This is a genomic window from Sphingomonas sp. SP1 (assembly GCF_058313395.1).
The window spans coordinates 1-54,654 of record NZ_JBZFLC010000001.1 but is presented as its reverse complement, the minus strand read 5'-3'; the positions used below and the strand labels follow the sequence as shown (position 1 = coordinate 54,654).

Annotated in this window: 61 protein-coding genes (1 of these 61 only partly in view); 53 read left to right on the top strand and 8 right to left on the bottom strand. The window is 64.5% G+C overall.

The annotated features are described in order from the left end of the window. The 5 genes from AC4GYS_RS00305 to lpdA form a co-directional block, all read left to right on the top strand. Positions 1-813, top strand: the 3' portion of a protein-coding gene (locus AC4GYS_RS00305; protein WP_491107124.1) for a pyruvate dehydrogenase complex dihydrolipoamide acetyltransferase. The gene continues 576 nt to the left of window position 1, outside the view; 813 of the gene's 1,389 nt are visible here — the last part of the coding sequence; the start codon falls outside the window, past its left edge; its stop codon occupies positions 811-813. Positions 814-872: 59 nt separating this feature from the next. Beyond that, positions 873-1,214 (top strand): hypothetical protein, encoded by a 342-nt coding sequence (locus AC4GYS_RS00300; RefSeq protein ID WP_491107123.1) that lies wholly within the window; start codon positions 873-875, stop codon positions 1,212-1,214. Further along, positions 1,211-1,570 carry an acyl-CoA thioesterase gene (locus AC4GYS_RS00295; RefSeq protein ID WP_491107122.1) on the top strand — a complete coding sequence of 120 codons (360 nt, stop codon included), beginning with the start codon at positions 1,211-1,213 and terminating at the stop codon, positions 1,568-1,570. The genes AC4GYS_RS00300 and AC4GYS_RS00295 overlap by 4 nt, the downstream gene beginning before the upstream one ends. Before the next feature lie 103 nt (positions 1,571-1,673). Beyond that, on the top strand, positions 1,674-2,087 hold the full coding sequence (locus AC4GYS_RS00290; protein ID WP_491109327.1) for an endonuclease domain-containing protein: 414 nt from the start codon (positions 1,674-1,676) through the stop codon (positions 2,085-2,087). Further along, positions 2,080-3,495: a dihydrolipoyl dehydrogenase gene (gene lpdA / locus AC4GYS_RS00285; RefSeq protein ID WP_491107121.1), complete on the top strand. Its 1,416-nt coding sequence runs from the start codon at positions 2,080-2,082 to the stop codon at positions 3,493-3,495. The genes AC4GYS_RS00290 and lpdA overlap by 8 nt, the downstream gene beginning before the upstream one ends. On the opposite strand, the gene AC4GYS_RS00280 is transcribed toward lpdA, so the two are convergent. After that, positions 3,492-4,415, bottom strand: coding sequence for a cation efflux transmembrane domain-containing protein (locus AC4GYS_RS00280; RefSeq protein WP_491107120.1), 924 nt, complete (start codon positions 4,413-4,415; stop codon positions 3,492-3,494). The two genes, lpdA and AC4GYS_RS00280, sit on opposite strands and share 4 nt — an antisense overlap. Further along, entirely contained in the window at positions 4,412-4,669 is a 258-nt protein-coding gene (locus AC4GYS_RS00275) for a hypothetical protein (RefSeq protein ID WP_491107119.1), read from the bottom strand. The genes AC4GYS_RS00280 and AC4GYS_RS00275 overlap by 4 nt, the downstream gene beginning before the upstream one ends. Before the next feature lie 426 nt (positions 4,670-5,095). On the opposite strand from AC4GYS_RS00275, the gene AC4GYS_RS00270 reads away from it, so the two are divergent. The 31 genes from AC4GYS_RS00270 to AC4GYS_RS00120 all read left to right on the top strand — a co-directional run bounded on the left by AC4GYS_RS00270 (position 5,096) and on the right by AC4GYS_RS00120 (position 24,498). After that, on the top strand, positions 5,096-6,394 hold the full coding sequence (locus tag AC4GYS_RS00270; RefSeq protein WP_491107118.1) for a Xaa-Pro dipeptidase: 1,299 nt from the start codon (positions 5,096-5,098) through the stop codon (positions 6,392-6,394). A gap of 42 nt (positions 6,395-6,436) precedes the next feature. Further along, positions 6,437-6,796 (top strand): DUF3140 domain-containing protein, encoded by a 360-nt coding sequence (locus tag AC4GYS_RS00265; RefSeq protein ID WP_491107117.1) that lies wholly within the window; start codon positions 6,437-6,439, stop codon positions 6,794-6,796. After that, positions 6,793-7,197, top strand: a complete 405-nt coding sequence (locus AC4GYS_RS00260) for a cupin domain-containing protein (protein ID WP_491107116.1) — start codon at positions 6,793-6,795, stop codon at positions 7,195-7,197. The genes AC4GYS_RS00265 and AC4GYS_RS00260 overlap by 4 nt, the downstream gene beginning before the upstream one ends. A 210-nt stretch (positions 7,198-7,407) precedes the next feature. Next, a complete protein-coding gene (rpsL, locus tag AC4GYS_RS00255; RefSeq protein ID WP_028969180.1) occupies positions 7,408-7,779 on the top strand; it encodes a 30S ribosomal protein S12 in 372 nt (123 codons plus the stop codon). 63 nt (positions 7,780-7,842) lie between these two features. Further along, positions 7,843-8,313: a 30S ribosomal protein S7 gene (gene rpsG / locus AC4GYS_RS00250; protein ID WP_491107115.1), complete on the top strand. Its 471-nt coding sequence runs from the start codon at positions 7,843-7,845 to the stop codon at positions 8,311-8,313. Between the two features lie 107 nt (positions 8,314-8,420). Continuing rightward, a complete protein-coding gene (gene fusA, locus AC4GYS_RS00245; protein ID WP_491107114.1) occupies positions 8,421-10,514 on the top strand; it encodes an elongation factor G in 2,094 nt (697 codons plus the stop codon). A gap of 74 nt (positions 10,515-10,588) precedes the next feature. Continuing rightward, positions 10,589-11,779, top strand: a complete 1,191-nt coding sequence (gene tuf, locus AC4GYS_RS00240) for an elongation factor Tu (RefSeq protein WP_491107113.1) — start codon at positions 10,589-10,591, stop codon at positions 11,777-11,779. 163 nt (positions 11,780-11,942) lie between these two features. Beyond that, positions 11,943-12,254, top strand: a complete 312-nt coding sequence (gene rpsJ, locus AC4GYS_RS00235) for a 30S ribosomal protein S10 (RefSeq protein WP_028969184.1) — start codon at positions 11,943-11,945, stop codon at positions 12,252-12,254. 205 nt (positions 12,255-12,459) lie between these two features. Continuing rightward, positions 12,460-13,215 (top strand): 50S ribosomal protein L3, encoded by a 756-nt coding sequence (gene rplC / locus AC4GYS_RS00230; RefSeq protein ID WP_491107112.1) that lies wholly within the window; start codon positions 12,460-12,462, stop codon positions 13,213-13,215. Between the two features lie 3 nt (positions 13,216-13,218). After that, positions 13,219-13,845: a 50S ribosomal protein L4 gene (gene rplD / locus AC4GYS_RS00225; protein WP_491107111.1), complete on the top strand. Its 627-nt coding sequence runs from the start codon at positions 13,219-13,221 to the stop codon at positions 13,843-13,845. Then, complete coding sequence (locus AC4GYS_RS00220) at positions 13,838-14,161, top strand: 50S ribosomal protein L23 (protein ID WP_491107110.1); 324 nt, start codon at positions 13,838-13,840, stop codon at positions 14,159-14,161. Before rplD ends, AC4GYS_RS00220 begins: the two co-directional genes overlap by 8 nt. Beyond that, entirely contained in the window at positions 14,161-14,997 is an 837-nt protein-coding gene (gene rplB, locus AC4GYS_RS00215; protein WP_491107109.1) for a 50S ribosomal protein L2, read from the top strand. The genes AC4GYS_RS00220 and rplB overlap by 1 nt, the downstream gene beginning before the upstream one ends. A 6-nt stretch (positions 14,998-15,003) precedes the next feature. Next, entirely contained in the window at positions 15,004-15,279 is a 276-nt protein-coding gene (rpsS, locus tag AC4GYS_RS00210) for a 30S ribosomal protein S19 (RefSeq protein WP_491107108.1), read from the top strand. After that, positions 15,279-15,656: a 50S ribosomal protein L22 gene (rplV, locus tag AC4GYS_RS00205; protein WP_491107107.1), complete on the top strand. Its 378-nt coding sequence runs from the start codon at positions 15,279-15,281 to the stop codon at positions 15,654-15,656. Before rpsS ends, rplV begins: the two co-directional genes overlap by 1 nt. After that, positions 15,656-16,369: a 30S ribosomal protein S3 gene (gene rpsC, locus AC4GYS_RS00200; RefSeq protein ID WP_491107106.1), complete on the top strand. Its 714-nt coding sequence runs from the start codon at positions 15,656-15,658 to the stop codon at positions 16,367-16,369. The genes rplV and rpsC overlap by 1 nt, the downstream gene beginning before the upstream one ends. A gap of 12 nt (positions 16,370-16,381) precedes the next feature. Then, entirely contained in the window at positions 16,382-16,813 is a 432-nt protein-coding gene (gene rplP, locus AC4GYS_RS00195) for a 50S ribosomal protein L16 (protein ID WP_491107105.1), read from the top strand. A 2-nt stretch (positions 16,814-16,815) separates the two neighbouring features. Continuing rightward, positions 16,816-17,046, top strand: a complete 231-nt coding sequence (gene rpmC / locus AC4GYS_RS00190) for a 50S ribosomal protein L29 (protein ID WP_491107104.1) — start codon at positions 16,816-16,818, stop codon at positions 17,044-17,046. Between the two features lie 13 nt (positions 17,047-17,059). Continuing rightward, positions 17,060-17,335 (top strand): 30S ribosomal protein S17, encoded by a 276-nt coding sequence (rpsQ, locus tag AC4GYS_RS00185; protein ID WP_249503711.1) that lies wholly within the window; start codon positions 17,060-17,062, stop codon positions 17,333-17,335. A gap of 23 nt (positions 17,336-17,358) precedes the next feature. Beyond that, positions 17,359-17,727, top strand: a complete 369-nt coding sequence (gene rplN, locus AC4GYS_RS00180; protein ID WP_192585726.1) for a 50S ribosomal protein L14 — start codon at positions 17,359-17,361, stop codon at positions 17,725-17,727. Further along, positions 17,727-18,047 carry a 50S ribosomal protein L24 gene (rplX, locus tag AC4GYS_RS00175; protein WP_491107103.1) on the top strand — a complete coding sequence of 107 codons (321 nt, stop codon included), beginning with the start codon at positions 17,727-17,729 and terminating at the stop codon, positions 18,045-18,047. The genes rplN and rplX overlap by 1 nt, the downstream gene beginning before the upstream one ends. Then, a complete protein-coding gene (gene rplE / locus AC4GYS_RS00170) occupies positions 18,040-18,621 on the top strand; it encodes a 50S ribosomal protein L5 (RefSeq protein ID WP_491107102.1) in 582 nt (193 codons plus the stop codon). Before rplX ends, rplE begins: the two co-directional genes overlap by 8 nt. 30 nt (positions 18,622-18,651) lie before the next feature. Beyond that, entirely contained in the window at positions 18,652-18,957 is a 306-nt protein-coding gene (gene rpsN, locus AC4GYS_RS00165; protein WP_491107101.1) for a 30S ribosomal protein S14, read from the top strand. Positions 18,958-18,970: 13 nt separating this feature from the next. Beyond that, positions 18,971-19,366: a 30S ribosomal protein S8 gene (gene rpsH, locus AC4GYS_RS00160; RefSeq protein ID WP_491107100.1), complete on the top strand. Its 396-nt coding sequence runs from the start codon at positions 18,971-18,973 to the stop codon at positions 19,364-19,366. A gap of 1 nt (position 19,367) precedes the next feature. After that, a complete protein-coding gene (gene rplF / locus AC4GYS_RS00155) occupies positions 19,368-19,904 on the top strand; it encodes a 50S ribosomal protein L6 (protein ID WP_491107099.1) in 537 nt (178 codons plus the stop codon). Beyond that, on the top strand, positions 19,904-20,257 hold the full coding sequence (gene rplR, locus AC4GYS_RS00150; RefSeq protein ID WP_491107098.1) for a 50S ribosomal protein L18: 354 nt from the start codon (positions 19,904-19,906) through the stop codon (positions 20,255-20,257). Before rplF ends, rplR begins: the two co-directional genes overlap by 1 nt. Positions 20,258-20,260: 3 nt before the next feature. Continuing rightward, entirely contained in the window at positions 20,261-21,016 is a 756-nt protein-coding gene (gene rpsE / locus AC4GYS_RS00145) for a 30S ribosomal protein S5 (protein ID WP_491107097.1), read from the top strand. Positions 21,017-21,021: 5 nt separating this feature from the next. Further along, positions 21,022-21,198, top strand: coding sequence for a 50S ribosomal protein L30 (gene rpmD / locus AC4GYS_RS00140; protein WP_491107096.1), 177 nt, complete (start codon positions 21,022-21,024; stop codon positions 21,196-21,198). Positions 21,199-21,268: 70 nt separating this feature from the next. After that, positions 21,269-21,814 (top strand): 50S ribosomal protein L15, encoded by a 546-nt coding sequence (gene rplO / locus AC4GYS_RS00135; RefSeq protein WP_491109326.1) that lies wholly within the window; start codon positions 21,269-21,271, stop codon positions 21,812-21,814. A 104-nt stretch (positions 21,815-21,918) separates the two neighbouring features. After that, a complete protein-coding gene (gene secY, locus AC4GYS_RS00130; protein WP_491107095.1) occupies positions 21,919-23,283 on the top strand; it encodes a preprotein translocase subunit SecY in 1,365 nt (454 codons plus the stop codon). Positions 23,284-23,322: 39 nt separating this feature from the next. Next, positions 23,323-23,976, top strand: coding sequence for an adenylate kinase (locus tag AC4GYS_RS00125; protein WP_491107094.1), 654 nt, complete (start codon positions 23,323-23,325; stop codon positions 23,974-23,976). A gap of 15 nt (positions 23,977-23,991) precedes the next feature. After that, complete coding sequence (locus tag AC4GYS_RS00120) at positions 23,992-24,498, top strand: SRPBCC family protein (protein ID WP_491107093.1); 507 nt, start codon at positions 23,992-23,994, stop codon at positions 24,496-24,498. Here the strand turns inward: AC4GYS_RS00120 and AC4GYS_RS00115 are convergent. Further along, positions 24,495-24,974 (bottom strand): dihydrofolate reductase, encoded by a 480-nt coding sequence (locus AC4GYS_RS00115; protein WP_491107092.1) that lies wholly within the window; start codon positions 24,972-24,974, stop codon positions 24,495-24,497. The two genes, AC4GYS_RS00120 and AC4GYS_RS00115, sit on opposite strands and share 4 nt — an antisense overlap. A gap of 123 nt (positions 24,975-25,097) precedes the next feature. Between AC4GYS_RS00115 and AC4GYS_RS00110 the strand changes: the two genes are divergently transcribed. Genes AC4GYS_RS00110 through AC4GYS_RS00100 form a run of 3 tightly spaced genes read left to right on the top strand, consistent with a single transcriptional unit; the run spans position 25,098 to position 28,142 of the window. Continuing rightward, positions 25,098-26,516: an FAD-binding oxidoreductase gene (locus AC4GYS_RS00110; protein WP_491107091.1), complete on the top strand. Its 1,419-nt coding sequence runs from the start codon at positions 25,098-25,100 to the stop codon at positions 26,514-26,516. Positions 26,517-26,575: 59 nt separating this feature from the next. After that, positions 26,576-27,379 (top strand): polyphosphate kinase 2, encoded by an 804-nt coding sequence (gene ppk2 / locus AC4GYS_RS00105; protein WP_491107090.1) that lies wholly within the window; start codon positions 26,576-26,578, stop codon positions 27,377-27,379. A gap of 34 nt (positions 27,380-27,413) precedes the next feature. Beyond that, the gene (locus AC4GYS_RS00100) at positions 27,414-28,142 is read left to right on the top strand and encodes a DUF4956 domain-containing protein (protein WP_491107089.1); all 729 of its coding nucleotides are present in this window, start codon (positions 27,414-27,416) and stop codon (positions 28,140-28,142) included. On the opposite strand, the gene AC4GYS_RS00095 is transcribed toward AC4GYS_RS00100, so the two are convergent. After that, the gene (locus tag AC4GYS_RS00095; protein ID WP_491107088.1) at positions 28,139-29,167 is read right to left on the bottom strand and encodes a hypothetical protein; all 1,029 of its coding nucleotides are present in this window, start codon (positions 29,165-29,167) and stop codon (positions 28,139-28,141) included. The genes AC4GYS_RS00100 and AC4GYS_RS00095 overlap by 4 nt on opposite strands. Further along, positions 29,164-30,231 (bottom strand): metallophosphoesterase, encoded by a 1,068-nt coding sequence (locus AC4GYS_RS00090; RefSeq protein WP_491107087.1) that lies wholly within the window; start codon positions 30,229-30,231, stop codon positions 29,164-29,166. Before AC4GYS_RS00090 ends, AC4GYS_RS00095 begins: the two co-directional genes overlap by 4 nt. A 135-nt stretch (positions 30,232-30,366) precedes the next feature. Here AC4GYS_RS00090 and AC4GYS_RS00085 point away from each other — a divergent pair, with 135 nt between their 5' ends. The 4 genes from AC4GYS_RS00085 (at position 30,367) to AC4GYS_RS00070 (ending at position 40,217) form a co-directional block, all read left to right on the top strand. Beyond that, positions 30,367-33,561, top strand: coding sequence for a helicase-related protein (locus AC4GYS_RS00085; RefSeq protein WP_491107086.1), 3,195 nt, complete (start codon positions 30,367-30,369; stop codon positions 33,559-33,561). A gap of 102 nt (positions 33,562-33,663) precedes the next feature. After that, the gene (locus AC4GYS_RS00080) at positions 33,664-34,416 is read left to right on the top strand and encodes an ImuA family protein (protein ID WP_491107085.1); all 753 of its coding nucleotides are present in this window, start codon (positions 33,664-33,666) and stop codon (positions 34,414-34,416) included. Next, complete coding sequence (locus tag AC4GYS_RS00075) at positions 34,331-36,910, top strand: DUF6504 family protein (protein WP_491107084.1); 2,580 nt, start codon at positions 34,331-34,333, stop codon at positions 36,908-36,910. Before AC4GYS_RS00080 ends, AC4GYS_RS00075 begins: the two co-directional genes overlap by 86 nt. Before the next feature lie 7 nt (positions 36,911-36,917). After that, positions 36,918-40,217 (top strand): error-prone DNA polymerase, encoded by a 3,300-nt coding sequence (locus AC4GYS_RS00070; RefSeq protein WP_491107083.1) that lies wholly within the window; start codon positions 36,918-36,920, stop codon positions 40,215-40,217. Between the two features lie 4 nt (positions 40,218-40,221). Here the strand turns inward: AC4GYS_RS00070 and argR are convergent, their stop codons facing one another. Continuing rightward, positions 40,222-40,689 carry an arginine repressor gene (gene argR / locus AC4GYS_RS00065; protein WP_491107082.1) on the bottom strand — a complete coding sequence of 156 codons (468 nt, stop codon included), beginning with the start codon at positions 40,687-40,689 and terminating at the stop codon, positions 40,222-40,224. A gap of 54 nt (positions 40,690-40,743) precedes the next feature. On the opposite strand from argR, the gene argC reads away from it, so the two are divergent. Genes argC through AC4GYS_RS00040 form a run of 5 tightly spaced genes read left to right on the top strand, consistent with a single transcriptional unit; the run spans position 40,744 to position 45,878 of the window. Then, positions 40,744-41,757: an N-acetyl-gamma-glutamyl-phosphate reductase gene (gene argC / locus AC4GYS_RS00060; RefSeq protein WP_491107081.1), complete on the top strand. Its 1,014-nt coding sequence runs from the start codon at positions 40,744-40,746 to the stop codon at positions 41,755-41,757. After that, a complete protein-coding gene (gene argJ / locus AC4GYS_RS00055; protein ID WP_491107080.1) occupies positions 41,754-42,914 on the top strand; it encodes a bifunctional glutamate N-acetyltransferase/amino-acid acetyltransferase ArgJ in 1,161 nt (386 codons plus the stop codon). Before argC ends, argJ begins: the two co-directional genes overlap by 4 nt. After that, positions 42,911-43,777: an acetylglutamate kinase gene (gene argB / locus AC4GYS_RS00050; RefSeq protein ID WP_491107079.1), complete on the top strand. Its 867-nt coding sequence runs from the start codon at positions 42,911-42,913 to the stop codon at positions 43,775-43,777. Before argJ ends, argB begins: the two co-directional genes overlap by 4 nt. Further along, positions 43,774-44,649 carry an ornithine carbamoyltransferase gene (locus AC4GYS_RS00045; protein WP_491107078.1) on the top strand — a complete coding sequence of 292 codons (876 nt, stop codon included), beginning with the start codon at positions 43,774-43,776 and terminating at the stop codon, positions 44,647-44,649. The genes argB and AC4GYS_RS00045 overlap by 4 nt, the downstream gene beginning before the upstream one ends. A 2-nt stretch (positions 44,650-44,651) precedes the next feature. Next, positions 44,652-45,878: an argininosuccinate synthase gene (locus tag AC4GYS_RS00040; RefSeq protein WP_491107077.1), complete on the top strand. Its 1,227-nt coding sequence runs from the start codon at positions 44,652-44,654 to the stop codon at positions 45,876-45,878. Here the strand turns inward: AC4GYS_RS00040 and argH are convergent. Continuing rightward, positions 45,875-47,254, bottom strand: a complete 1,380-nt coding sequence (argH, locus tag AC4GYS_RS00035; RefSeq protein WP_491109325.1) for an argininosuccinate lyase — start codon at positions 47,252-47,254, stop codon at positions 45,875-45,877. The genes AC4GYS_RS00040 and argH overlap by 4 nt on opposite strands. 327 nt (positions 47,255-47,581) lie before the next feature. Continuing rightward, complete coding sequence (locus AC4GYS_RS00030) at positions 47,582-49,441, bottom strand: M10 family metallopeptidase (protein WP_491107076.1); 1,860 nt, start codon at positions 49,439-49,441, stop codon at positions 47,582-47,584. 267 nt (positions 49,442-49,708) lie between these two features. On the opposite strand from AC4GYS_RS00030, the gene AC4GYS_RS00025 reads away from it, so the two are divergent. The 5 genes from AC4GYS_RS00025 to AC4GYS_RS00005 all read left to right on the top strand — a co-directional run bounded on the left by AC4GYS_RS00025 (position 49,709) and on the right by AC4GYS_RS00005 (position 54,513). Next, positions 49,709-49,933, top strand: coding sequence for a hypothetical protein (locus tag AC4GYS_RS00025; protein WP_491107075.1), 225 nt, complete (start codon positions 49,709-49,711; stop codon positions 49,931-49,933). Positions 49,934-50,312: 379 nt separating this feature from the next. Continuing rightward, positions 50,313-51,515, top strand: a complete 1,203-nt coding sequence (locus tag AC4GYS_RS00020) for a tyrosine-type recombinase/integrase (RefSeq protein WP_491107074.1) — start codon at positions 50,313-50,315, stop codon at positions 51,513-51,515. Continuing rightward, complete coding sequence (locus AC4GYS_RS00015) at positions 51,478-51,840, top strand: helix-turn-helix transcriptional regulator (protein ID WP_491107073.1); 363 nt, start codon at positions 51,478-51,480, stop codon at positions 51,838-51,840. Before AC4GYS_RS00020 ends, AC4GYS_RS00015 begins: the two co-directional genes overlap by 38 nt. 104 nt (positions 51,841-51,944) lie before the next feature. Next, the gene (locus AC4GYS_RS00010; protein WP_491107072.1) at positions 51,945-54,008 is read left to right on the top strand and encodes an AAA family ATPase; all 2,064 of its coding nucleotides are present in this window, start codon (positions 51,945-51,947) and stop codon (positions 54,006-54,008) included. A gap of 304 nt (positions 54,009-54,312) precedes the next feature. Next, complete coding sequence (locus tag AC4GYS_RS00005) at positions 54,313-54,513, top strand: hypothetical protein (RefSeq protein WP_491107071.1); 201 nt, start codon at positions 54,313-54,315, stop codon at positions 54,511-54,513. Positions 54,514-54,654: the final 141 nt, after the last annotated feature.

The following is a 54,654-nucleotide window of genomic DNA, read 5'->3' as shown; positions in this document are numbered from 1 at the left end:
CTCGGCAGCGCAGCCGGCGGCCGCCCGTCTTCCCTCGCGGGAGAGGGACAGCGGAGCGCAGCGACGCAGGGAGAGGGGGCAGCGCCGCAGCCTCAGCCCACCCCCGTCGTCGCGCTCGAAGGCATCCCCCATGAGAGCGTCAAGCTCTCCAATATGAGGCGGACCATCGCGCGCCGCCTGACCGAGTCCAAGCAGCAGATCCCGCACATCTACCTGACGCTGGACATCCGCCTCGACGCGCTGCTGAAGCTCCGGTCCGAGCTCAACGCCAGCCTCGCCCCCCGCAGCGTCAAGCTCAGCGTCAACGACATGCTCATTAAGGCGCTCGGGCTCGCGCTGATCGAAGTGCCCGAATGCAACGTCAGCTTCGCCGGCGACCAGCTGATCAAGTACAGCCGCGCCGACATCTCGGTCGCGGTCAGCATCCCGAACGGGCTCATTACTCCCATCGTCACCGACGCGTCGGCCAAGAGCATCTCGGCCATCAGCAAGGAGATGACCGATCTCGCCACCCGCGCGAAGGAGGGCAAGCTGCAGCCGCATGAATATCAGGGCGGCACCGCCAGCCTGTCCAACATGGGCATGTTCGGCATCAAGCATTTCGAAGCCGTCATCAACCCGCCCCAGGCGATGATCATGGCCATCGGCGCGGGCGAGAAGCGGCCGTTCGTGGTGGACGACCAGCTCACCGTCGCCACCGTCATGAGCGCCACCGGCAGCTTCGACCACCGCGCCATCGACGGCGCGGACGGGGCCAGGCTGATGAAGGCGTTCCGCGAACTGTGCGAGGCACCGCTGGGGCTGGTGGCTTGAAGCTTGGCTTTGGAAAGCTCGCGCTTGCGGCGCTTGCGGCCGCAGTAACAGGTGCCGCAATGCTAGGCAGTCTTGAGATGGCCGTTTCCGCCACGGCCGCAGCTTACTCGCCCAGCTTTTACATCATGGTTTACGGGCTGGTCGCAGCGGTCGCCGCACCGATCTGCTTGGTCGGACTGGCAGTGGCGCAACCACTCGCCCGGCGCTTGAACCTGCTCCAACCTCAGCCTAAGCCATTCGGCCTGGCACTGTTGGGCGTCACATTGGGCATCCTCATCGGGCTGCCGGCTGCCTGGTTTCTGAACGAGGCTAGCAGGTGGTGGTTCGGAGGCTTTTTCGGTCTTCTAAGTGCCGTGTTCGCCCTGGCCTTCTCGTTGCGGATAAAGCGAGCGGACGCATGATCCGCACCCCCCTCATCCGCACCACCGCCATGCCGACCGACACGAACCCCTATGGCGGCGTGTTCGGCGGGTGGCTGATGGGGCAGATGGGCCTCGCCTGCGGCTCCTTCGCCTCTCGGCACTCAGGCGGCAAGGCGATCCTGGTCGCCGCCGACGAGCTCCGCTTTCCCGGTGCGATGGCGGTGGGGGACGAGCTGTCGGTCTATGTCGAATTGCTGAAGCAGGGGCGAACCTCGCTGCGCCTCCGCGCCGAAGGCGTTGCGCGGGAGCGGGACGGGGAAAGCGAGATGCTGGTGGCGAGCGGGGAGTTTACCTTTGTGGCCCTGGACGAGGGTGGGCGGCCGCGTGCCATCTAGCCCCTCTCCCGACAGGGGAGAGGGAGGGGCCCGCTCGGCGCAGCCGAGGGGGAGGGTGAGGGGTGTGTGCCGAACAAGCGGTCCGCCTACACATGACGAACGCATCCGCAAGCGCGAGCTCCGCGACCGAGCTCGAGAGATGCGCGCCAACCCGACGGTGGCAGAAGCTCGCCTCTGGTCCATGCTGCGCGACCGACGAATGCCGGCGACCAAGTTCCGCCGACAGCATGTGATTGCGCCATACATCGTGGACTTCGCTTCTGCCGAGCGATGGTTGATCATCGAAGCAGACGGTTCACAGCACGCCGAAAGTGAGGACGATCGCCGCCGTGACACCTTCCTTCGCCGGCAAGGGTGGACGGTCCTTCGCTTCTGGAACAATGACGTGCTGAACAATCCGAGCGGCGTGTTCGACGCGATACGCGCCGCGCTCCACACCCCTCACCCTCCCACAGCTTCGCTGCGGGTCCCTCCCTCTCCCCTGCTGGGAGAGGGGCCTGGAGAGATATATGGCTGACCAATATGACCTCATCGTCCTCGGCTCCGGACCCGGCGGCTATGTCGCCGCGATCCGGGCCGCGCAGCTCGGCCTCAAGACCGCCATCGTCGAGCGCGAGAACCTGGGCGGCATCTGCCTCAACTGGGGCTGCATCCCGACCAAGGCGCTGCTGCGCTCGGGCGAAATGCTGCACCACATGCGCCACGCCGACAGCTTCGGGCTCATTGCGGGCGAGGTGAAGCCGGACCTCCCCAAGATCGTCGCCCGCAGCCGCGCCGTGGCGAAGCAGCTCAATCAGGGCGTCACCGGCCTGATGAAGAAGAACAAGATCCAGGTCTACATGGGGACCGGCAAGCTGACGGGCCCGGGCAAGCTGCAGGTCGCGCTCAACGACGGGAAGACTACCGACCTCCAGGCCAGGCACATCATCATCGCGACCGGCGCGCGGGCCCGCGACCTGCCGTTCGCCAAGGCCGACGGCAAGCGCATCTGGACCTATCGCCACGCGATGGTGCCCGAGGAGATGCCGAGCGAACTCCTCGTCATCGGCTCCGGCGCGATCGGGATCGAGTTCGCCAGCTTCTTCAACGACTGCGGCGCCAAGGTGACGGTGGTCGAGATGCTCGACCGCATCGTCCCCGCGGAGGACGCGGAAGTTTCCGCCGCGCTTCAGAAATCGCTGACCAAACAGGGCATGACCATTCTGACCTCCGCCGGCGTGGAAAACCTCGCCGCCGACGGCAACGGCGTCGCGGTGAAGATCAAGACGCAGGACGGCAAGGTCGCGGACCACCGCTTCAGCCACGCCATCGTCGCCATCGGCATCGTCCACAACATCGAAGGGATCGGCCTCGAGGAATCGGGCGTCGCGGTCGAGAAGGGCCGCATCACCATCGACCCGTACGGCCGCACCAACGTGCCGGGCGTTTGGGCCATCGGCGACGTCACCGGTGCGCCCTGGCTCGCGCACAAGGCCAGCCACGAAGGCATCATCGCTGCCGAGAGCATCGCCAAGGAACTCGGCAACAAGGACGTTCACCCGCACACGATGGATGCCAGCAACATTCCCGGCTGCACCTATTGCCACCCGCAGGTCGCCTCGGTCGGCCTCACCGAAGCCAAGGCGAAAGACGCCGGCTATGAGGTGCGCGTCGGCAAATTCCCCTTCATCGGCAACGGCAAGGCCATCGCGCTCGGTGAGACCGAAGGCTTCATCAAGACGGTCTTCGACGCGAAGACCGGCGAGTTATTGGGCGCGCACATGATCGGCGCGGAAGTTACCGAGCTGATCCAGGGCTATACCGTCGGCAAGACCGCCGAGTTGGTCGAGGAAGACTTCATCAACACGGTCTACCCGCACCCGACCTTATCGGAGATGATGCACGAGAGCGTCCTCGCCGCTTACGGACGAGTCCTGCACATCTAGCGCGGCTTGCCGGGACGGTAGGTGATGTCGGCCAGCCGCCAGCGCCGGTCGCCCGGGCCCGGCCACACCTCGTCCGCCAGATCTTCCGCGGGCGGGGCAGGGGCGCCGTCCACCACTGCCCGGATGTAGCGTCCTGTTTCGCGCAGTCGGACATGGGCGCCGGGGTGACGCTTCCCCAATTCGGCCTGCAGTGCACAGGCGTCTTCGGCCAACGCGTCGCTTTCCAGCGCGCGGGGCGTTCCGTCGACCAGCTCGGCCGTTGCGCTGCGCATCGCCTTGATCCCGTCATGCAGTACGTCGAACGAGATAAAGGCGGCGGCCGCCGCGTCGGCCCACCACCAGCCGAAGCCGAGGCCAAGGACGCCGCCGATCCCCGCGACCCCGGTCATCCAGTCGGCCTTGTTCATCTTGGCGTCGGTGAACAGCGCCTTGTCCTGCAGGCGCTTGGCGACCGCGATTTTCTTGTGTCCGAGGATCACGGGCGGAATGATGCTGTAGATCATCGCCGCGACCATCAGCCAACCGGCCCACAGCTGGACGCCGAACAACTCCACCGCCCCGATGGTAACCCGCTCGCCCATCGCGAGGGTCTTGAGGGCGTTGAACAGAAGCATCGCACCGAAGCCGGCCAGCGCGACCGCGGCGATCATGAAGGCCAGGCTGTTAACCCGCTGGAAGCCGAAGGGGAAGCGCTCGCTCGGGCCTTTCTTTTCCCAGTGCCGCGACAGGAGGAACGCGATCGGAGGAACCAGGCTCAACAGGTCCTCGATCCATGCGGTGCGCATGGCCTGGCTCGTGCCCATGGCCAGGCCGACCACCAGGATGATGCTGGCCATCCAGCCGATCGACCACCATTCCAGCCGTTCGGCGTGCTTCAGATCGTCCTTCCGTTCGGGCGGCAGCAGATCGCGGTCCGTCACCTGCCCACCTCCTCGTTGAGGCGCGACACGACGCCGTCGACGATCATCGACCAGCGATGCTCGCCCAGCCGGACCGCAGCCTTGCTTTCTTGCTCTGCATCGACAGCTGGCAGCAGCGTCTTGCTGAAGGTCGCGCGGCTGGACCACGGGCTGTCGGCGGCAAAGGTGCCGACCACCAGGTCCAATTCGCCCTTCTCGAGTTGCAGCAGCAAGGGCTCGGCCCCGTCGATCTGGACGACAGGGCGACTATTCATTTCTTTGGCGAGGGCCTGGATCAGTTTCCGGCCGTCCTGGGGGACGTCCCCGGCGTTTCCGATTAATCCAACCTGCATGCTCCCGCCGCGGATCCGGTCGCTGGTCCCCTCCACGTCTCTGGGATAGCCGGAACACCCGGCCACCGCGGCAAGCAAAAGAATCGAGAAGCAACGCAATTTCATTACGGGCCAAAAACAGACGCGGTCAGGCGGAGTTCCTTTCCGGCGTCGACGCGCATTATGGAGGTTTCGTCGGAATGCTGTCCTACGGTTACTCGAATGTGCGACAAGGTTGCCCGTGCGCACTCCCGCTGCCCGCTTCACCGTTTCCGCAAAGCCTCTTGCCGCCGTGCCACCAGGCGAACATGATGGGGAACTACTGTCCAACTTGTCCAAGTTGAAATGTTAGCCGGGGGTCACCACACGATGAAGCGCTTTCTTTTTGCCGCTGCTGCGGTCCTCACCGTCGCGGCGCCGGCGCAGGCCGAAAAGGTCGTGGTGACCGCCGATCGGATGGTCGACGTGCTCACCGGCCGAGTGGTCGACAGTCCCGCCATCTTCATCGGCGACGACGGCCGCATCACCTCGGTGGCCGACGCGCGCACCGTTCGCTGGGGCGCGGACGTGAAGCACATCGACCTGTCCGGACGAACCCTGCTGCCCGGCCTTATCGACATGCACGTCCACCTCGACAGCCCGGCCGACATCGGCGGCTATCGCGGGCTTGAATTCACGGACAGCTTCTTCGGCATGACGGCGGTCGGCGCCGCCCGGGACATGCTCCGCGCCGGCTTCACCACCGTCCGCAACGTCGGCTCATCGAACCGCAACGACGTCGGGCTCAAGCAGGCCATCGACGAGGGCTATGCCGAGGGTCCGCGCATTGTCCCCGCCGGCCATGCCCTGGGTGCCACCGGTGGTCACTGCGACAGCACCTTCCTCCCGCCAAGTCTCGAAAAGGCGGACAAGGAAGAAGGCGTCGGCGACGGCGTTGAGGAACTGCGCTACCAGGTCCGCCGCCAGCGCAAATATGGCGCCGAGGTGATCAAGGTCTGCGCCACCGGCGGCGTCTTCTCCCGCAACACCGAACCGGGCCAGCAGCAGCTATCCGAAACCGAGCTTCGCGCAATTGCCGACGAGGCGCATCAATGGGGCTTGCGCGTCGCTGCCCACGCCCACGGCGCCGACGGCATCAAGGCTGCGATCCGCGCCGGAATCGACACGATCGAGCATGCCAGCCTGGTCGATGCGGAAGGCATTCGCCTGGCCGCCGCGCGCAAGCGGCCGGTGTGGTTTTCGATGGATATCTACAATACCGAATACACCCAGGCCGAGGGCCGGAAGAACGGCGTCCTGGAAGACAATCTCCGCAAGGACCGTGAGATCGCCCAGATCCAGCGCGATGGCTTCCGCGCTGCTCATCGCGCGGGCGTTCGGATGGTCTTCGGCTCCGACGCTGGCGTCATGCCGCACGGTCAGATCGGACGGCAGTTCGCAACCATGGTGCAATATGGGATGACCCCGCTCCAGGCCATCCAGGCCGCGACCCGCAATGCGGCCGAGGCGCTCGGGCGGGAGCGAGATGTCGGGGCCATTGCGGTCGGCCGCTACGGCGACCTCGTCGCAGTGGGCGGCGACCCTTTGCGCGACGGCTCGGTGCTCGCGGCGCCCCAAGCGGTGATCAAGGGCGGAAAGCTGGTCGAAAGACTTCCCGCCGCCCGCTGAACCTTCGGCCGCTTGCTCGGTTGTTCCGGGCAGGAGGCGTTCATGGCTGAAACACTCGACCGCGACGACACTATCGAACAGTTTCACGAAGCGGTGAACATGACTGCGTCACAGCTCGAAAAATGGCTCGATACCGACGAAAGCAAGGAAGTCGGCTGGAAGGGCGAGGACGGGAAGGGCGCCGGTGAAAGCGTCGGCCACAAGAGCGGCAAGCGCATCATCCAGCTGCTCGGCAAGAAGAAGGCCGATTTCACGGACGACGATCTTGCCCACATGCGCAAGGTCATCTCCTACGTCCACCGCCACAAGGCCCAGAAGCCCGCCCATCCGGAGGATTCCCGCTGGGCCTACAGCCTCAAGAACTGGGGTCACGACCCCATGAAGAAAGGATCGTCCAAGTGAAGCGCGGCTATTGTGCAGACATCGAAGAAGCGACCATCGCCAACAACGATTTCCGCCGGGTGCTCTACACCGGCGAGCATCTCCAGCTCGTGCTGATGAGCCTCGCTCCGGGCGAGGAGATCGGCGAGGAGACGCACGAGGATCGCGACCAGTTCTTCCGCTTCGAGGAAGGGGAGGGCGTGGTGATCATCGACGGCAAGGAGAACAAGGTCGAGGATGACTTCGCCGTGATCGTTCCGGCCGGCGCCCGCCACAATGTGAAGAACACCAGCGACGAGCCGCTGCAGTTCTACACGCTCTACGGCCCGCCCGAGCATAAGGACGGTGTGGTCCACAAGGACAAGGCCCAGGCCGAGCGCGACCACGACAATGACGAATGGGACGGCAAGACGACGGAGTAGCCGTTTTGGTGCCCATCCCCGTTGACCGGCAGGCGGGTTCGCTGTAGGGGCCCGCTCGTCCGCAAGGCTCCGTAGCGTGCTTGCCGGGCAAGAGCTGAACATTGCTCAACGACGTGAAGGCCGGGCGGCCCACCCCCCACAAGGGGCGGCTGTCAGGCGTTCACGCATTTGCGTTGCGCAAAGTAACCCAGTCGAAAGGTGAAGGGCTTCATGCCGACGATTAACCAGCTGATCCGCAAGGGTCGCGAACCGCAAAAGGCCAAGTCGAAGGTCCCTGCGATGGAGCAGAATCCGCAAAAGCGCGGCGTCTGCACCCGTGTCTATACCACGACCCCGAAGAAGCCGAACTCGGCGCTGCGCAAGGTGGCCAAGGTCCGCCTGACCAACCAGCGCGAAGTGATCAGCTACATCCCGGGCGAAGGCCACAACCTCCAGGAACACAGCGTCGTGCTGATCCGCGGCGGTCGTGTGCGCGACCTTCCGGGCGTCCGTTATCACGTGCTTCGCGGCGTGCTCGACACGCAGGGTGTGAAGGATCGCCGTCAGTCGCGCTCCAAGTACGGCGCCAAGCGGCCCAAGTAAGCTGGTTCGAGGCAGCGCCGCCCGAAACGGCTGGCGCGCCCATCGTCATAAAGGAACACTGCCATGTCTCGTCGTCGTCGCCCAGAAAAGCGCGAGATCCTTCCCGATCCGAAGTTCGGGGACATCACCCTGTCCAAGTTCATGAACAACATCATGCTGGATGGTAAGAAGTCGGTTGCCGAAAGCATCGTGTATGGCGCGCTCGACAACGTCGAGGCCCGTTTGAAGAAGGACCCGATCGGGGTCTTCCACGACGCGCTCAACAATGTGAAGCCGGGTATCGAGGTCCGCAGTCGCCGCGTCGGCGGTGCGACCTATCAGGTCCCGGTCGAGGTGCGTACCGAGCGGGCCCAGGCGCTTGCCATCCGCTGGCTGATCAGCGCGGCCCGCTCGCGTTCGGAAAAGACCATGGCCGGCCGTCTGTCGGGTGAGCTGATGGATGCCTCGCAGAACCGCGGCAACGCCGTGAAGAAGCGTGAGGATACGCATCGCATGGCCGAAGCGAACCGCGCCTTCTCGCACTATCGCTGGTAAAGGTATCTCCGGCTGCCGCCTCCGGGTGGCGCTGGTAATTTTTACACCTATATCATGGGGGCGCTGGCATCCGGCCGGCTCCCCATATCGCTAAGGAAGAACCGACCATGGCCCGCAGCCATCCGCTCGATCGTTATCGCAATATCGGCATCATGGCGCACATCGACGCCGGCAAGACGACGACGACCGAGCGCATCCTTTATTACACCGGCAAGTCCTACAAGATCGGCGAAGTGCACGAAGGCACCGCCACCATGGACTGGATGGAGCAGGAGCAGGAGCGCGGGATCACCATCACCTCCGCGGCGACCACCTGCGTGTGGCGGGCTGCTGAAGGCAAGGGCGAAGAGCACCGCATCAACATCATCGACACGCCGGGCCACGTCGACTTCACCATCGAGGTCGAGCGTTCGCTGCGCGTGCTCGACGGCGCAGTCGCCTGCTTCGACGGTGTTGCCGGCGTCGAGCCGCAGTCGGAGACGGTGTGGCGGCAGGCCGACAAATATGGCGTTCCGCGGATGTGCTTCGTCAACAAGCTCGACCGTACCGGCGCCAACTTCGAGTTCTGCGTCCAGTCGATCATCGATCGTCTGGGTGCGCGCCCGGCGGTGTTGTATCTCCCGATCGGCATTGAGGGTGGGTTCAAGGGTCTCGTCGACCTGGTCGAAAACCGCGCCATCGTCTGGCTTGAAGAGAGCCTGGGCGCCAAGTTCGAGTATCAGGAAATCCCGGAAGACCTGAAGGACAAGGCGGCCGAAGCCCGCACGAACCTGATCGAGATCGCGGTCGAGCAGGACGACGCGGCGATGGAAGCCTATCTCGAGGGCAACGAGCCCGATACGGCGACCCTCAAGAAGCTGATCCGCAAGGGTACGCTCAACATGGCGTTCGTGCCGGTGGTCTGCGGCTCGGCATTCAAGAACAAGGGCGTGCAGCCGTTGCTCGACGCGGTGGTCGACTATCTGCCGAGCCCGCTCGACGTCCCGGCCATCAAGGGCATCCTGCCCGACGGCAGCGAGGATTCGCGCGCCTCGGACGACAATGCGCCGTTCTCGGCTCTGGCGTTCAAGATCATGAACGACCCGTTCGTCGGCACGCTGACCTTTGCCCGCATCTATTCGGGCAAGCTCGAGACCGCGTCGCAGGTGGTCAACAGCGTCAAGGAAAAGAAGGAAAAGGTCGGCCGCATGCTGCTGATGCATGCGAACGAGCGTGAGGACATACAGATCGCTTATGCAGGCGACATCGTCGCGCTGGCGGGTCTCAAGGACACCACCACCGGCGATACGCTGTGCGCGATCAACGCGCCGATCATCCTCGAACGGATGGAATTCCCGGATCCGGTCATCGAGCTGTCGGTCGAACCAAAGACCAAGGCCGACCAGGAAAAGATGGGCGTTGCGCTCAACCGTCTCGCTCGCGAGGACCCGTCTTTCCGCGTCAGCACCGACCATGAATCCGGCCAGACCATCATCAAGGGGATGGGCGAACTCCACCTGGAGATCCTGGTCGATCGCATGAAGCGCGAATTCAAGGTCGAGGCCAACGTCGGCGCTCCGCAGGTCGCGTACCGCGAATATCTCGCGAAGCCGGTGGAGTTGACCTACACCCACAAGAAGCAGTCGGGTGGTTCGGGTCAGTTCGGCGAGATCAAGATCAACGTCATTCCCGGCGAACGCGGCTCCGGCTTCCAGTTCATCGACGAGATCAAGGGCGGCAACGTCCCGCGGGAATATATCCCGTCGGTCGAGAAGGGCATGCGCGAAACCGCCGAGACGGGTTCGCTGATCGGCTTCCCGATCATCGATTTCGAAGTGCATCTGGTCGACGGCAAGTACCACGACGTCGACTCCTCGGCCCTGGCGTTCGAGATTTGCGCCCGTGGCGCGATGCGTGAGGCGGCTCAGAAAGCCGGCATCAAGCTGCTCGAGCCGATCATGAAGGTCGAGGTCGTAACCCCCGAGGATTACCTCGGCGACGTGATCGGCGACCTGAACAGCCGTCGTGGCCAGATCCAGGGCACCGACACGCGGGGCAACGCCCAGGCGGTCGAGGCAATGGTTCCGCTTGCGAACATGTTCGGTTACGTGAACCAGCTCCGCTCGTTCACGCAGGGCCGGGCGCAATACACCATGCAGTTCTCGCACTATGAAGAAGTCCCGCAGAACGTGGCGGACGAGGTCAAGGCGAAGCTGGCGTAACCAGTAAATAGTGGCTATGGGCGCGCTCGCACTTGGGCGGGCCGCCCAGTTCAACACCCTAGAAGAGGCGTAAAATGGCGAAGGCGAAATTCGAGCGGAACAAGCCGCACGTGAACATCGGCACCATCGGTCACGTCGACCATGGCAAGACGTCGCTCACCGCGGCGATCACCAAGGTGCTCTCGGAAGAGGGCCTTTCGGAGAAGGTCGATTTCGCGAACATCGACAAGGCTCCGGAAGAGCGTGAGCGCGGCATCACCATCTCGACGGCGCACGTCGAGTATGAGACCCAGAACCGCCACTATGCGCACGTCGATTGCCCGGGCCACGCCGATTATGTGAAGAACATGATCACCGGCGCGGCGCAGATGGACGGCGCGATCCTGGTGGTCTCGGCCGCCGACGGCCCGATGCCGCAGACCAAGGAGCACATCCTGCTCGCGGCGCAGGTCGGCGTTCCGACCATGGTCGTCTTCCTGAACAAGGTCGACCAGGTCGACGATCCCGAACTGCTGGAGCTGGTCGAGCTCGAAATCCGCGAGGAGCTGTCCAAGCGCGGCTTCGACGGCGACAACATCCCGATCGTTGCCGGTTCGGCTCTCGCTGCCCTCGAGGACAGCAACGAAGAGATCGGCAAGCAGGCGATCCTGAAGCTGATGCAGGCCGTCGACGACTGGATTCCGCAGCCGGAGCGTCCGCTCGACAAGCCGTTCCTGATGCCGATCGAGGACGTGTTCTCGATCTCGGGCCGCGGCACCGTGGTGACCGGCCGTGTTGAGACCGGCATCGTCAAGGTCGGCGAAGAAGTCGAGATCGTCGGCATCAAGGACACCAAGAAGACGGTCGTGACCGGCGTCGAGATGTTCCGCAAGCTGCTCGACCAGGGCCAGGCCGGCGACAACATCGGCGCGCTCATCCGTGGCGTTGGCCGCGAAGAGGTCGAGCGTGGCCAGGTTCTCTGCAAGCCCGGCTCGATCACTCCGCACACCGACTTCCAGGCCGAAGTGTACGTCCTGTCCAAGGACGAGGGCGGTCGCCACACGCCGTTCTTCGCCAACTACCGTCCGCAGTTCTACTTCCGCACGACCGACGTGACGGGCGAAGTGCAGCTGCCGGAAGGCACCGAGATGGTCATGCCGGGCGACAACGTGTCGCTGGGCGTGAAGCTGATCGCTCCGATCGCCATGGACACCGGTCTTCGCTTCGCGATCCGCGAAGGTGGCCGGACCGTCGGCGCGGGGGTTGTCGGCAACATCACGAAGTAATATAGGGCGAGCCGCGGCGACCCTCCGGGGGATTCGCGGCTCGCTTCAGTTTCGCGCAAGCGCGGCGTTTTGGCCGAAGGGTCAGCGTCGCGCTTGCCATTTAGTGTAGGCCCCAGTTCCTTCGGGAAGGACGGGTTTGGCTCTTTCGCATCGGTAGTTGGACATGGAAACGCAGAATATCCGGATTCGCCTTAAAGCCTTTGATCACCGCGTGCTCGATCAGGCCACTGGCGACATTGCCGACACGGCTCGTCGTACCGGCGCCCTGATCCGCGGTCCCATTCCGCTGCCGACGCGTATCGAGAAGTTCACGGTGAACCGCTCGCCGCACGTCGACAAGAAGTCGCGCGAGCAGTTCGAGGTTCGCACCTACAAGCGTCTGCTGGACATCGTTCAGCCGACCCCCCAGACGGTCGACGCGCTAATGAAGCTCGATCTCGCAGCGGGTGTGGACGTGGAGATCAAACTGGCCTAAGGGCCTCGCACAGCGGTTGAATCGCTTCTCCAGCGATCCTGCTGAGCAACATAGACAAGGGATACCGCGGGCGACCTTCGGGTCACCCGGTCTGCGTCCCCCGCTCTCACCTTCGGGTGAGAATAGCCCAGCGGGGGCACGCATCATTCACGGGCTGCATGCCTGTTCCGGCGACGGGGCAGGCCTCTGTAAGGGAGTGTGGATCATGCGCACCGGCGTGATCGCGAAGAAGGTAGGAATGACCCGCCTGTTTGGCGCGGACGGTCGGCACGTGCCGGTTACCGTTCTGCAGCTGGACGGAGTACAGGTCGTCGGTCGCCGCGAGGCCGACAAGGATGGATATACCGCTGTTGCGCTGGGCGCTGGCACGGCCAAGGCGAAGAATGTTGCCAAGCCGCAGCGCGCCGCCTTCGGCAAGGCCGAGGTCGAGCCCAAGGCTCGCGTCGTCGAGTTCCGGGTGGCCGAGGACGCACTGCTCGATCTCGGTGCGGAAATCTCCGCCGACCACTTTATTGAAGGCCAGCTAGTCGACATCTCGGGCGTCACTCAGGGCAAGGGCTTCGCCGGCGCCATGAAGCGCTGGGGCTTCGGCGGTCTTCGCGCGACCCACGGCGTCTCGGTCTCGCACCGTTCGCACGGTTCGACCGGTAACCGCCAGGATCCGGGCCGCGTCTTCAAGAACAAGAAGATGGCCGGTCACATGGGTGCCCGTAACCGCACGCAGCAGAACCTCGAGATCGTCCGCACGGACGTCGAGCGCGGTCTGCTGTTCGTGAAGGGTTCGGTCCCCGGCCACAAGGGTGGCTGGCTCTGCGTCCAGGACGCGGTCAAGGTCGCCCGCAACGAGAATGCGCCGTATCCGGCCAGCCTCAAGCAGGTCGCGGCCGCTCAGAACAACAACGCTTCGGAAGCGCCTGCCGCGGACACCGCGCCGGCCGCCGACGAGAGCACGGAAGGCTAAGCGATGAAGGTCGAAGTCAAGACCCTCGATGCGCAGACGGGCGGCGACCTGGAGCTCAATGATGCCGTTTTCGGTGTCGAGCCCCGCGCCGACATCCTGCACCGCGTCGTCACCTGGCAGCTGGTGAACCGCCGCGCCCCGGCGCGTGCCGCTCGCGAGCGGTCGGACGTTGCCCGCACGGGCAAGAAGTTCGGTCGCCAGAAGGGCGGCGGTACGGCTCGTCACGGCGATCGCCGCGCCCCGATCTTCATCGGCGGCGGCAAGGCTCACGGTCCACGGGCCCGCGTGTTCAGCGCCTCGCTGAACAAGAAGGTGCGTCAGCTGGGCCTGAAGATGGCGCTGTCCAGCAAGGCACGTGACGGACAACTGATCGTGCTCGACAACCTGGACATGGCCGAAGGCAAGACCAAGGCGCTGCAGGCGAAGCTGGCACAGCTTGGCTTTGGCACCAAGACACTGGTGATCGACGGTGACGCGCTCAACGTCGGGTTTGCCCGCGCTTCGTCCAACCTCCACAGCATCAACCTGCTGCCGGCGGTTGGCGCCAACGTCTACGACATCATGCGCCACGACACGCTGGTCTTGACCCGCGCTGCGGTGGAAAAGCTGGAGGCCCGGTTCAATGGCTAAAAAGCCGACCACGCAGGCGATCGACAATCGCCACTACGACGTCGTCCTGGCGCCGCACATCACCGAAAAGTCGACCATGCTTTCCGAGCATAACGCGGTCGTCTTCAAGGTCGCGTCCAAGGCTTCAAAGCCGGAGATCAAGGCCGCGGTGGAGGCGTTGTTCAACGTCACCGTGACCGGCGTCAACACGCTGGTGACCAAGGGCAAGTCCAAGAAGTGGAAGGGCCGTCCCTACCAGCGCTCGGACGAGAAGAAGGCGGTCGTGACGCTGGCCGAGGGCCAGTCGATCGACATTACCGAAGGCGTGAGGGGCTAATGGCACTCAAAGCATATAAGCCGACGAGTCCGGCCCGCCGCGGCCTGATCCTCGTCGACAAGTCGGCGCTCTGGAAGGGCAAGCCGGTCAAGGCGCTTACCGAAGGCAGGCGCAAGACGGGCGGTCGTAACAACAAGGGCCATGTGACCAGCCGCGGCATCGCGGGCGGCCACAAGCAGAAGTACCGGATCATCGACTTCAAGCGTCGGACCTGGGACGTGCCGGCCACGGTTGAGCGTCTCGAATACGACCCCAACCGGTCGGCGTTCATCGCGCTAGTCACCTACGAAGGTGGCGCTCAGGCTTACATCATCGCGCCGCAGCGGCTTGCTCCGGGCGACACGGTGGTTGCCGGCAAGAAGGTCGACGTGAAGCCGGGCAATGCCATGGAGATCGGCCAGATGCCGGTCGGCACCATCGTCCACAATGTGGAGATGAAGCCGGGCAAGGGCGGTCAGATTGCGCGTGCCGCCGGCACCTATGTGCAGGTGGTTGGTCGCGACAAGGGCATGGTGATCGTTCGCCTCAATTCGGGTGAACAGCGCTACGTCCGCTCCGATTGCATGGCGACGGTGGGTGCCGTGTCCAACCCGGACAACGGCAACCAGACGCTAGCCAAGGCGGGCCGTACCCGCTGGCTCGGTCGCCGTCCGCTGACCCGCGGCGTCGCCAAGAACCCGGTCGACCACCCGCACGGCGGTGGTGAAGGCCGGACCTCGGGCGGCCGTCACCCGGTCACTCCGTGGGGCAAGCCGACCAAGGGTGCCCGCACCCGTCACAACAAGGCGACCGACAAGTTCATCATCCGGTCGCGTCACGCGAAGAAGAAGGGCTAAGCCACCATGGCTCGTTCCATTTGGAAAGGTCCGTTCGTCGAGCTCTCCCTTCTCAAGAAGGCAGAAGCTGCTCAGGAAGCGTCCAAGCGCGCGCCGATCAAGACCTGGTCGCGCCGTTCCACGATCCTTCCGCAGTTCGTCGGGCTGACCTTCAACGTCTACAACGGCCGCAAGTTCGTGCCGGTGTCCGTCAACGAGGACATGGTCGGCATGAAGCTCGGTGAGTTCGCGCCCACGCGCTACTTCCCGGGTCACGCCGCCGACAAGAAGGGCAAGCGGTAATGGGCAAGCAAGCTGCACCCCGCAAGGTGGGCGACAAGGAAGCGCTCGCCGTTGGCAACACCATTCGTGGTTCGGCCCGCAAGCTGAACCTGGTGGCTCAGCTGATCCGCGGCCGCCGGGTCGAGGAAGCACTCAACATCCTGAAGTTCAGCCCCAAGGGCATGAGCGAGGATGTCTACAAGGTGCTCGCCTCCGCCGTCGCGAATGCCGAGAACAACCACAACCTCGATGTCGATGCGCTGGTCGTGTCGGAAGCGAGCGTGGGCAAGTCGATCAGCATGAAGCGGTTCGCCACCCGTGCCCGTGGCCGGTCGAGCCGTATCGTGAAGCCGTTCAGCCGCATCCGCGTCGTCGTGCGCGAGCAGGAAGAAGCCTAATGGGTCAGAAGTCGAATCCGGTCGGCCTCCGGCTGCAGATCAACCGTACCTGGGACAGCCGCTGGTTCGCGGAAGGTCAGGACTACGGGCGCCTGTTGCTCGAGGATCTGAAGATCCGCCAGTACATCATGAAGACGCTGCCCCAGGCCGCGATTTCCAAGGTGGTGATCGAGCGTCCGGCCAAGCTGTGCCGGATCTCCATCTATGCCGCGCGCCCCGGCGTGATCATCGGCAAGAAGGGCTCGGACATCGAGAAGCTGAAGAAGACGCTGGGCAAGATGACCGGCTCTGAAGTCAGCCTCAACATCGTCGAGATCCGCAAGCCGGAGATTGACGCGCGCCTGGTCGCCCAGGGCATCGCCGACCAGCTGGAGCGCCGTATCGCGTTCCGCCGTGCGATGAAGCGCGCCGTTCAGTCGGCCATGCGGCTTGGTGCGGACGGCATTCGTGTCGCCTGCGGTGGCCGTCTCGGCGGCGCGGAGATCGCCCGCAGCGAGATGTATCGCGAAGGCCGCGTGCCGCTGCACACGCTGCGTGGCAATGTCGATTACGCTGAGGCGCAGGCGCACACTGCTTATGGTGTATGCGGCGTCAAGGTGTGGGTGTTCAAGGGCGAGATCCTGGGTCACGACCCGCTCGCCCAGGACCGCCTGATGATGGAAGCTCAGACTTCCGGCGTCCGCCCGGCGCGCGACGACGACCGGCGCCGGTAAGGAAGAAACGAGATGCTGCAACCAAAGCGCACCAAGTTCCGCAAGGCGTTCAAGGGCCGTATCCACGGCAACGCCAAGGGCGGTACCGAGCTCAACTTCGGCGCCTTCGGCCTCAAGGCCATGGAGCCGGAGCGGATCACCGCTCGCCAGATCGAGGCGGCTCGCCGCGCGATCACGCGTCACATCAAGCGCCAGGGGCGTTTGTGGATCCGGATCTTCCCGGACCTGCCCGTGTCGAGCAAGCCGGCCGAAGTCCGCATGGGCTCCGGTAAGGGTAGCCCTGAGTTCTGGGTCGCTCGGGTCAAGCCGGGCCGGATCCTGTTCGAGCTCGACGGCGTTCCCGGACCGCTCGCCAAGACGGCGTTCGAGCGGGCGGCCGAGAAGCTCCCTATCAAGGTCAAGGTGGTCGCCCGCCTTGGCGAGACCCTGGTTGAGGCTGACTAACCATGGCGAAGCAAGAAGACCTGTCGGTGAAGACCGACGATCAGCTGTCCACCCAGCTGTCCGAGCTGAAGCGCGAGCAGTTCAACCTGCGCTTCCAGGCGGCGACCAACCAGCTGGAAAAGCCGAGCCGGGTCAAGGAGGTGCGTCGCACCATTGCCCGGATCAAGACGCTGCAAAGCCAGCGCGCCCAGACCAACGCGGCGTCCAACGCCGACGCGTCGGCTCAGGCGTAAGGGAGAAGAAGAGATGCCCAAGCGCGTCCTGACCGGCACCGTGGTGTCCGACAAGGGTGACAAGACCGTGGTGGTCCGCGTCGAGCGGCGGGTGAAGCACCCGCTGTACGGCAAGATCATCAAGCTGTCGAAGAAGTATCATGCCCACGACGAGGCGAATGCCTACTCGGTGGGTCAGCAGGTGCGCATCGAAGAATGCGCGCCATTGTCGAAGCTCAAGACCTGGACCGTTGCCGGGCTGGTTGGCGAGGCCAAGGCCTCCGACCTGGCCGAAGCGGCCAACGTCTGAACCGCGAAGGATAGGGTAGACCCATGATCCAGATGCAGTCCAACCTGGACGTCGCGGACAACAGCGGCGCCAAGCGCGTCCAGTGCATCAAGGTGCTGGGCGGCTCCAAGCGCCGGGTGGCGGGCGTGGGCGACATCATTGTCGTCTCCGTCAAGGAAGCCGCTCCGCGTGGCCGAGTGAAGAAGGGTGACGTTCACCGTGCCGTGATCGTCCGCACCGCCAAGGACATTCGTCGTCCGGACGGTTCGGTGATCCGCTTCGACAGCAACGCCGCCGTGCTGGTCAACAAGAACGAGGAGCCGATCGGCACTCGTATCTTTGGCCCGGTGGTGCGCGAACTGCGCGCCAAGAAGCACATGAAGATCATCAGCCTCGCGCCGGAGGTGCTGTAATGGCCGCCGCGAAGATCAAGAAGGGCGACAAGGTCGTCATCCTGTCGGGCAAGGACAAGGGCAAGACCGGTGAGGTCGTCCAGTCCATGCCCAAGGAACAAAAGGTCGTGGTGGCCGGCGTCAACGTCGCCGTTCGTCACAAGAAGGCGACCCAGGTCAACCCGCAGGGCGGCCTGGAGCGCAAGGAAGCGCCGCTGCACGTGTCCAAGGTCGCGATCGCCGACCCGAAGACCGGCAAGCCGACCCGCGTCCGCTTCGAGGAGCGCGACGGCAAAAAGGTTCGGATCGCGGCCAAGTCCGGGGAACTGATCAATGGCTGAGCAGGCATATACTCCGCGCCTGAAGAAGGACTATGACGATCGCATCGCGAAGGCGATGACCGAGAAGTTCGGCTACAAGAACAAGTTCGAAGTGCCGAAGCTCGAAAAGATCGTCATCAACATGGGCGTCGGTGAGGCGACCCAGGACAAGAAGAAGGTCGAGGCCGCAGCGGCCGAGATGCAGGCGATCTCCGGCCAGAAGCCGGTCATCACCAAGGCCAAGAAGTCGATCGCTCAGTTCAAGCTGCGCGAAGGCATGCCGATCGGCTGCAAGGTCACCTTGCGCCGCGAGCGGATGTACGAGTTCCTGGACCGGCTGGTCACGATCGCCCTGCCGCGCGTCCGCGACTTCCGCGGCCTCAATCCCAAGTCGTTCGACGGCCGGGGCAACTATGCGATGGGTCTCAAGGAACAGATCGTGTTCCCGGAGATCAACTATGACCAGATCGACAAGGTCCGGGGCATGGACATCATCGTCACCACCACCGCGAAGACGGATGAAGAAGCGCGCGAGCTGCTGCGCCTGTTCAACTTCCCGTTCCCCGCGGACACCGAGACCAAGCAGGCCGCGTGAGCGGCCGGCGTTAGGAGAAGAACTTAAGTCATGGCGAAACTGAGTTCGATCAACAAGAACGAGCGTCGCAAGAAGCTCGTCGAGAAGACCGCACCGAAGCTCGAGAAGCTGAAGGCAAAAGCGAACGACAAGTCGCTTGATGAGACCGAGCGTCTCATCGCCCGCCTGAAGATGGCCGAGCTGCCGCGCAACGGCAACAAGACCCGCATCCGTAACCGGTGCGAGCTGACCGGCCGCTCGCGCGCCTATTATCGCAAGTTCCGTTTGTCGCGCGTCATGCTTCGGGAATTGGGCAACAAGGGCCTGATCCCGGGCCTGACGAAGTCGAGCTGGTAAGGGTCACGAAGAGATGGCGATGACCGATCCCCTGGGTGACATGCTCACCCGCATCCGCAACGGCCAGCAGGCGCGCAAGGACTCGATCCTGACGCCGGCTTCCAAGCTGCGTACCCGCGTCCTCGACGTGTTGCAGCGCGAAGGCTACATCCGCGGCTACTCCGAGGAGGAGCTGGCGGGCCAGAAGGGCCTTCGGATCGAACTCAAGTATTTCGAAGGCCAGCCTGCGATCCAGCATGTTGCGCGCGTGTCGAAGCCCGGTCGCCGGGTCTATTCGGGCGCTCGTGAGCTGCCGCGGATCCGCAACGGCCTCGGCATGACCATTGTCTCGACGCCACGTGGTGTTCTGAGCGACGCGGAAGCGCGCGATCAGAATGTCGGCGGCGAGGTACTGGCGGAGGTATTCTAAGATGTCCCGTATCGGCAAAAGGCCGGTTCCGGTGCCGGCAGGCGTGACCGCGAACCTGGAAGGCTCCACGCTCTCCGTGAAGGGACCCAAGGGCACGTTGTCCATGGCGGTGATGGACGATCTCGTTCAGACCACCGTGGAGGATGGCCAGATCAGCGTCCAGCCGGTCAACGACAGCCAGCGTTCGCGTGCGGCCTGGGGCATGCAGCGGACCAACGTGCAGAACCTGGTCACCGGTGTGACCGAAGGCTTCACCAAGGTGCTGGAAATCACCGGCGTCGGCTATCGTGCCGCGGCCCAAGGCAAGAACCTGAAGCTGCAGCTCGGCTACAGCCACGACGTCAACTATGCGGTGCCGGAAGGTGTCGACATCAAGACGCCCGATCCCAACACGGTTGAGATCAGCGGCATCGACAAGCAGATGGTCGGCCAGGTTGCGGCCGAGATCCGCCGCTGGCGCAAGCCCGAGCCCTACAAGGGCAAGGGCATCAAGTACCGTGGCGAGTACATCTTCCGTAAGGAAGGGAAGAAGAAGTAATGGCCAAGCTCTCCCTCTTCGATCGCCGCCGCCGGCGGGTCCGGACCGCGCTGCGGTCGCGTGCCGCGGGCAAGCCCCGCCTGTCTGTGCATCGCTCGGGCAAGCATATCTATGCCCAGATCATCGACGACACCGCCGGGACCACGGTTGCTGCCGCCTCGACGCTGGACAAGGATCTGCGCGGCAAGGCCAATGCGACCAAGGATGGCGCGGCCCAGGTCGGCAAGACCCTGGCCGAGCGCGCCAAGGCTGCCGGTGTCGATCGCGTCGTGTTCGATCGCGGCGGCTTCCTGTTTCATGGCCGGGTCAAGGCCCTGGCCGATGCCGCCCGCGAAGGCGGGCTGGAGTTCTAAGTGATGGCTGACGAAAACCAGACCCCGGTGGAAAGCACCGAGCCGCCGGCGGCATCCAATCCGCAGGGTACTCCCGAAACGGCGACTGCGGCCGAAACCGCATCTGAGAGCCGCGGTCCGCGCGGTGGACGTGGCGGCGGTCGTGGCCGTGACGGTGGTCGCGGTGGACGTGATGGTGGCCGTGGCCGCCGTGACGACCGTCGTGGCAACCGCGACGACGATGGTGAGGAGCTGATCGAGAAGCTCGTCCACATCAACCGCGTGTCCAAGACCGTGAAGGGCGGTAAGCGCTTCGGCTTTGCCGCGCTGGTCGTGGTCGGCGATGGCAAGGGTCGCGCCGGCTTCGGTCACGGCAAGGCCCGCGAAGTGCCGGAAGCGATCAGCAAGGCGACGGCGGCGGCCAAGAAGGCCATGATCCGCGTGCCGCTGCGCGATGGCCGCACCCTGCACCATGACGGCCGCGGTCACTTCGGCGCCGGCAAGGTGGCGCTCCGTGCGGCGCCTCCGGGTACCGGCATCATTGCCGGCGGCCCGATGCGCGCGATCTTCGAAAGCCTGGGCGTGGCCGACGTGGTGACCAAGTCGGTCGGCACTTCCAATCCCTACAACATGATTCGGGCGACCTTCGAGGCGCTCAAGGAACAGACCAGCCCCCGTTCGGTGGCGCAGCGTCGCGGCAAGAAGGTCGCCGACCTGCTCGGCCGCAGCGGTATGGCGAGCGCCGAGGCGGAAGCCACGGCCGAAGCGATCGCGGAGTAATAAGGGTGGCTACCATCAAGATCACGCAGACCGGTTCGCCGATCCGCCGCGACAAGACTCAGCGCGCGACGCTGGTCGGTCTCGGCCTCAACAAGATGCACCGCACCGTGGAAGTGGAGGAGACCCCCGAGGTCCTCGGCCAAATCCGCAAGGTGCAGCATCTGGTGAGCGTCGAAAAGTAACAACCATCAATTGGGCCATCGCTTTGCGCGGTGGCCCATGCGCGACAAAAGCGAAAGCGAGTGCAACGACATGAAACTCAACGAAATCCGTGACAATCCCGGTGCCCGCAAGGGTCGCGTCCGCGTAGGGCGTGGTATCGGTTCGGGCCTGGGCAAGACCGCCGGACGTGGTCAAAAGGGCCAGACCAGCCGTTCCGGCGTCAGCATTTTCGGGTTTGAAGGCGGCCAGATGCCGCTTCACATGCGGCTGCCGAAGCGTGGCTTCAACAACATCTTCGCCCGCGATCATGCGGAAGTGAACCTGGGCGCGATCCAGAAGATGATCGACGCCGGCAAGCTGTCGACCGACGGCACGCTCGACCACGCTGCGCTGAAGGCTGCTGGCCTCGCTCGTGGCGGCAAGGACGGCGTTCGCCTCCTCGGCAAGGGCGAGTTGACCAGCAAGGTCAGCTTTCGCGTCGCCGGCGCTTCCAAGGGCGCGCGGGAGGCCGTGGAGAAGGCTGGCGGTTCGATCGAATTGATCGAGCGCAAGGATCCGGCTGAACTCGCCAAGGCCAAGAAGGGCAAGGCGCGCGAAGCTCGCATCGCCGACAAGGCAGCCAAGTCGGCCAAGTAAGCGCCGCTTGCCGGAGTGTGCTTCTCAAGCGCGCTCCGGCGACTATATGGGGCGGCGGGGGGTTGCGAAGCCTTTCGCCGCCTTTGCTTCATTAAGGACTTCGAATGGCATCCGCCGCCGAACAACTGGCATCAAACATCAGTCTTGCGAGCTTCAGCAAGGCAACCGAGCTCAAAAAGCGCATCTGGTTCACCCTTGGTGCGCTGATATTGTTCCGGTTGCTCAGCCATGTGCCGATGCCGGGCATCGATCCGCGTTCCATGGCGGCCTTGTTCGAAACGCAGCGCGGCGGCGTGCTGGATTTCTTCAACACCTTCTCGGGCGGCAGCCTCGAGCGGATGAGCATCATCGCGCTCGGCGTCATGCCGTACATCACTGCCTCCATCGTGGTGCAGCTCGGTGCGACCATGTACGGCCCGTGGCAGGCCCTGAAGAAGGAGGGTGAGACCGGGCGCAAGAAGCTCAACCAGTACACCCGCTACCTGACCGTGCTGCTCACTACCGTGCAGGGTTACTTCATCGCGGTCGGTTTGGAAGGCCTTGGCGCCACCCAGGGAATCGCAGCGGTAGTCGAGCCCGGCATCACCTTCCGCGTCGCCGCGACGGTCAGCCTGGTAGGCGGCACGCTGTTCCTGATGTGGATCGGCGAGCAGATCACCAGCCGCGGCATCGGCAACGGCATTTCACTGATCATCATGGCCGGGATCGTCGCGACCCTGCCGCGTGCGCTCGCGCAATTGTTCGAAGGCGGCCGCACGGGGACAATGGACCCGCTGATCATCGTAGCGATCATCGCGCTTGCGGTCGGCCTGATCCTGTTCATCTGCTTCATGGAGCGGGCTCAGCGGCGCGTCCTCATCCAATACCCGAAGCGCCAGACGGCGCGCGGGGCGATGCAGCAGGAGCGCAGCCACCTCCCGATCAAGATCAATACCGCGGGCGTGATCCCGCCGATCTTCGCCTCGTCACTGCTCCTGATGCCGCTGACCGTCATCCAGATGGCAGGCGCCAATCCGCAGAGCGAGGGCGGGAGCGAATTCCTGATCACCCTGTCAACCTATCTGCAGCACGGCAGCCCGATCTTCATGACCCTCTATGGGCTGGGGATCATCTTTTTCTGCTTCTTCTACACGTCGGTGCAGTTCAATTCGGAAGAAACGGCCGAGAATCTGAAGCGGCACGGCGGCTTCATTCCCGGCGTGCGTCCGGGCAAGGCAACCGAGCAATATTTCGATACGCTGCTGACCCGTATCACCGTGATCGGCGCTGCGTATCTGACGCTGATCTGCCTCATTCCGGAAATCCTGTTCACCCAGGCCGGCATCCCTTTCTACCTTGGCGGGACCAGCCTGTTGATCGTGGTGAACGTGACGATGGATACGGTCAGCCAGATCCAGAGCCATCTGATCGCCCATCAATATGGCGATCTTATCAAGAAGGCGAAGCTGAAGGGCGCCCGGCGGCGTTGAGCCGCCAATAGTCGAGCAGCCGAACAGGGGACGCCAGACGTGAACATCATCCTTCTTGGGCCGCCGGGTGCCGGCAAAGGCACCCAGGCGCAGCGGCTCGAGCGTCAGCGCGGGATGGTGCAATTGTCCACGGGCGACATGCTGCGTCATGCAGTCGCGGCGGGCACCCCGATCGGGCTCAAGGCCAAGGCGGTGATGGAGGCCGGCGAACTGGTCAGCGATGCGATCGTCTCCGCACTGATCGGCGAGCGCCTCGACAGCTCCCAGAACCTCGGTGCCATTTTCGACGGTTTCCCCCGCACCCAGCACCAGGCCGAGGCGCTGGACCTGTTGCTTGCGGACCGCGGCCGTAAGCTGGATTACGTCATCGAACTCGAAGTCGATGAAGAGGCGCTCGTCGACCGGATCACCGGCCGTTTCACCTGCGCCAATTGTGGCGCGAGCTATCATGATCATTTCAAGCTGCCGAAGGTCGAGGGCAGCTGTGACGTGTGCGGGGCGCATGAATTCAAGCGTCGGCCCGACGATAACGAACAGACCGTCCGCACCCGCATGGCCGAATACCGTGCAAAGACTGCACCGATCCTGCCCTATTACGAGGAGCGCGGTCTGGTGAAACGCGTGGACGGCATGGCCTCGGTCGAGGAGGTCGCGCGGCAGATCGACGCCATTCTGGACGGCACGGCCACGTAACGATATCTTGCGAGCATGCGCATCATGCTCGCGTTGCCGCTGCTCCTCCTTGCGACCCCGGCTGCGGCAGAGGTGAAGAGCCAAGCGCCGGGCGGTTTCGTCATTCGGCATACCGCGACCAGTTCGCTTCCGCCCGAACTCGTGTTCCGCAATATCGGCCTGATCTCGCGCTGGTGGAACCCCGAACATAGCTACTCAGGCAAAGCCGAGAACCTGTCGCTTCAGCTTCGGGCCGGCGGCTGTTTTTGCGAAACCCTATCCGGCCACGGCGGCGTCGAACATCTGCGAGTCGCCTTCGTCGATCCTGGCAAGCGGGTCCTGCTGACCGGCGCACTCGGGCCCTTGCTCTACCAGGCGGTGAGCGGGGTAATGGACATCCAGCTGAAGCCGCAGGGATCCGGCACGTCCATCAGCCTCAGCTACAAAGCCGCCGGCTTTGCCGAGGGGAACGGCGACCAGCTTGCCGGACCGGTCGACCGCGTGCTGGGCGAGCAGGTCGCCCGGCTCGCCGCGCTGCGCTAGAGATGTTCCAGCGTCACGAAGGAAAAAGCCGGCCGACCGTCCGCGGACGGGTGCTCTTCACGCGCGAGCTCGCGCCAGCCGCCGCCCTCACGTGGGTCGGACATCACCGTATCACCGTCGACCTCCGCCAACACTTCGGTCAGCTCCAACCGGTCGGCTCTCGCCATGAACAAGGCAAAAATCTCTGCCCCTCCGATCACGCTGATCGTTGCGGCTCCCGCAGCGGCGATCGCTTCGTCGACGCTGCGCACGACTTCCGCTCCGTCGGACTGCCAATCCTTGTTGCGGGTCAGCACGATATGACGTCGCCCCGGTAGCAGACCCGGCAAGCTGTCGAACGTCTTGCGCCCCATGACCATCACCGTGCCGGTCGTCAGGGCCTTGAACCGCTTCAGGTCGGCAGGCAGGTGCCACGGCAAACCGCCGTCCTTGCCGATGACCCCGTTCGTCGCGCGGGCGACCACCAGCTGGATCACCTGTTTCGTCCCGCGTTGCCGCCGATCGCGCCGAGCATGCTCACAATCGCTCCTACTGAATTCGCTTCGCTCCTCGCTCTCTCGCCGCTCGCACGACGGGGGGCAAGCGCCTATGTGGGCCGCATGCATGCAACGCTCGCCCTGGTGGAGGAAGCACGATCGCGCCTTGGCGAACGGGTCGTCGTTACCGATCAGCAGGACATTGCTCCGTGGCTGACCGACTGGCGGGGCCGATGGCACGGCAGTTCCGTGGCGCTGCTGCAGCCCGGCTCGACCGAGGAGGTGGCCAAGATCGTCAGGCTGGCGGCCGAACACCGTGTCGGTCTTGTGCCGCAGGGAGGGAATACCTCCATGGTCGGCGGCGCGACGCCCGCCGCGGACGGCAGCAGCGTCCTTCTCTCGCTGCGGCGGATGAACCGTATCCGGCACATCGCGGATGATCACGCCATCGTCGAAGCGGGCGTCATCCTATCCGATCTGCACGAGGCCGCGACCCGCCATGGGCGTCGCTTTCCGCTAACTCTTGGGGCACGCGGCAGTGCGACCGTCGGGGGTCTCACCGCCACGAATGCCGGTGGCACGCAGGTGCTGAAGTTCGGAACCATGCGCAGGCTGGTGCTTGGCGTCGAAGCGGTGCTGGCCGACGGATCGATCCATGACGGGCTGTCCGGGCTGAAGAAAGACAATCGCGGTTACAGTCTGGATCAGCTGCTGATCGGATCGGAAGGGACGCTCGGGGTCGTCACGGCCGTGAATGTGCAGCTGGTGCCGGCGACTGCCGCCCGGGCGGTGGCGTGGGTCGGCGTCGCAAGCCCACAGCAAGCGCTCGATCTTCTGCGCTCCCTCCAGTCGGCTACCGACCGGGTGGAAGGATTCGAAATCCTGCCCGTCGAAACGCTTGACCAGGTGCTCCGCCACATTCCTGGCACACGTCCGCCGCTGGCCGGGACACATCCCTGGCACGCCTTGATCGAAGCGACAGTTGCGGACAGCTCGGCCCAGCCGCCATCGGAACTGCTCGAACGTCTGCTGGCTTCCGCCCTTCACAACGGCCTTGCCCGCGACGCCGTGATCGCCGCGAGCGAAGCGCAGGCCGACGCATTCTGGCGCATCCGCGACAGCATCTCAGAGGCAGAACGCGCCGGCGGGCCAGCCGTCCAGCACGATATCTCCGTCCCGGTCGACGATATGCCGGCATTCATTCTCGCGGCCTCGGCAGAGGTAGAGCGCGCTTTCCCCGGAACCCGCGCCTTCGGCTATGGTCATCTCGGTGACGGAAACGTGCACTTCCATGTGCGCGGACCGGAAGGATCGGATGCCGATTGGCCCTCGACACACGGCCAGCCGGTCAGCCGATTGGTCCACGATCTGGTCACGCAGGCAGGCGGCTCGATCTCGGCCGAACATGGGATCGGGCAGATGAAGCGGGATGAACTCGCCCGGCTGCTGCCGCCGGCGCGACTGCGCGCGCTTCAGGCCATCAAGGCCGCCATGGACCCGCTTGGTATCCTCAATCCCGGCAAGCTGTTGCCCTCGGCCTGATTGCGTCCGCCAACGGCCGCTGTCACAACCAGGCTCCAAGGGGCCGTCAAGGGGGTCGGATGCGCAAGCTTAGCGGCGAGGAATATGAGAAGAATCTGAAGCCGTTGCTTCGCGAACTCAGCAGCATGGCGCGCTGGGTGGCGGAAACCGGGCAGCGGGTTCTCGTCATTCTCGAAGGGCGGGATACGGCAGGGAAGGGCGGTGCGATCACCGCGATCCAGCGTATCTTGAACCCCCGTCAATGCCGCGTCGTCGCGCTTTCGAGCCCCAGCGAGCGTGAAAAGTCCCAATGGTATTTCCAGCGTTACGTCGAGCACCTCCCTGCCAAGGGGGAGATCGTGCTGTTCGATCGCAGCTGGTACAATCGGGCAGGCGTCGAGCGGGTCATGGGCTTCGCCACTTACCAACAGGTTGAACAGTTCCTGCGCGAAGTTCCGGTGTTCGAGAAGCAACTGGTCGACGACGGCATGCTGATCTTCAAATACTGGCTGTGCTGCGACCAGGAGGCGCAGGAGCGTCGCTTCCGCGACCGGCTCGAGAACCCGATGAAGCGCTGGAAACTATCCCCGATCGACCTCGAAGCGCGTGAGAAATACTCGGCCTATACCGATGCTCGTGAGCGGATGCTTGAGGCGACGCACACGGATCATGCGCCGTGGACGCTGGTCGACTTCAACAATCAGGGGTTGGGGCGATTGACCCTGCTACGCGATCTGCTCGACCGCATTCCGGATACCGAGTTGCCTTATCCCGAGATCGACTGGCCACCGCTGGGACATGATCCGATAAAGGAAAGCTACGCAGTGCTGCATCCGATCCCACCCGCTGATGTCGAACTCGACGATAGCCGGGAAAAGGAATAGCTTGGAGGCAAGGGGTTCGATGGGGGTGAATGGGATGCGCGCGGTTCGTCTGCTGCTGCTGCTGGTCTTCTATTACGCCCTGCTGGCGCTGGTCGCCTGGTATGTCCTGACCCGCTTTCCCGACCTGAAGGAGAAGCTGCCGATCGGTCAGGCCAAGCACCTGATCGCCCAGCCCGCCGGCAGCCAGGAAGGCGCGAACAGTTTCGCGCAAGTGGCCAAGGGGAGCTATGATCAGATCCGGACGCTGGGGGGCAGCATCGGCTGGATGTTGGCCGCTGTCGCTGCCGCCTTTCTTGCCGCCCTGCCGGTCAGCTGGGTCTACATGCGGACGCGCAGCGAGGACGAATATGATCAATCCCTGATCAGCACGATTCTGATTCTGCCGATTACCGTCACGTCGATCGTGATCATCGTCCAGAATTCCCTGAGCCTCGCTTTTGCACTGGGGGGCATCGCCGGTGCGGTGCGCTTCAAGAACAGCCTCAAGAGTTCGGGCGACGCGCTTTACATCCTCCTGTCCGTGGGGATCGGCCTCGCCGCCGGCACCGGTGCGGCGGAGCTGGCCTATGTCATGAGCATGGCCTTTGCGATCAGCTTCGTCGTGCTGTGGCTCAGCGAATATGGTGAGCGTGAAGGAATGAAGCGCTACATGAGCGACTTCGACCCGCATGACGAACCGAGCCGCGCCAACGCGGCCGCGGCAGCCGCCTCCGCCTCAGCGGCAATCGTCCCGCCACCCGACAATCCGGCCAGACCCGGTTAGCCGATGCACCCCTTCAGCACTTTCGCGCGGGTGCTGTCGTCGGTCTGGATCTGCGCAAAGAACTGATCGAGATAAGCAGTCGCCTTGCGCGCGCGGTCCGGCTGCAGGCCGGGCAGGCCGGCGATCAGGGTCGCAACCTCTCCGCGCTTCGCACGAAGCTCGGCGGCGACTGCCAAGGCGTAAGTGTTATGCGCGCAATAGCCGCGGTACTTTCGCACCCTGACGCTCGCCACGTCGATCTCGGCAGGCGGGGTCGCATAAGGCGCATCGACGAAGCCCGAAAAGTCGAAGTCGTAGGGCACTGGCACCAGCGCCGGGTTGCTGCCTTTCTGCATCAGCCGGAAATTATGGCAGCAGCCCTCTCCTTCGGGCCCGGCGCGCATCGAAAAATCGAGGTTGCCGATCATATATTCGAACATCGCCGCCCGCGCCGTTTCGCGAGACGACAGGGTTAAAGCGGGGACGACGTCCGGCGTTCGCGCCTGCGCGAAGCCGTTGCGTTGCCCGACGTGATAAATGTCTTCGATGAAAAAGCCGTAGCGGGTGGCGACCGGCCGGCCGTCGCCCTCCCGATATTCGATGGTCGCGAGCCGCGCTCTGAAACTTTGCGGGGTCAGCAGGTTGTAGATTCGATAGGCCAGATACTCCAGCAGCACATATTGCTGGTGCCCTTCGTTTTTCTTGCAATGGGTGACGAGCTTCAGGCGGCGATGGCCCGCGAACAGGCTGCGATCGGGAGCCGCACGGACGTCGACTCGCAACGGCGGAAAGTCGCAGATGTCGAACGCTCGGCGGGTAATCCCCCGCGGAGCTAGGCCGACCGAAAACGTCTGCCCATCGATGGACAACGTACCGGGGCGGCTGTTCTCGTTCTGCCGATCCCGCGCAATGTTTGAGAAAGGACCTTGCAGCGTCAGGCGGAGCGGCGTGTCGCTGGCGAACAGCGCCGTGGCCGGCTGCTGAGCCGCCGCGTTCGCCGCCGCTAGGGTGGTGGCAATTCCGGCCAGTGCCTGAAGAATCTTCACCGCGAAATACCCCCTGCAAATCTGCGCGGCATGGTATGGGGCACGACCCGGTCACCCAGGATCTCAAGATAGCTGAGCGGCCCCTTGTAGTAGCTGCTGATCCCCGTATCGATGCGGATCAGCCGACCGCCATGGTCGATCACGATCCCGCTGAGTGACGGCGTATGCCCGACCACCATGCGTTTCGCCCCATAGGCAGCAAGCACGATGGCAAGTTCCTGCTCGATCGTCGGCCTTGGCGGCGGTGGCGTAGCGGCGGCAGGCGAGAGCGCTTTAGCGGCGGCCTCCTCGGCCGGTTTCGCGCGCGTGATCAGGCCGCGGTACCACAGCGGTCCAAGGGGATCGTTGATCAGCGCCGTTTCGCTTGCGTCCGCGGCAGCCAGTTCACCGGCCGCCTGCCGATTGAGCTGATCGAGCGACAGGCGGGCATATTCGGCGCTGATCCCGCCATGGACGAACAGCGTGTCGCCGATCTTCACTGCAACCGGGTTGGAGGCCGTCCAGCGCCCGAGCCGCCCGTCGGGCGCCCAGGCGCGGCGATGCTCGATAAGACCCAGCGGCGTCCTGGCGTACCAGGCATCGCGGATCGCCTTGCGCGTCAGGGTCGGATCGCGCGCCTTGGCCTGCTGCTCCAGCCCGTCCTGCTGCTGCCGGAACAACGCGTCGCGCAACCGTCCGGAATTGCTGTCGACAAAGGCGCCATATTCGCCGGGGTGAACATAGCGCAGGTCACCCGTCACCATCATCGCCTCGTGATTGCCGGCAAGCACGATCACCCGCCCACCGGCTCGGGGCGCCTCGCGTTGCCAACGCATCAGCTGCTCGATGATGCGCAGGCTGGCCGGCCCCCGGTCCGTGACGTCGCCCGTTTGCACCAGCAAGGTACGGCCGCCGGCCCAGCGGCCGCGCGCATCGCTCAGCCCGGCGGCGCGAGTGATCGCCTGCCAGGCGGCGAAGTCGCCATGAAGGTCGCCGATCGCAACGATGCGACCCTGCGCAAACACGGTTGAGGCGGAAAACAACACGCACACGGCGACCAGCCAGCGAAGTCCGCGGTGCAGCATCAGCCCCTCCGTCTCAGCAACTCGAAAGGGGCACCGCACGGCGCGGAAAGTCAAGTTTGCGGGCTCGTCGCTTTTATCCGGAACGGGGACACGATGCAGGCCGTTCCGTTCCGAAATCCGAACAAGGAAGATTGAGTGGCGACGAAATTGGCGCAGCGTCCGGACGTTCTGGCAGGCTCCGCGGAGCCGAGGGCTGTGGAAACCAGGCAATTGTCTCCGGGCGAAATCGCAGTCGAATTGCTCGACCCGGCCGAGACGATGAACGTCCTTTTCCTGGCCTCCGACGAAGCGCGGGCGGAAGAGATCGTCCGCGCGCTGGAAGGGGCCGCCGGACAAATCCCGGTCGTCTACTGCCCACCGAGTGATGCCCTGCCGGGCGACTCGTCGCCACCTTCTCCCGCCAACGCCGGCCAGCGCACCGCCGCCCTGCGGCGGCTCCGGCTCCTGCAGGCGGAGGACGGTGCGCGGATCGTCCTGGTCAGTACCGGCGAAGCGGCCGGACGGCTTTACCCTCCGCCGGCATCGTTCGACCTGGCCCCGCCCATCGTAAAGGTCGGCCAACCGCTCGATCTCGCCGACTTTGCCGAACACATGGAGGAGCTGGGATATTTCGCCGACGATCGCGTGGACGAGCCGGGCGAGATTGCCGTGCGCGGGCAGGTTGTCGACATCTACCCGGCAGATGCGGCCAATCCGTGCCGGATCGAAGTGGCGGACGGGAACGTCGCCACCATCCGACCTTATGACGCAATCACGCAACTGACGGTTGCCGAGGAAGAGGAGCTGGAGCTTGGCCGCGTATGCGAGCCGACGGTGGGCGAGGGCGTCACCCTGCTCGATCACCTTCCCGGCGCGGCTCTGGCGGAGGACGCCGCGGCCGACCAGCGTCGCCGTCGCTTTCTCGCCCTCGCCGCGGACGCCGGCCGGCGGCGGCCGAAGCGAGCGGTTCGCGAGATCTGCCCGGATGAGCGCTGGCTCGCCGCCAGGTCCGAACGCACGCTGCTAAAGCTTGGCCAGGACTTGGGTGACCCGCCGCCGCGCTTCGTCGAGAGCCGCTCGCCCGAGCGGGCTTTCCTGAAGCTGGCACGCGAGCATCTCGGCGCCGACGGCAAGCTTCTCTTGCTTGGAACCGAACGCGACCTCCGCTTTCTTGCACCCCGCATTGCGAAGGCGCTGAAGTGCGAGCCTCTGACTATATCGAGCTGGGCCGACGTCAGGCAGGCCAAGTCAGGCTCCGTCCTCATCCTCGGCATGCCGGTGTTGCGCGGGTTTCGCAAAGACGATGTGCTGGCCGTGGCCGCGGCCGATCTGATCGGCAGTCGGGCCCAGGTCGAGCCGGCCAGCGGGTCGAACGTCACCGCCGACCTTTTCAACCTCGGCGAGCTTCATGTCGGGGACGTGGTGGTTCACGAGGACCATGGCGTGGCGGTAATCGCAGGCCTTCAATCGCTTCCGGAAGATGGCGGCGACGCGATCGTTCTGCGCTTTGCCGGCGAAGGGCGGCGCCTCGTCCCGGTCGCCGAAGCGAACCGATTGTGGCGCTATGGCGCGGACGAGGACGCCGTGACGCTCGACAAGCTCGACGGATCGAGCTGGGAAAAGCGGCGCGGGGAGATCGCCGCCTCTGTCGCGGAAACTGCCCGGGGGCTGGTTGCCCTGTCCGCCGAACGATTGAAGGAAACGGCGCTTGCGCTGGTGCCGGACCCAACGGGGTACGAACGCTTCGCGGCCGGCTTTCCGTTCACGGAGACGGCGGATCAGGCGCGCGCGATCGATGCGGTTCGCGACGACCTCGCGTCCGGCAAGCCGATGGATCGGCTGGTGGTTGGAGATGTCGGTTACGGCAAGACGGAAGTCGCCTTGCGGGCGGCAGCCATCGCCGCCCTGAGCGGCGGTCAGGTCGCGCTGGCCGCGCCAACCACCGTGCTCGCCCGCCAGCATCTGGAAGGCTTCCGCCAGCGGTTCGAGGAACTTGGCATCACGGTGGCGGGCCTGTCGCGCCTGACCACTGCGGCCGAACGCAAGCAAACGCTTGCCGGGCTGAAGGACGGGTCGATCCAGATTGCAGTCGGCACGGGTGCGGTGGCGGGCAAGGGGGTGGCCTACAAGGATCTTGCGCTGGTCATCGTCGATGAGGAGCAAAGGTTCGGGGCAGCCGACAAGGCCAAGCTGCGCGCCCTGGGGGCCGGGCACCTGCTGACGCTTAGCGCTACGCCCATTCCGCGCACCTTGCAGAACGCGCTGGTCGGCCTGCAGCAGGTTTCCGTCATTGCCACGCCGCCGGCGCGCCGCCAGCCGATCCGCACGACGCTCGGCAGCTTCGACGAGACCACGGTCCGTACCGCCTTGCTGAGGGAGCGGGGCCGGGGCGGGCAAAGCTTCGTGGTCGTTCCGCGGATCGAGGACATGGCCCCGATGGCCGAACGGCTCGCCAAGCTGGCGCCCGAACTGGAGGTGCTTCAGGCGCATGGCAAATTGCCGGCGGCGGAGATCGACGAGGTGATGGTCCGCTTTGCCGCCGGCGACGGCGATGTACTGCTGGCGACCAACATCATCGAGGCCGGGCTCGACGTGCCTCGCGCCAACACCATGCTGGTGTGGAAGGCCGACCGCTTCGGACTGGCCCAATTGCACCAGCTTCGCGGCCGGGTCGGGCGGGGCGCCAGGCGGGGACAGATCCTGCTGCTGACCGATCCCGACACCAGGATCGCGCCGCGCACTTTGGCGCGACTTAACACGCTGCAGGCGCTCGACCGTCTGGGCGCGGGCTTCGCGATCAGCGCGCGCGATCTCGACATGCGGGGCGGCGGCGACCTGCTGAGCGACGAACAGTCGGGGCACATGAAGCTGATCGGCGTCGATCTTTACCAGCATCTGCTGGGCCAGGCGCTGCGTTCCGCGCGCGGCGAAAAGGTGGAGGACTGGACCCCGACGCTGAAGATTGGTGCCAGCGGCATTCTGTCGCCTGACTGGATCCCGGAGGAGGATCTGCGGCTCGGGCTTTACAGCCGGCTGTCGCGGGTCGGCGATCTGGCCGGTTTGACCGGGTTGGAGCAGGAATTGACCGATCGCTTCGGCGAGTTGCCGGACGAGGCCAGGCAATTGCTCGGCGCAGCGCGGATCCGCGTCCTGGCCCGCAGCGCCGGGGTCGAGCGGATCGACGCCGGTCCCGAGGCAATCGCTTTCACTCCCCACCCTGGGGCTGCTGTCGACGGCGCCCGCGCTGGACTGGAGGAGAAGAACGGTCGCTGGCTGCTGCGGGAGGCGATCGCGGATGCCGGCGCCCGCACGGAGCGGATCGAGGAAGTCCTGAATACGCTGACGGACTAGCTGGAAATGTCGCGGTAAAAGCGGGCCGTCGCCTGAGTCGGCCGATTGACTCGTTCGGCCGACAGGAACAAAACAGGAACGATCCCTGTTCCGAGTCGAGCCGTGACCATTGCCGTGCCAACCATATCCGAACTCCGCGAGAGTTTGCGCGCCATCGAAGGCGACAAGCATCGCACGCGTCCGGTGTTGCCGTTCGGCCTGTCGCCGCTCGACGAACGGCTGGCGGATGGCGGCATACGGCTCGACGCTCTTCACGAGGTGGCGGGGGAGGGTTGCGGCTGGGGCGACGATGCCGCCGCCGCGCTGTTCATGGCCTCCATTGCCGCCCGGACGCAGGGCCCGATTTTGTGGACGGTCCGTTCCCGCGACCTGTTCGCACCGGGGCTCTACCAGGCCGGGCTCGATCCCAAACGGGTGCTTTATGCCGAAGCGCGCGACGATGCTGAACTGCTGGCGCTGATGGAAGAAGGGCTGCGCCATCGTGGGTTGGGCGCAGTGATTGGGGAAGCCAGAAAGGTCGCCATGGCGTCCACCCGCCGGCTCCAGCTTGCCGCAGAGGGCGGCAACACTGTCGCCTTGCTGCTGAAGCAGCCCGGACGCAGCGGCAATGATCCGCTGGGCATGCCGTCGGCTGCCGTGACGCGCTGGCGGGTGTCGGCGGCGCCCTCGATGCCGGTGCCATGGGATGGACTTGGGCCGGCCTGCTGGCGGCTGGCCTGCGTGCGCCAACGCGGGGGAGATCAATTCGAACTTACCGTGGAGGCTCCGGATGAAACGGGTCGTCTCGCTCTACCTGCCCGACTGGTCGATCGACCGGTTGCGGCGGATGGAACGTCGCTCCGCGCCGTCGGCTGAAGCCGACAGCCGCGCGGCTTTCCACGCTCTCGGCGCCGAAGCGGCTGCCGACCGGGCAAGCCATTGCTCCGTGCCGAAGGAGGGCGGTTGGCGCCCGGGCGCGCGTTGGGCGAAAGCAGAGGCTGGAAGTGGCCTGGCGGACTCGCGCGAGGAAGTCGAAGCTGCAATCGCGGCACTACCCCCGCATCGCCGCCCGCCGCAGCGCGAACTCGGCCGGGTCAGTGTCGCTGCCGACCATCCCTTTCGCAAAGGCTTGTCGCGTCCTCCCGAAGAGCGGGTCACCCCGCCGGCGCCCTTGCGGGAATTGTCGCGCCGAACCGAAGCGTCCGAACACCCGTTCAAGCCGGGGACGCGCGGCTGGGCCGGGCAGGACCTGGCAACGGCCGTCGAATCGTTGCCCGCGCATCAACGTCCGACCCACGCCGAACATTCCCGCAAGAGCGAGGTGGTCGACAATCCGTTCCGCCCCATGCCAACCGATGAGGCTGGAACTGGTCTTGCCCGGCGCGCCCTCATCCCGCCGCTTCAGTTTCCCGGAGAGGACGCGCCGGCCAAGACCAACCGCGGCGCCGCGCTGAGAAGCGGGGCCAGGCGCGATCGTTACCGCAACGAAGCGCCGCCTGTCCTGAGCGACGCCGAAGGGCACGGACCGCTGTCGATTCAACGGGTGGCGGCCATGCCGTCCGTGCAATTTCCCGGCGAAGACATGACGGCCCGCCAGACACGGCGATCACCCAGGCGCAGCGCCCGTGACGGTCATGGCGGTGAGGCGGGCTATATCGCGCCGCCGAATATCGCCCAGCTCGCCGCGATGCCCTCGGTGCAATTCCCGGGCGAGGGACCGCACCCGGACAATCACGGCAAGAGCCAACCGACCGCTCCCACCTATGGTAAAGGCCGTTTCTTCCAGACCGGCCGCACCCTGGGCAGCGTGGTGGCGCGGATCTGCCGGGAGGATGAAACGGCTGCCGTCACCGCCTTCGTCCCGCCCGACGAGCCGCCACTTGTCACCACCCACAAGGTCGGTTCCCGGGTGGAGATCGCGGCCGTCAACCCGGCTGCCCGTGCGCTCGGCCTTATGCCCGGCATCGCGCTCACCATGGCCCGCGCGCAGGTGCCGGGGCTGGAGGTGCGCGCTGCCGATCCGGAAGGCGATGCCGCCGATCTCAAGGCGCTGGCGGAATTGCTCGCGCGCCGCTGGGCCCCAACGGTGGCGATCTCGGATCCGGACGGGCTGTTCATCGACCTGACCGGTGTGTCGCACCTGCATGGTGGTGAACAGCGCTTCGCCCGACGCCTCGTTCGCCTGCTCGCCCGCCATGGTGTCACCGCGCGCGTGGCGATCGCCGACACGGCCGGCGCGGCCTGGGCGCTGGCACGCTTCGGGACAGGTGCGATCCAGATCGTTCGCCCCGGCGCCCATGCCCAGGCCGTTGCGTCGTTCCCGGTCGCTGCGCTGCGTCTCGATCAACGATCGCTGGAGCTGCTTGCCCGCCTTGGTATCGATCGCATCAGCCAGCTGTTCGACATGCCTCGTGCGCCGTTGGTGCGACGCTTTGGAAATGCCATCGTCCAGCGGCTCGATCAGGCGACCGGCCGCGCGCCAGAGCCACTCGATCCGGTCATCCCACCCTCGGCCATCATGGTGGAACAGCGTTTTTTCGAGCCGATCGCGACCGCCGAGGCGATCGACCATTGGCTTGGGCAACTGATGCCGCGCCTTGCCCGTGCTCTTGCCCGGCAAGGGCAGGGGGCCCGGGTGGTCGAGCTGATCGCGGCCAGGGTTGACGGGGTGCCCCAATATCTTCGGCTCGGATTTGCCCGCCCGACCCGCGACGCGGTTCATATGCTCCGCCTCGCCCGTCGGCGGATCAAGGAGGTCGAACCCGGCTACGGCATCGACGCCATGACCCTGCACGTCCGGCGCGCCGATCCGCTGGGACCGGAATCGCTCGCGCCGGTCCTGGCGCAAGAGGACGAGCCGGATCTTGCACCACTGGTCGACGCGCTTTCCAACCGGATCGGAACCGAGCGATTGTGGCGGATCGAGCCGGTGGAAAGCGATGTGCCCGAACGCTCGGTTGCTTCCGCGCCGCCGCTCGATCCGCCGGTCACGCGCGGCGCCAGGCTGAAGCGGGACGACGTCCGCCTGCTGGACGGCCGCGCCCCCGACCACCCCTGGCACCCCCGCTGGCCGCGCCCGGTGCGGCTGCTGCGGCGGCCCGAAATGGTCCAGCACGTCATGGCCGAGCTACCCGACCTGCCGCCCCGCCGCTTCACCTGGCGCGGTACCGCTTATCGCGTTGTCCGTGCGGATGGACCCGAGCGGATCGCCGGCGAATGGTGGCGCCGGTCGGCCGAACGCCAGGCCGTCCGCGATTATTTCCGGGTGGAGGTGGAAAGCGGCCAGCGCTTCTGGCTCTACCGCCGCGGCGACGGCGTGCGGCCGGAAACGGGCGACCTCCACTGGTTTCTCCATGGGCGGGTCGAGTGATCCCCCCATGACCTATTGCGAACTGCAAACCACCACTCACTTCAGTTTCCTCCGTGGCGCTTCGTCGCCCGAGCAGCTGTTCACCACGGCCGCGCTGATGGGCATGCCGGCGCTCGGCGTGACCGACCGCAACTCGGTCGGCGGACTGGTTCGCGCACTTTACGCATCGGACGAGATCAGGAAGGACACGGGGCTGGACATCCGACTGGTCGCCGGGTGCCGACTGGACCTGGTCAGCGGTGCGTCGCTGCTGGTGTGGCCGGAGGACCTCGCCGCCTGGTCGCTGCTGACCCGGCTGCTCAGCATCGGCAACAGGCGGGCCGATCCCAAAGCCGGGGAGAAAGGGAAATGCTTCCTGCACTGGGATGACGTTGCCAATTGCTCGGATGGGCTGGTCGCGTCGCTGGTGCCGGGGCCGGACGGTGCGGACCATGCCGAGCTGCGCTGGATGGCCGACATTTTCGGCGCTGACCGTGGCCATGTTTGCCTCACGCATCTGCGGCGGCCCAATGACAATCGACGGCTGAACCGAACGGCCGCCGACGCTGTCCACTTCGGCCTGACCCCGCTCGTCACTGGCGACGTACTTTATCATGAGCCCGACCGGCGCACGCTGCAGGACGTGGTCACGGCCATCCGCGAGAAGTGCACGATCGACGACCTTGGTCTCAGGCGCGAGCGTTCGGCCGATCGTTCCCTCCAGCCGCCGGCTGAGATGGAACGTCGTTTCGCCAAATACCCGAACGCACTCGCCGCCGTGCAGGCGATCGTGGAACGCTGCACCTTTTCCCTGCGCGAGATTCGCTACCAATATCCAGAAGAGATCGTGATCAGCAGCAAGTCGCCGCAGGACGCACTGGACTCGCTCGCCCGCGCCGCGCTTGCTCGCCTATTCCAAGGCCCACCCTTCAACGGCGTTCCCGACCAACGCTATCTCGACCTGCTCGACCATGAGCTGCGGCTCATCAAGCAGATGGATTATGCGGCCTATTTCCTGACGGTGAACTCGATCGTCAGCTACGCTCGCAGCCAGGGCATTCTCTGCCAGGGCCGGGGGTCGGCCGCGAACTCGATGGTCTGCTTCGTGCTGGGCATCACTTCCATCGACCCGGTCAAGCACCAGCTGCTGTTCGAACGTTTCATCTCGCCCGACCGGCGGGAGCCGCCCGACATCGACATCGACTTCGAGCATGAACGACGGGAAGAGGTGATCCAGTGGATCTACCGCACCTACGGCCATCAGCATGCGGCGCTGACCGCGGTGGTCAGCCGCTTTCGCGCCCGAGGTGCGGTGCGGGAAGTCGGCAAGGCGCTCGGATTGCCCGAGGACATGACCGCCGCACTGGCGGGACAGGTATGGGGCTGGTCGGAAGAGGGCGTTGCCGACAAGCATGTGGATGCGCTCAACCTCGACCGGGGCGACCCTCGGTTGGCGTTGACGCTGGAGCTGGCGCGCGAACTGATCGGCACGCCACGGCACCTGTCGCAGCATCCGGGCGGGTTCGTCCTCACGCGCGATCCCCTGCACGACCTGGTGCCCATCCAGCCCGCAGCGATGGAGGATCGCTGGGTGGTGGAATGGGAAAAGGAGGACATCGAAGAACTCGGCTTGATGAAAGTCGATATCCTCGGCCTCGGCATGCTCGGCTGCATGAACCGCGCGTTCGACCTGCTGCGGGGGCACAAGGGGCTGGACCTGACATTATCGTCGCCCGAACTGCAGACGGACGATCCGGCGACTTTCGCCATGATCCAGCGGGCCGATACGCTGGGGACGTTCCAGATCGAATCGCGCGCGCAGATGGCGATGCTGCCGCGGATGAAGCCGGTGAACTTCTACGACATCGCCATCCAGGTCGCGATCGTTCGGCCCGGGCCGATCCAGGGCGACATGGTCCATCCTTATCTGAAGCGCCGCCAGCAGAGGCGCGAGAACCCGGATATCGAATTCGAATATCCCAGTGCGAAACTGAAGGCGGTGCTGGAGAAGACCTACGGCGTGCCGCTGTTCCAGGAACAGGCGATGAAAGTGGCGATCGAAGGCGCCGGCTTCTCGCCCGCCCGCGCCGACGAACTTCGCAAGGCGATGGCGACCTTCAAATACACGCAAGGTGTCGGCCAGTTCAAAGAAGAACTGATGGCCGGCATGGCGAAAAACGGCATCAATCCCGAATTCGCGGAGCGTTTGGTCAAGCAGATCGAGGGCTTCGGCAGCTACGGCTTTCCCGAAAGCCACGCGGCGAGCTTCGCCAAGATCGCCTACGCCTCATCGTGGATGAAATGTCATCATCCCGACGTCTTCTGCGCCGCCTTGCTCAACGCTCAGCCGATGGGGTTCTATGCGCCGGCCCAAATCGTCCGCGACGCGCGCGACCATGGGGTAGAGATCAGGCCAGTGTGCGTTCAGGATAGCGGCTGGGATACGCGGCTGGTGGGGCAGGGGCGTCAACTTCCCCTGCGCCTGGGCATGAAGATCGTCCACGGCCTGCCCGAACTGCACGCCGCCCGGATCATCGCCGCGCGTGAGCAGCGACCGTTCAAGTCGGTCGAGGATTTATGGCGCCGATCCGGCGTACCGCTGGCGACCCTGGAAAAACTGGCCAAGGCGGATGCGTTCGGCGGGATGGGGCTCAATCGACGCGAGGCGTTATGGGCGATCCGGGGGCTCGGCGAGAGCCCATTGCCGCTGCTGGAAGCCACCGAGCAGCGGGAGGAGCCGGTCAGTCTGGTGCCGCTCACCGCCGGGCGCGAGGTGGTGGAGGATTACCGCGCCACTCAACTGACCTTACGCGAACATCCGCTGTTCTTCCTCCGCTCCGAATTCGATCGCCGACGCATCGTTCGTTGCGCCGACCTCCGCGACATTCGCGACGGCCGCAGGGTGGAGGTCGCCGGCATCATTCTCGTCCGGCAAAAGCCGGGCAGCGCCAAAGGCGTGCTGTTCATCACGATCGAGGACGAGACCGGCGTTGCCAACATCATCCTCTGGCCCGACCGGTTCGAGGCGCAGCGGACGGTGGTGATGTCATCGGCGATGATCAGCGTCACGGGCGTCGTGCAACGCGAAAGCGAGGTGATCCATGTGATCGCCAGCCGCATCCATGACCAGACGGACCTGCTGCGTGCCGTGGGCGACATCGATCTGCCGCGGCTCACCAGCCCCGGCGACGGCGCAACCAACGGCGGTGCTCCGGATCGGGGAGAAGCGGGCTGGAAACCCAAGCCGCGCAGCCTCTACCATCCGCCATTCCGCACGGGTTGCGACCCAGAAGACGTGATTCCGATCAAGAGCCACGACTTTCACTGACACGCTAGCGGGCGTCGGCTGCACCCGTCGAAAGCCATGCCGCAAGCTCGGTCGCGGCGGCAGCATCGCGCACGGCAACAAAGATCGTGTCGTCGCCGCAGATCGTTCCGGCGACCGCGGGCAAGCGCGCTTCATCCAGTGAAACGCCCACCAGATGCGCTGAGCCGGGGGGCGTCCTGACGATCACCATGTTGCCGACGGCCTCGGCCGAGCGGACCCATTCGCGAACGATCGCCTGCAGCCGGGAAGGCGCCGCTCGTACCTCCGCCTCATCGGGAACTGCATAAATGGTGCGGCCATCCTTGCGGACCTTGAGGGCGCCAATCGCCTCAAGGTCGCGGGAAATGGTCGCCTGGGTGACGATCACGCCCTGGCTTTCCAACCGGGCCTGCATCTCTTCCTGGCTGGATAGGCGTTCCGCGCGGAGAAGCTGCCGCAAGGCGTGAAGACGCTGCTGCCGACTTTCGTTCATGACGATGTTATGCAGCATCTTGCATAAATATGCAATTGCATGAATAGGACGACGATGATTCGTACCGCAATCCTTGGCGCCTCCGGCTATGTCGGCGGCGAACTGCTTCGACTTCTCGCCGGTCATCCGCAGTTGCACGCGTGCAGTCTGTTCGGCGACAGCAAGGCGGGTCAGTCGCTTGGCGCGGTGCATCCCCATGTCGCGCCGGCCTATCCCGGGCTTACGATTGATCGGTTCGACGGCGCTCTCGACCACGTCGATCTGGTGTTCGCAGCGCTGCCTCACGGCGAAAGCCAGCGGATCGCGGCGTCGATCCTTGATCGGGGCATCCCGTTCGTCGACCTCGGCGCGGATTTCCGCCTGAGTGACGCCGCCGAATATGAGCGCTGGTACGGTGAGGCGCACGCAGCGCCCGAATTGCTTGACCGCTTCGTCTACGGCATCCCCGAACTGCATCGCACCGCCATCCGGTCGGCCAGGGCAGTCGCTGCCGCCGGCTGCTATCCGACCGCTGCGATCCTGGCACTACGCCCACTGGTCGAGGCTGGCCTCGTCGCGCCTGAAGGCATCATCGTCGATGCCGCCTCCGGGGTGAGCGGCGCCGGGCGGGCGCTCAAGGAGGCGACCGCCTTCAATACGGTGGACGGAAGCCTCAGCGCCTACGGCCTGCTCCACCACCGGCATACGGCCGAAATCGAAGCCGGCCTCGGCGCCAGCGTCCTCTTCACGCCCCATCTCGCGCCGATGACGCGGGGTATCCTGGCGACCTGCTATGCGGACGCGGCGCGCGAGCTGCATGAGTACGAGCCGCTGGAGGTCCTGCGCGCCGCCTATGCCGACGAACCCTTCGTCCATGTGACGGCCGACGCACCCTCGACCAAGTTGGTAACCGGATCCAATGCCGCCCACCTCACCGCCCGCTACGACGAGCGTACGGGACGCGTGCTCGCCATCGCCGCCATCGACAATCTTGGAAAAGGAGCCGCCGGCCAAATGATCCAGTGCGCCAACCTCATGCTCGGCCTCGACGAGACCGCCGGGCTGAGCCGTTGTGGAGTTTTTCCATGAGCGTGACGGCCGCCCAAGGCTTCGTCGCCGCCGGCTGCCATGCCGGGATCAAGCGCCGCCGCTTCGACATGGCCCTCCTTGCGACGGAAGACCGCCAGCCGGTGCCGGTGGCGGCCGTCTTCACGCAGAACAAATTCTGCGCGCCGCCGGTGGAGCTGGATCGCCGGCTGCTGCTGGCCAATGGCGGGCAAGCAGCGGCCGTCGTCGTGAACAGTGGCAACGCCAACGCCGGCACGGGTGAAGCCGGCCTTGCCGATGCCGGCGCGATGACCGCCGCCACGGCGCAAGCGCTTGATATCTCGACCACCGACGTTCTGGTCTGCTCGACCGGAATCATCGGCACCCCGCTGCCGATGGAGCCGATCCTGGCCGCCACGCCAAAGCTGGCCAAAAAGCTCTCCGTCGATGGCGCGGACGATGCGGCACGCGGGATCCTCACCACCGACCACACGCCCAAGCAGGTGGTGATCCAGGGCTCCACCTTTACGATTGGCGGCATGGCCAAGGGGTGCGGCATGATCGCCCCGAACATGGCCACCATGCTGGCGTTCCTGACCACCGACGCCGACGTGCCCCGGGCGGAAATGCAGCGCATCCTGAAGGCGGTGAGCGACGACACGTTCAACACCCTCAACGTCGATGGCGCGACCTCGACCAACGACACGGCCATGCTGTTCGCTTCCGGCCGGAGCGGACCCGCCGACCTCGACGAGTTCGGCAACGCCGTGCTCGCGGCGTGCCGCGACCTCACCATGCAGATGGCGCGCGATGCCGAGGGCATGACCCGGATCGCGCACCTGACCGTCACCGGTGCGGCCAGCGCAGCCGAGGCGAAACTGGCCGCCAAGTCGATTGCCGAGAATAATCTGGTGAAGTGCAGCTGGTATGGTGGCGATCCCTATTGGGGTCGTCTGCTCGCGGCGGCCGGATCCTGCGGGGTCGAGCTGGAAGTGGCAGGGTCGGTTGTTCGATACGGCGGGATCACGGTTGCCGAAGGCGGTGCCGCCGTTGCGCACGATGCCCAGTCGCTCACCGAACATATGATGGGGGACGAGGTTTCGATCGAGGTTCATCTCGGTGCCGGTAGCGCGTCCGCCAGGGTCATCGGCATCGACCTTGGTCCAGGCTACATCAAAGAGAATAGCAAGACGTCATGACCCCAACCGAAACCGCTCGCATCCTGGTTGAGGCGCTGCCCTACATCCGCCAGTTCACCGGCAGGTCGGTGGTGGTGAAACTGGGCGGTGCGGCGATCGACCGCGAAAGCGATCTCGCGCTTGCCCAGGACGTGCTGTTGCTGCGCAGCGTCGGCGTCCGCTGCGTGCTGGTTCATGGCGGCGGCCCGCAGGTCGACACGATGCTCCGCCGGGTCGGCAAGGAGCCGGAGTTCCGCGACGGCCTGCGCGTCACCGATGCCGAGACGCTGGAAATCGTTCGAATGGTCCTGGTCGGCAAGATCAACCGTGACCTGGTGACGACCATCAATAGCCAGGCCGGGGAAGAGCCAGTCGCGGTCGGCGTGTCGGGCGAGGACGCCGGCCTGCTCACCGTGACCCCACGCGATCCCCGGCTGGGCTTTGTCGGCGACGTGACCAAGGTCAGGGCCGAGCTGCTCCATCGACTGCTCGACGATGGCCTGACGCCGGTCGTTTCCACCATCGGCGCCGACGCCGACGGTCAGCCTTACAACGTCAACGCCGATGAGGCCGCGCGTGCCATTGCCGTTGCGATGCAGGCGGAAAAGATCGTCTATCTTACGGCGGCGCCGGGTCTGTTGCAGAACGCCGCCGACGAGAACAGCCTGATTCCCCGCCTGACCGCCGACGAATTGCGAAGGCGCATCGACGACGACAGTGTTGGCGGTGGCATGATCCCCAAATTGCGGTCGTGCGCCGATGCCGTCGACGACGGGGTCGGCTTTGCGCACATCATTGATGGGCGAGTGCCCCATGCTTTGTTGATCGAGCTGCTGACCGCGCACGGCATCGGCACCATGATCACTCGGGAGCCACGGGCATGAGGCATCTCCTCTCGATTGGTGCCCTTACCGCCGATGAGTTGCGGACGATCCTGGCCTTGTCGTCGGGCCGGCCCGCAATGTTGCCGACGGGCGAAGGGGTGGCGCTCTATTTCGAGAAGCCCAGCGCCCGCACCCGTAATTCGATGGAGCTGGCCGCGGCGCAGCTCAGCCTTCATCCTGTCTATCTCCAACCGGCCGAGCTTGGCATCGGGACGCGTGAAAGCATCGCGGACGTAACCCGCACGCTCGCCTGCTATCATCGCATCATCGCCGCGCGGGTCTTCGACCATGAGCTGCTGGAACAGATGGCGGCGATCGATGCCGCGCCGGTGCTGAACATGCTCTCCGCGACCGACCATCCGCTGCAGACTCTCGCCGATCTGAAGACGGTTCAGGACCTGTGCGGCCGGATCGAGGGCGTGAAGATTGCCTATGTCGGCGACGGAAAGAACAATGTCGCTCGCTCATTGGCCCAGGGTTGCGCACTGTCGGGGGCGCAGCTGACGATCGCAGCCCCGGCCGATTACCAGCCGGCCGACGCCCCGGCGTTCGTCGAGCAGACGACCGATCCGATCGCGGCGGTTGCCGGGGCTGACATCGTCTACACCGATGTTTGGGTGTCGATGGGCGATTCCGACGAGGCCGCGCGGCGCGCCGCGCTGATGCCCTATCAGGTCAATGCCGGGCTGATGGCGCACGCGCCCGGTGCCTGGTTCCTCCACTGCCTGCCCGCTCGCCGCGGCGAAGAAGTGACCGCCGACGTCATCGACGGCCCACGCTCCGCCGTGTGGCGGCAGGCCGCCAATCGCATGCACACCGCTCGCGGCGCCATGCAGTGGCTACTGAACATCCCTCTTGCAGAAGAACGCTGACAATGGCCGGCAAAATGAAGGTCGTGCTCGCCTATTCGGGCGGCCTCGACACCTCCATCATCCTGAAATGGCTGCAAACCGAATATGACGCGGAGGTCATCACCTTCACCGCCGACCTTGGCCAGGGGGAGGAGGTGGAGCCTGCCCGGCGCAAGGCGGAGATGTTGGGCGTCAAACCGGAGAACATCTTCATCGAGGACCTGCGCGAAGAATTCGTTCGCGACTTCGTCTTCCCGATGTTTCGGGCAAATACGGTCTATGAGGGCCAGTATCTTCTCGGCACCTCCATCGCCCGGCCGCTGATCGCCAGGCGGCAGATCGAGATTGCGCGTCAGCTTGGCGCGGATGCGGTCTGTCATGGCGCAACCGGGAAGGGCAACGACCAGGTCCGCTTCGAACTTGGCTATTACGCCCTGGAACCTGGCATCCGTGTGATCGCCCCCTGGCGCGAGTGGCAGTTCGCCAGCCGAGAGCAACTGCTGGACTTCGCGGAGAAGAACCAGATACCCATCGCCAAGGACAAGCGGGGCGACGCGCCGTTCTCGATCGACGCCAACCTGCTCCACTCCTCGTCGGAGGGGAAGGTGCTCGAGGATCCTGCGCAGGAAGCACCCGAATATGTCCATCAGCGCACCATTTCGCCGGAAGATGCGCCTGATGCGCCGAACCTCGTCACCATCGACTTCGTGCGCGGCGATCCTGTTGCGATCGACGGCGAAGCTCTTTCGCCAGCCGCACTGCTGACCAGGCTCAACCAGCTCGGCCATGATAATGGGATCGGCCGGCTCGATCTCGTGGAGAATCGCTTCGTCGGCATGAAGTCACGCGGAGTGTACGAGACGCCGGGCGGCACCATCCTGCTCGCCGCGCATCGCGGGATCGAGAGCATCACGCTGGATGGCGGCGCGATGCATCTGAAGGACTCGCTGATGCCGCAATATGCCAGCCTGATCTACAACGGCTTCTGGTTCTCGCCCGAGCGTGAAATGCTGCAGGCCCTGATCGACCGGAGCCAGGATCATGTGACCGGTCGAGTCCAGATGAAACTCTACAAAGGCAATGCAACGGTGATCGGCCGCGAGAGCGACCATTCGCTGTACGACGAAGACCTGGTGACTTTCGAAGAGGGCAGCGGCAGCTATGATCAGCGCGATGCGGCCGGCTTCATCAGGCTGAACGCGCTCCGGCTACGGATCGCGGCCGAGCGCGAGCGCAAACTGGGCCGTTAGGCGGGATTAGCGGCCAGCCAGTCGCGGGCGGCGATAACCTGCTCCTGAACCCGCTCGGGAGCTGTCCCGCCGTAGCTGGTGCGACTGCGCACGGATGCGTCGACGCTCAGCACATCGAAGACGCGCCGATCGATGCGCGGGTCGATCTCCTGCAGGGAGGACAGGGGCAATTGATCCAGCATGCACCCCCGCTCCTCCGCCGCTTTGACCGCCCGGCCGGTGATATGATGGGCTTCGCGAAATGGAATATCCGCTTCCCGAACCAGCCAGTCGGCAAGATCCGTCGCGGTTGAAAAGCCTCCGGTCGCTGCAGCGCGCATCCGGACCGTATCGAACCGGCAGGTTTCCACCATCCCGGTAAGGGCGGCCACGCTCAGCATCAGCAGGTCGTGCGCTTCGAATACCGGCGCCTTGTCGTCCTGCATGTCCTTCGAATAGGCGAGCGGCAGGCCCTTCATCGTGATCATCAGCGAGGTGAATGCGCCGATGATCCGGCCGCAATGCCCGCGCACCAGTTCGGCGGCATCGGGGTTGCGCTTTTGCGGCATGATCGACGATCCGGTCGAGAATTCGTCCGACAGGATCAGGAATCCGAAGGGCGCGCTGGCCCAGATGATCAGCTCTTCCGCCAGCCGGGAAAGATGCAGGCTGCACTGCGCCGCGGCGCTCAGATAATCCAGGGCGAAATCGCGGTCGGAGACGCTGTCGAGGCTATTCGCGGTCGGCCGGGCGAAACCCAGCTCCGTGGCCGTTTGCGTCCGGTCGATCGGAAAGCCGGTCCCCGCCAGCGCGGCTGCGCCAAGCGGGCACTCGTCCAGTCGGCGCCGCGCATCGGCAAAGCGCGATCGATCGCGCTTCAGCATCTCGAAAAAGGCGAGGAGGTGGTGCCCCAGGGTAACCGGCTGGGCGACCTGCAAGTGCGTAAATCCGGGCATCACCGTGTCGGTGTGACTGTCGGCCGTTGCCACCAGGACCTGCTGCAACCGCGCAAGCGCGCCGATCGCCTCGTCGCACGCCCGCCTGGTCCATAGCCGAAAATCGGTGGCGACCTGGTCGTTGCGGGAACGGGCCGTGTGCAGCCGCCCGGCGGCAGGGCCGATCAGCTCGCTGAGCCGATGCTCTACGGTCATGTGAATATCTTCAAGGCTCAGATCGACCGGCACCCCGTTCCGCTCGAACTCTTCGGAGATGGTGTCGAGGCCCTTGAGGATCGCGCTGGCGTCGTCGGTGCTGATGATACCCCGATCGCGCAGCATGGTCGCGTGGGCCTTCGATCCCGCGATGTCCTCTCGCCAGAGCCGCTGGTCGACCGGGATGGACGCATTGATCTCCCGCATGATCGCTGCTGGCCCGCTGCCGAACCGACCACCCCAAATGCCGCTGACGTCGTTCGAACCGGTCATTTTCGCCGAGTGCCTCATAAACATAGTGAATGGCGCGCCGGCCGCCAGCGCCTCAGGTGAGCTTCTAACTTTCGGTGAGGCTTGACGCCAGCCGCCCGGCCCACTCCCGGCCGATGCTCAGCAAACACCGTCCCGACCATCCAGCCGCAAGCGACGCCGCCCATTCACCAGATTTCTCGAGATCTCGGACCAGAAGTGCTGCTCTCGACTGGTCCATTTGCAAAAGGGGGCGGCCTTTTCGCAAGGCCACCCCCAATCGCTTTCATTCAGATTTTGACGGACGATGCCCGCCCTCGTTCCTCAGACGATCAGCGACAGCGAGAAGTGCCCGTCGGCAACGGCCCACTCCTCCGCAAGCTGCTGCGCTGACGGAACAAAGACGCTGGCCGCTGCGGTGCTGGCAGAACCTGTCTGGGCGCTCGCGACCGGTGTGACCTTGTCGATGAAATCGCTGGCCGTAACGCCGTTCGCATTGAGGAGGGCGATTGCGAAGTCCGGAGCGCCGCCGTCGACATTGCCGAACACCACGGTCACCGGGCCTGCGGCACCCTTGCCGGCGATCCCGTCGATCTCCATTCCGAGTGCGTTTTCGGCACCGTTGACGCTATCGTAGACCTTGTAGGTGAGGTCGCCGGCATATTTGCTGGCGCTGGTGCCGCGGAACACGAAGGCCTGGTCGCCGGCGATGGCGGCCAGGGCATCGATCCCGCTCAGGTCGATCTTGTCGGTGCCACTGGCGAAATCAGTGATCACGTCGAGGGCGAGCGTCCCCTTCTTGGTGACCACCGTCGCGCCGTTGATGTCCGCGATGAAGGTGTCCTTGCCCGCGCCGCCGGTGAGGAAATCCACGCCAGCGCCGCCGCTGATCACATCGTTGCCGGCGTTTCCGTTGATACGGTTGCTGGCGGAGTTGCCGATGATCACGTCATTGCCGCTGCCGCCCACCGCATTTTCGATGACGGCGCCATAGGCAATGCCGACATTGTCGACGAGCAAACCCGCATCGGGGTTCGCCTTTAGGTTGTTCATGCGCGTATCGTATGCCGTCTGGCTAAGCGGAGCGTAGCCCGCGGCGGCCCGGTTCGCGTTCACCTCCGCAAGCGATGGGGCATCGGCCAGGGTCACGCCACCGATGCTGCTCATTGAGCCCGGCGTCAGGTCGATGACCTGGTTGGTTGAATAGCCCGAGGCGTCGAGGGTGTCGTTACCGCCGGCATCCCAGATCGTCATCACCGGGGCTGGCGTCTTGGTGAAGTCGAAGTAATCGCGGTTCGCCGCGTCGGCCGACACGTTGAACCCGTAAGTCGTGTCCCCGGTCCGAGTCGTCATGTCGGCGCCATAGATCCTCTGCGCCGCGTAGATGTCGTGGATCATCGGGGCCGATCCGTATGCGATCGTGCCCATCCGGTAGTCATGATCCTGGATGCCGACCTCGCGCGGGTTCCAATAGGACATGATGGTGTAGTTGCGGATGTCCTGAGCATACTCGGCGCCGTTCTGATAAACGACCGCAAAGCCAGGCGCGAAGTTGTAGTTCCCAGGGTGCGACAGGCCCAGCGAGTGTCCGAACTCGTGAACCAGCGTGTTCATGCCGTAGAGGCCTTCATCGAGCTGGAAGTTGCTGGGGGTCGTTCCGGTGACCCAAACATCGCCGGCGATCGCCTTGACCTGGGCGTTCACATAAGCGTTTGAGCTTTGCACGTCGGTGGGCAGGCGGGCATAGGCCTGGGTGTTCGGCCGATTCGTCAGATTGCCGAAGTTGATGTCCGCATCATCAGCCGAAACTTCCTTGAACGACACCGAAATCACGTCGTCCCACGATGCGATGGCCTCGCGCGTGGCGCTCCGCTGCGCCTCGGTAAAGGCGGCGAAACCGAAATACTCGTTCAGTCCGAAGTAGCGGCCGCCGTTTTCATAAACATAACCATTGTTGGCGACCTGGTTCTGCGTGTCGAAGAAACCGAAGGTGATGACCTTGCCATCGCCGCCCAGCGCCGCGGTCTTGCCCCACGCGGTTCCGGTGCGATTGAGATAGGCAGCGATGTCGTCCTGGTTCCAGATGTTTTTGCCGTAGGCCGTTCCGCCGGCGTATGGATCAAGCGATGCTTCCAGCGTGTCGGGGCTGAAGTCCAACTCGGAACGCGAAACTTCTTCAAACATGCAGGATCCTTTTCAGCAGGAGGGTAACCAGTTCATCGAAAACGGAAGGAGGAACGAGCACGCGGAAGATCGCCGCCAACACGGCTGGTCTGCATCGCGAGAATATTGGAGGATGAACCCGACAATACGCTTACCCCGGGAAAAGCCTTGTCGAATCAAAGGCTTTTCGATGTGGGCGCAGTGCTATAAAGTGGTTAGGTGATCGTCAACCATTGATACGTGACATGAATGTCACACGGCGGCGGCGATTAGGAGAATGGAGTTCCGATGAGCCGAGACTCTTTGCCGATCGCCTTGTTGCTGCTGCTTGGAGGGTGCGCGATGGCGAGCATGCCTAATGATGCAAAACCGTCCGCCACGCCCGGCGAAAAGGCGGTGACGACGGAAGCGGCCGCGCCGGGCGATAAGAAGAAGATCGAGCGGTCGCCCTGGCAACCCCCTGCCGAAGTCGATCCAATCCCTCCGCGGGTCGAGGGCTCGGACCCGAAGTGATACGGCACGGAAGCTGATCTCGATGGCCTTTGATCCAGCCGCACGGGTGGGCGCGGCTTGGCCTTCGTAGTGGCGTCCCGCAGACTCAGGAAAAAGTGGCGCGCCCGGCAGGATTCGAACCTGCGACCACAAGCTTAGAAGTGCTAGGCTTGGGCCACTCATAGATTTTATAGGTGCCAAAAAGGGCCAAAAACTGCCCTTCCCATAATGCCATGTTTTTCTTGGGTGTTATAAAATCTCGGCATCCGTTACTAAAGCCGTGTCTAAACAGCCGGTTTTGACACAACGGAGAGGACACAAGGAAAGGGCGGCTGGGGAGAGAGCCTAATTCCACCCAACCGCCCTTAACCAATATCCTCCGGACGCCAGGAGAATGGTCATGGGCGATCATATCATCCAACGGACCCAAATAAATCCCACCCTGCTCACGGATACGAAGGTCGCGGGGTTCAAGGCCCAGGCCGACGCTTACGAGATCCGCGACGCCAAGGTCCAAGGCCTTCGCCTTAGGGTCGGAACCACGGGGCGAAAGACCTGGTATCTCAAGGCCCGGGTAGGCAACGCAGTGATGAACAAGAAGCTCGGAGCCTATCCAGCCACGGGCCTTGCGGCCGCTCGGGAGGCGGCAATCGCCACACTGGAAACCACTGCCCGAACCGGGTCCGCCGCGGCTATGGACCGGACCTTCGGCGAACTCTCCAAGGCTTGGGTCGACAAGATCAAGGCCAAGGGCAATCGTTCGTGGAAGCTGGCGTCCCGCCGTCTTGAGATGCACGTCCTCCCCAAGTGGAAGGACCGCAAACTCACAGACATTCGCCGCAGAGACGTCCGGGAATTGATCGAGAGCCTAGAGGGCGAGGTTCTTCCCAATCGGGTGCTCACGACCGTCCGCACCGTGTTCAGGTTCGGGATGGCGAACGATTGGCTGGAAGCCTCCCCGGCGGAGGGGATCGAAAAGCCAAAAGAAGACAAGGCCCGGGACCGGGTGTTGGATATGGCGGAAGCGGCCCGGGTCTGGAAGGCGGCGGAGCACTTGGGCTTCCCGTTCACGCAGTTCGTTCGGACCTTGCTCCTCACCGCGCAACGCAGGACGGAAGTTGCATCCATGGTCCAAGGATCAATAGACTTTGAGGCCGGGATCTGGACCCTATCGGCAGAGGAAACGAAGGCCCGGCGCCGCCATATAGTCCCGTTGTCCAAGCCTTGCGTCGCCCTTCTCTCCGCCATGCCCAAGTTCGGCGACAAGTTCATGTTCACCACCGATGGGAAGACCCACATATCCGGCTTCGCAAAATTGAAGCAGCGCCTAGACGAGTTCATTGAGGCGGACGGGCAGGGGCCATTGGCTCCGTGGACGTTTCACGATTTAAGAAGATCTGCCGCAACCGCGATGGTCCGCCTGGGCTGTTCGGTGGAAACCGTGGGCCGGGTCCTCAATCACGCTCCGCAAGGTGTCACCGCCAAAGTGTACGCGCTCCACCAGTTCGAGGCCGAACAACGCGACGCCCTTGAAAGATGGGCCAATGAAGTGATGCGGGCGGTGGATGGAGACAAGGTCGTCCAACTGCGTCCTGTCAAGTAATCTGCCCAAACAAAATAATGATCTGCAACTATGTCATAGGTTTAAAGTATCAGTGGCATGGCATACACTTGGTTTTCAAACGATGGAGAGCCAAATGTCTGCAACACCAACTCCGTTACCCGACCTTCTTTCGCCGAAAGAGGTTTGCAAGGTGGCTCGGTTTCACCGCTCCACTTTGCATCGTTTGACCTACGCCGGAGAGTTTCCGCAGCCCGTTCGGCTGGCGAGCCGGATCATTGCCTATCGGCGCGATGACGTAGCCCAGTGGCTCCGTGATCGTGGGGCCTACGGGTCCGCCGACCAATCCACTCCGACCCACGCGTAACTTGAAATGATGACCTCCCGAGGTCATAATCAACGACGACGCACACACCTGGATAGGTCGCGTCTCAGTTTCCCCGAAAGGGGTTGTGAGAGAGAGCCTATCCGATGGAACGTGTTAGCACTGCTGCCTCCCAAGCTGATCTAGCCAAGATCCTGCCCGCTCCGGTCGTCAAGCGGCCACTGCGGTTCCTGACGTATGACGAGGTGCCGCATCCGACTAAGCCCGACAAGCTGCGAAAGCGCCCGTTCTATGCGAACGGAAACATGCGGGGTGACCGCATTAAGCTCGACACCCCCGAGGACCTAGCCCAACTCGTTTCGTACACCGACGCCTGCAAAGCCGCCAAGAAGACGGGCCGCAAAGTCGGCGCCGCATTGGTCGGTGGCGATGGGATCAAGGTCATCGACCTCGACAACATCCTCCGCGATGACGGCACGCTCGACCCCGACCACCCTGGATTTGACATTGCAGCCGAGGCCGAGGCCGCTGGCGCGCCGATGTTTGTCAGCCAGTCGGGCAGGGGGTTGCACATTTGGGGCGCGACCTCGGACCTGTTCAACGGCCAGCCCGTCGAGGGAGTGGAGATTTACACCAACAGGCGGTTCATGGCCCTGGGCTACAAGTCCGTCTGGAACGAAAGCAACGCCTGGCCGAGCCTGGACGACTTGCCCGCCCTTCGAGAAATGGTTGCTACGCCGCCTAGGAAGCCCGTGGACGACCGATCGGAGGACGAAGGCGGGATTATCACCCCCCTGGTCCTTGAGCACCTCGAGGACGCGCTGACGAAGATCGACGCCGGAGATTACGAGAACTGGATAGCCTGCGGCAACGCCCTCAAGACCCTGCCCGACAACAAGGGCTACAAGCTGTGGCTCGATTGGTCGAAGACCTCCGACAAATACCAACCCGGCGACAACGAACGCTGGCACACGTTTGAACCGGAGCGCACCGGCTACAAGGCGGTGTTTGCCCGAGCGGCTCGAGAAGGATGGGTCAACCCCGCCAAGGGTCGGGGCGAGAGAGATGCCCAGGCAAACAGGTCATCGGGCCTCCCGCTGGTTTGGGCTGACGAGACCGAGCCTAACCTCAACGCGATGTGGCTGATCAAGAAGGTGCTGCCTCAAGAGGGGTTGGCCCTGATCTTCGGTCACCCCGGAAGCGGCAAAACCTTTCTGGCGTTGGATATGGCGGCGCACATCGCCCTGGGCCGTGAGTGGCATGGCCACAAGGTCAGGCAGGGGTTGGTGGTGTATGTCGCCGCCGAGGGCGCGACGGGCGTTTACAATCGCATCGCCGCGTTCCGGAAGGCGAAGGAGGTCACGGGCCACTTCCCCCTGGCCGTGGTTCCCTGTCCGATTGACCTCACTCAACCCGGCAAAGGCAACGACACGCAGCGCCTCATGGACGCGATCCAGGAGGCGGCCGAACAACGAGGCGACGACCCCGTCCTGATCGTCGTGGACACGCTTTCCAAGACCTTGGGCAGCGGCAAAGAGAACACGGATGACATGGCGACTTACGTGGCCAACTGCCAGAAAGTTGCATCGGAGTTTGGGTGCTGCGTCATGCCCGTCCATCACCGACCCAAAGATGAGAGCAGCCGGGAACCCCGAGGCCACTCGTCCCTGAAGGGCGGATTGGATGCGGTTACGTTGGTCAACCACACACCGGGCGTGCTGACCAGGAGCGCCACCATCGTGAAGCAACGCGACGGGGAAGTGACCGACTTACCCTTCCTCTCCTTCAAGCTGGTTCCCGTGGAACTCGGCGTCGACAAGGACGGAGAGACCGTAACCTCATGTGTCATTGAGCCCGTGGTCGGTGGATTGACGGCAGTGCGCAACCCAATCGACGACGCCAAGAAGAACATCAGCCCCAATGACCGGACGGTGTTGGACGACCTGCTGGCGTTGATCCGGGAGGACGGTGCGCCCGTTCCAGGCATCCCTCCCGAGGCCCCGGAGGCCGGGACGGTGGGGGTTCCGGAAGAGGTGTGGCGGGACAGGGCCTTGTCCCGGCTTGAGACGGAGCCGGGACGGAGCCGGGACAATGCCCGACGGGCCTGGAACCGCGCCCTCAAATCCATAAAAGAGCAAATGATTGTAAGGGTTTATGGGGACTGGGTGGCTCTCGCTCCAGAGCTAAGTGGGACAGGAGCGGGACAATGACGGGACAAGGCCGGGACAATGGGACGGACGGGACAAGGGTCTTTAGACCCGTCCCACCGTCCCAACCCCTGTCCCAAAGATCGTCGGAACAATCAAACCCTGCCCGACCGAACCGATTTGAGCGCTTCCTCCACGCCACTCATCGGGACCGGATGCAAAAGGCCCGGGGGGCATCCTCTGAAACTAAAAACCGTTCACCGCGGACACCGGCGCGGGAGTTAAATGAAAACTCAAAGATAAAATCTGCCGCCCGCCCAGGCGCGCAACGACTTCAACCCTGCCCGAACCGTAGAGCCAAGGTCCCATGACCTCGGTGCCAACCCGTCAGCAACGGTATCGCGAACGAGTAGCCAAGGGCATTCGGCTCGGCCGCTTTCCGATAACGGAGGCACTGCTCAACGCGCTCGTCCAGGACGGGCTTCTTGCCGACCGTGAGGCAACGGACCTTGGCTCCGTGGAACGGGCCGTGGGCAAGCTCTTGAACGACTTCTGCGCCGAGCGATAATTTTCGCCTACATGTAGCCGAACCTCCGCCGATCCTCCGTCAGCATGCTCCCCAATGACCATGTGGGAGTTTGCTCGATGAACCGGCTACCGTTCTCCGTCGAACCTCGGCTTGATCCACTCAAGGACTTCCGCAAGGCGC

Bases quoted from the DNA above. Each gene is read 5' to 3' on its own strand.
- AC4GYS_RS00300 (WP_491107123.1), top strand. From the start codon at position 873: ATGCTAGGCAGTCTTGAGATGGCCGTTTCCGCCACGGCCGCAGCTTAC.
- AC4GYS_RS00295 (WP_491107122.1), top strand. From the start codon at position 1,211: ATGATCCGCACCCCCCTCATCCGCACCACCGCCATGCCGACCGACACG.
- lpdA (WP_491107121.1), top strand. From the start codon at position 2,080: ATGGCTGACCAATATGACCTCATCGTCCTCGGCTCCGGACCCGGCGGC.
- AC4GYS_RS00275 (WP_491107119.1), bottom strand. From the start codon at position 4,669: ATGAATAGTCGCCCTGTCGTCCAGATCGACGGGGCCGAGCCCTTGCTG.
- AC4GYS_RS00270 (WP_491107118.1), top strand. From the start codon at position 5,096: ATGAAGCGCTTTCTTTTTGCCGCTGCTGCGGTCCTCACCGTCGCGGCG.
- AC4GYS_RS00265 (WP_491107117.1), top strand. From the start codon at position 6,437: ATGGCTGAAACACTCGACCGCGACGACACTATCGAACAGTTTCACGAA.
- rpsL (WP_028969180.1), top strand. From the start codon at position 7,408: ATGCCGACGATTAACCAGCTGATCCGCAAGGGTCGCGAACCGCAAAAG.
- rpsG (WP_491107115.1), top strand. From the start codon at position 7,843: ATGTCTCGTCGTCGTCGCCCAGAAAAGCGCGAGATCCTTCCCGATCCG.
- fusA (WP_491107114.1), top strand. From the start codon at position 8,421: ATGGCCCGCAGCCATCCGCTCGATCGTTATCGCAATATCGGCATCATG.
- tuf (WP_491107113.1), top strand. From the start codon at position 10,589: ATGGCGAAGGCGAAATTCGAGCGGAACAAGCCGCACGTGAACATCGGC.
- rpsJ (WP_028969184.1), top strand. From the start codon at position 11,943: ATGGAAACGCAGAATATCCGGATTCGCCTTAAAGCCTTTGATCACCGC.
- rplC (WP_491107112.1), top strand. From the start codon at position 12,460: ATGCGCACCGGCGTGATCGCGAAGAAGGTAGGAATGACCCGCCTGTTT.
- rplD (WP_491107111.1), top strand. From the start codon at position 13,219: ATGAAGGTCGAAGTCAAGACCCTCGATGCGCAGACGGGCGGCGACCTG.
- AC4GYS_RS00220 (WP_491107110.1), top strand. From the start codon at position 13,838: ATGGCTAAAAAGCCGACCACGCAGGCGATCGACAATCGCCACTACGAC.
- rplB (WP_491107109.1), top strand. From the start codon at position 14,161: ATGGCACTCAAAGCATATAAGCCGACGAGTCCGGCCCGCCGCGGCCTG.
- rpsS (WP_491107108.1), top strand. From the start codon at position 15,004: ATGGCTCGTTCCATTTGGAAAGGTCCGTTCGTCGAGCTCTCCCTTCTC.
- rplV (WP_491107107.1), top strand. From the start codon at position 15,279: ATGGGCAAGCAAGCTGCACCCCGCAAGGTGGGCGACAAGGAAGCGCTC.
- rpsC (WP_491107106.1), top strand. From the start codon at position 15,656: ATGGGTCAGAAGTCGAATCCGGTCGGCCTCCGGCTGCAGATCAACCGT.
- rplP (WP_491107105.1), top strand. From the start codon at position 16,382: ATGCTGCAACCAAAGCGCACCAAGTTCCGCAAGGCGTTCAAGGGCCGT.
- rpmC (WP_491107104.1), top strand. From the start codon at position 16,816: ATGGCGAAGCAAGAAGACCTGTCGGTGAAGACCGACGATCAGCTGTCC.
- rpsQ (WP_249503711.1), top strand. From the start codon at position 17,060: ATGCCCAAGCGCGTCCTGACCGGCACCGTGGTGTCCGACAAGGGTGAC.
- rplN (WP_192585726.1), top strand. From the start codon at position 17,359: ATGATCCAGATGCAGTCCAACCTGGACGTCGCGGACAACAGCGGCGCC.
- rplX (WP_491107103.1), top strand. From the start codon at position 17,727: ATGGCCGCCGCGAAGATCAAGAAGGGCGACAAGGTCGTCATCCTGTCG.
- rplE (WP_491107102.1), top strand. From the start codon at position 18,040: ATGGCTGAGCAGGCATATACTCCGCGCCTGAAGAAGGACTATGACGAT.
- rpsN (WP_491107101.1), top strand. From the start codon at position 18,652: ATGGCGAAACTGAGTTCGATCAACAAGAACGAGCGTCGCAAGAAGCTC.
- rpsH (WP_491107100.1), top strand. From the start codon at position 18,971: ATGGCGATGACCGATCCCCTGGGTGACATGCTCACCCGCATCCGCAAC.
- rplF (WP_491107099.1), top strand. From the start codon at position 19,368: ATGTCCCGTATCGGCAAAAGGCCGGTTCCGGTGCCGGCAGGCGTGACC.
- rplR (WP_491107098.1), top strand. From the start codon at position 19,904: ATGGCCAAGCTCTCCCTCTTCGATCGCCGCCGCCGGCGGGTCCGGACC.
- rpsE (WP_491107097.1), top strand. From the start codon at position 20,261: ATGGCTGACGAAAACCAGACCCCGGTGGAAAGCACCGAGCCGCCGGCG.
- rplO (WP_491109326.1), top strand. From the start codon at position 21,269: ATGAAACTCAACGAAATCCGTGACAATCCCGGTGCCCGCAAGGGTCGC.
- secY (WP_491107095.1), top strand. From the start codon at position 21,919: ATGGCATCCGCCGCCGAACAACTGGCATCAAACATCAGTCTTGCGAGC.
- AC4GYS_RS00120 (WP_491107093.1), top strand. From the start codon at position 23,992: ATGCGCATCATGCTCGCGTTGCCGCTGCTCCTCCTTGCGACCCCGGCT.
- AC4GYS_RS00110 (WP_491107091.1), top strand. From the start codon at position 25,098: ATGCATGCAACGCTCGCCCTGGTGGAGGAAGCACGATCGCGCCTTGGC.
- ppk2 (WP_491107090.1), top strand. From the start codon at position 26,576: ATGCGCAAGCTTAGCGGCGAGGAATATGAGAAGAATCTGAAGCCGTTG.
- AC4GYS_RS00100 (WP_491107089.1), top strand. From the start codon at position 27,414: ATGCGCGCGGTTCGTCTGCTGCTGCTGCTGGTCTTCTATTACGCCCTG.
- AC4GYS_RS00090 (WP_491107087.1), bottom strand. From the start codon at position 30,231: ATGCTGCACCGCGGACTTCGCTGGCTGGTCGCCGTGTGCGTGTTGTTT.
- AC4GYS_RS00075 (WP_491107084.1), top strand. From the start codon at position 34,331: ATGAAACGGGTCGTCTCGCTCTACCTGCCCGACTGGTCGATCGACCGG.
- AC4GYS_RS00070 (WP_491107083.1), top strand. From the start codon at position 36,918: ATGACCTATTGCGAACTGCAAACCACCACTCACTTCAGTTTCCTCCGT.
- argR (WP_491107082.1), bottom strand. From the start codon at position 40,689: ATGAACGAAAGTCGGCAGCAGCGTCTTCACGCCTTGCGGCAGCTTCTC.
- argC (WP_491107081.1), top strand. From the start codon at position 40,744: ATGATTCGTACCGCAATCCTTGGCGCCTCCGGCTATGTCGGCGGCGAA.
- argJ (WP_491107080.1), top strand. From the start codon at position 41,754: ATGAGCGTGACGGCCGCCCAAGGCTTCGTCGCCGCCGGCTGCCATGCC.
- argB (WP_491107079.1), top strand. From the start codon at position 42,911: ATGACCCCAACCGAAACCGCTCGCATCCTGGTTGAGGCGCTGCCCTAC.
- AC4GYS_RS00045 (WP_491107078.1), top strand. From the start codon at position 43,774: ATGAGGCATCTCCTCTCGATTGGTGCCCTTACCGCCGATGAGTTGCGG.
- AC4GYS_RS00040 (WP_491107077.1), top strand. From the start codon at position 44,652: ATGGCCGGCAAAATGAAGGTCGTGCTCGCCTATTCGGGCGGCCTCGAC.
- AC4GYS_RS00030 (WP_491107076.1), bottom strand. From the start codon at position 49,441: ATGTTTGAAGAAGTTTCGCGTTCCGAGTTGGACTTCAGCCCCGACACG.
- AC4GYS_RS00025 (WP_491107075.1), top strand. From the start codon at position 49,709: ATGAGCCGAGACTCTTTGCCGATCGCCTTGTTGCTGCTGCTTGGAGGG.
- AC4GYS_RS00020 (WP_491107074.1), top strand. From the start codon at position 50,313: ATGGGCGATCATATCATCCAACGGACCCAAATAAATCCCACCCTGCTC.
- AC4GYS_RS00015 (WP_491107073.1), top strand. From the start codon at position 51,478: ATGGAGACAAGGTCGTCCAACTGCGTCCTGTCAAGTAATCTGCCCAAA.
- AC4GYS_RS00010 (WP_491107072.1), top strand. From the start codon at position 51,945: ATGGAACGTGTTAGCACTGCTGCCTCCCAAGCTGATCTAGCCAAGATC.
- AC4GYS_RS00005 (WP_491107071.1), top strand. From the start codon at position 54,313: ATGACCTCGGTGCCAACCCGTCAGCAACGGTATCGCGAACGAGTAGCC.